The sequence below is a fragment of the Plantactinospora veratri genome, from assembly GCF_036421995.1.
GTDB classification, from domain to species: Bacteria; Actinomycetota; Actinomycetes; order Mycobacteriales; family Micromonosporaceae; genus Plantactinospora; species Plantactinospora veratri.
Genome location: NZ_JAZGQL010000013.1, coordinates 1 through 56,298 on the forward strand (window position 1 = coordinate 1; position 56,298 = coordinate 56,298).

General features: G+C 72.1%; 52 protein-coding genes, 1 pseudogene and 1 riboswitch (1 of these 54 only partly in view). Of the genes and pseudogenes, 29 read left to right on the forward strand and 24 right to left on the reverse strand.

Annotated elements, in window-relative coordinates:
- Positions 1-834, reverse strand: an 834-nt coding sequence (locus tag V1634_RS18540; protein ID WP_456238620.1) for a class III lanthionine synthetase LanKC N-terminal domain-containing protein, incomplete at its 3' end; no start/stop codon positions are given.
- A 373-nt stretch (positions 835-1,207) separates the two neighbouring features.
- On the opposite strand from V1634_RS18540, the gene V1634_RS18545 reads away from it, so the two are divergent.
- From V1634_RS18545 to V1634_RS18555, 3 genes are all read left to right on the forward strand, one after another.
- Positions 1,208-1,705, forward strand: coding sequence for a hypothetical protein (locus V1634_RS18545; RefSeq protein WP_331209123.1), 498 nt, complete (start codon positions 1,208-1,210; stop codon positions 1,703-1,705).
- A 27-nt stretch (positions 1,706-1,732) separates the two neighbouring features.
- The gene (locus V1634_RS18550) at positions 1,733-3,985 is read left to right on the forward strand and encodes a sensor histidine kinase (protein ID WP_331209124.1); all 2,253 of its coding nucleotides are present in this window, start codon (positions 1,733-1,735) and stop codon (positions 3,983-3,985) included.
- 80 nt (positions 3,986-4,065) lie between these two features.
- Positions 4,066-4,737, forward strand: a complete 672-nt coding sequence (locus V1634_RS18555; RefSeq protein ID WP_331209125.1) for a response regulator transcription factor — start codon at positions 4,066-4,068, stop codon at positions 4,735-4,737.
- A gap of 16 nt (positions 4,738-4,753) precedes the next feature.
- Here the strand turns inward: V1634_RS18555 and V1634_RS18560 are convergent, their stop codons facing one another.
- From V1634_RS18560 to V1634_RS18590, 7 genes are all read right to left on the reverse strand, one after another.
- Positions 4,754-5,587 (reverse strand): endonuclease/exonuclease/phosphatase family protein, encoded by an 834-nt coding sequence (locus V1634_RS18560; protein ID WP_331209126.1) that lies wholly within the window; start codon positions 5,585-5,587, stop codon positions 4,754-4,756.
- 60 nt (positions 5,588-5,647) lie between these two features.
- A complete protein-coding gene (locus V1634_RS18565) occupies positions 5,648-7,216 on the reverse strand; it encodes a phosphatase PAP2 family protein (RefSeq protein ID WP_331209127.1) in 1,569 nt (522 codons plus the stop codon).
- Positions 7,217-7,278: 62 nt separating this feature from the next.
- Complete coding sequence (locus tag V1634_RS18570; protein ID WP_331209128.1) at positions 7,279-8,370, reverse strand: YihY/virulence factor BrkB family protein; 1,092 nt, start codon at positions 8,368-8,370, stop codon at positions 7,279-7,281.
- Complete coding sequence (locus tag V1634_RS18575) at positions 8,367-9,308, reverse strand: diacylglycerol/lipid kinase family protein (protein WP_407951810.1); 942 nt, start codon at positions 9,306-9,308, stop codon at positions 8,367-8,369. The genes V1634_RS18570 and V1634_RS18575 overlap by 4 nt, the downstream gene beginning before the upstream one ends.
- Before the next feature lie 251 nt (positions 9,309-9,559).
- Positions 9,560-10,144, reverse strand: a complete 585-nt coding sequence (locus tag V1634_RS18580) for a Clp protease N-terminal domain-containing protein (protein ID WP_331209129.1) — start codon at positions 10,142-10,144, stop codon at positions 9,560-9,562.
- Positions 10,141-10,377 (reverse strand): helix-turn-helix domain-containing protein, encoded by a 237-nt coding sequence (locus V1634_RS18585; protein ID WP_331209130.1) that lies wholly within the window; start codon positions 10,375-10,377, stop codon positions 10,141-10,143. Before V1634_RS18585 ends, V1634_RS18580 begins: the two co-directional genes overlap by 4 nt.
- Before the next feature lie 95 nt (positions 10,378-10,472).
- Complete coding sequence (locus V1634_RS18590; RefSeq protein ID WP_331209131.1) at positions 10,473-11,090, reverse strand: bifunctional 4-hydroxy-2-oxoglutarate aldolase/2-dehydro-3-deoxy-phosphogluconate aldolase; 618 nt, start codon at positions 11,088-11,090, stop codon at positions 10,473-10,475.
- A 142-nt stretch (positions 11,091-11,232) separates the two neighbouring features.
- Between V1634_RS18590 and V1634_RS18595 the strand changes: the two genes are divergently transcribed.
- The 3 genes from V1634_RS18595 to V1634_RS18605 all read left to right on the forward strand — a co-directional run bounded on the left by V1634_RS18595 (position 11,233) and on the right by V1634_RS18605 (position 15,615).
- Positions 11,233-12,201: a PP2C family protein-serine/threonine phosphatase gene (locus V1634_RS18595; protein WP_331209132.1), complete on the forward strand. Its 969-nt coding sequence runs from the start codon at positions 11,233-11,235 to the stop codon at positions 12,199-12,201.
- Positions 12,202-12,334: 133 nt separating this feature from the next.
- Positions 12,335-13,180: a universal stress protein gene (locus tag V1634_RS18600; RefSeq protein ID WP_331209133.1), complete on the forward strand. Its 846-nt coding sequence runs from the start codon at positions 12,335-12,337 to the stop codon at positions 13,178-13,180.
- A gap of 62 nt (positions 13,181-13,242) precedes the next feature.
- Positions 13,243-15,615 (forward strand): phosphoketolase family protein, encoded by a 2,373-nt coding sequence (locus tag V1634_RS18605; RefSeq protein WP_331209134.1) that lies wholly within the window; start codon positions 13,243-13,245, stop codon positions 15,613-15,615.
- A gap of 21 nt (positions 15,616-15,636) precedes the next feature.
- Here V1634_RS18605 and V1634_RS18610 read toward each other — a convergent pair whose 3' ends face one another.
- Positions 15,637-16,035, reverse strand: a complete 399-nt coding sequence (locus V1634_RS18610; protein WP_331209135.1) for a TIGR03618 family F420-dependent PPOX class oxidoreductase — start codon at positions 16,033-16,035, stop codon at positions 15,637-15,639.
- 123 nt (positions 16,036-16,158) lie between these two features.
- Here V1634_RS18610 and V1634_RS18615 point away from each other — a divergent pair, with 123 nt between their 5' ends.
- Positions 16,159-16,602, forward strand: coding sequence for a phage tail protein (locus V1634_RS18615; RefSeq protein WP_331209136.1), 444 nt, complete (start codon positions 16,159-16,161; stop codon positions 16,600-16,602).
- A 4-nt stretch (positions 16,603-16,606) separates the two neighbouring features.
- A complete protein-coding gene (locus tag V1634_RS18620) occupies positions 16,607-17,149 on the forward strand; it encodes an NUDIX hydrolase (protein WP_331209137.1) in 543 nt (180 codons plus the stop codon).
- Here the strand turns inward: V1634_RS18620 and V1634_RS18625 are convergent.
- Positions 17,137-17,760 carry a mycothiol-dependent nitroreductase Rv2466c family protein gene (locus V1634_RS18625; RefSeq protein ID WP_331209177.1) on the reverse strand — a complete coding sequence of 208 codons (624 nt, stop codon included), beginning with the start codon at positions 17,758-17,760 and terminating at the stop codon, positions 17,137-17,139. The two genes, V1634_RS18620 and V1634_RS18625, sit on opposite strands and share 13 nt — an antisense overlap.
- Before the next feature lie 550 nt (positions 17,761-18,310).
- Between V1634_RS18625 and V1634_RS18630 the strand changes: the two genes are divergently transcribed.
- The 3 genes from V1634_RS18630 to V1634_RS18640 all read left to right on the forward strand — a co-directional run bounded on the left by V1634_RS18630 (position 18,311) and on the right by V1634_RS18640 (position 20,922).
- The gene (locus V1634_RS18630; RefSeq protein WP_331209138.1) at positions 18,311-19,123 is read left to right on the forward strand and encodes a helix-turn-helix domain-containing protein; all 813 of its coding nucleotides are present in this window, start codon (positions 18,311-18,313) and stop codon (positions 19,121-19,123) included.
- The gene (locus V1634_RS18635; RefSeq protein ID WP_331209139.1) at positions 19,111-19,302 is read left to right on the forward strand and encodes a DUF397 domain-containing protein; all 192 of its coding nucleotides are present in this window, start codon (positions 19,111-19,113) and stop codon (positions 19,300-19,302) included. Before V1634_RS18630 ends, V1634_RS18635 begins: the two co-directional genes overlap by 13 nt.
- A 204-nt stretch (positions 19,303-19,506) precedes the next feature.
- Entirely contained in the window at positions 19,507-20,922 is a 1,416-nt protein-coding gene (locus V1634_RS18640; protein WP_331209140.1) for a xylulokinase, read from the forward strand.
- 71 nt (positions 20,923-20,993) lie between these two features.
- Here the strand turns inward: V1634_RS18640 and V1634_RS18645 are convergent, their stop codons facing one another.
- Together V1634_RS18645 and V1634_RS18650 are read right to left on the reverse strand one after the other, a co-directional pair.
- The gene (locus V1634_RS18645) at positions 20,994-21,359 is read right to left on the reverse strand and encodes a hypothetical protein (protein WP_331209141.1); all 366 of its coding nucleotides are present in this window, start codon (positions 21,357-21,359) and stop codon (positions 20,994-20,996) included.
- A gap of 49 nt (positions 21,360-21,408) precedes the next feature.
- Entirely contained in the window at positions 21,409-22,314 is a 906-nt protein-coding gene (locus V1634_RS18650; RefSeq protein WP_331209142.1) for a TIGR04222 domain-containing membrane protein, read from the reverse strand.
- Between the two features lie 110 nt (positions 22,315-22,424).
- On the opposite strand from V1634_RS18650, the gene V1634_RS18655 reads away from it, so the two are divergent.
- Together V1634_RS18655 and V1634_RS18660 are read left to right on the forward strand one after the other, a co-directional pair.
- Positions 22,425-23,009, forward strand: a complete 585-nt coding sequence (locus tag V1634_RS18655; protein ID WP_331209143.1) for a hypothetical protein — start codon at positions 22,425-22,427, stop codon at positions 23,007-23,009.
- Between the two features lie 406 nt (positions 23,010-23,415).
- On the forward strand, positions 23,416-27,033 hold the full coding sequence (locus V1634_RS18660) for a discoidin domain-containing protein (protein WP_331209144.1): 3,618 nt from the start codon (positions 23,416-23,418) through the stop codon (positions 27,031-27,033).
- Between the two features lie 107 nt (positions 27,034-27,140).
- Here V1634_RS18660 and V1634_RS18665 read toward each other — a convergent pair whose 3' ends face one another.
- A complete protein-coding gene (locus V1634_RS18665) occupies positions 27,141-28,145 on the reverse strand; it encodes a DUF4034 domain-containing protein (protein WP_331209145.1) in 1,005 nt (334 codons plus the stop codon).
- Positions 28,146-28,576: 431 nt separating this feature from the next.
- Between V1634_RS18665 and V1634_RS18670 the strand changes: the two genes are divergently transcribed.
- On the forward strand, positions 28,577-29,233 hold the full coding sequence (locus tag V1634_RS18670) for an RNA polymerase sigma factor (RefSeq protein WP_331209146.1): 657 nt from the start codon (positions 28,577-28,579) through the stop codon (positions 29,231-29,233).
- A gap of 11 nt (positions 29,234-29,244) precedes the next feature.
- Complete coding sequence (locus V1634_RS18675; protein WP_331209147.1) at positions 29,245-30,192, forward strand: hypothetical protein; 948 nt, start codon at positions 29,245-29,247, stop codon at positions 30,190-30,192.
- A gap of 10 nt (positions 30,193-30,202) precedes the next feature.
- Here the strand turns inward: V1634_RS18675 and V1634_RS18680 are convergent, their stop codons facing one another.
- The 3 genes and pseudogenes from V1634_RS18680 to V1634_RS18690 form a co-directional block, all read right to left on the reverse strand.
- On the reverse strand, positions 30,203-31,186 hold the full coding sequence (locus tag V1634_RS18680) for an ADP-ribosylglycohydrolase family protein (protein ID WP_331209148.1): 984 nt from the start codon (positions 31,184-31,186) through the stop codon (positions 30,203-30,205).
- Positions 31,187-31,258: 72 nt separating this feature from the next.
- Positions 31,259-31,942, reverse strand: a complete 684-nt coding sequence (locus tag V1634_RS18685; protein ID WP_331209149.1) for a hypothetical protein — start codon at positions 31,940-31,942, stop codon at positions 31,259-31,261.
- Positions 31,943-32,015: 73 nt separating this feature from the next.
- Positions 32,016-34,111: pseudogene (locus V1634_RS18690) on the reverse strand (HelD family protein).
- Positions 34,112-34,258: 147 nt separating this feature from the next.
- Here V1634_RS18690 and V1634_RS18695 point away from each other — a divergent pair.
- Positions 34,259-34,918, forward strand: a complete 660-nt coding sequence (locus V1634_RS18695) for a TetR/AcrR family transcriptional regulator (protein WP_331209150.1) — start codon at positions 34,259-34,261, stop codon at positions 34,916-34,918.
- 79 nt (positions 34,919-34,997) lie between these two features.
- Here V1634_RS18695 and V1634_RS18700 read toward each other — a convergent pair whose 3' ends face one another.
- Complete coding sequence (locus V1634_RS18700) at positions 34,998-36,257, reverse strand: FAD-dependent oxidoreductase (protein WP_331209151.1); 1,260 nt, start codon at positions 36,255-36,257, stop codon at positions 34,998-35,000.
- Positions 36,258-36,472: 215 nt separating this feature from the next.
- Here V1634_RS18700 and V1634_RS18705 point away from each other — a divergent pair, with 215 nt between their 5' ends.
- The 3 genes from V1634_RS18705 to V1634_RS18715 all read left to right on the forward strand — a co-directional run bounded on the left by V1634_RS18705 (position 36,473) and on the right by V1634_RS18715 (position 38,710).
- Positions 36,473-37,291 carry a CoA transferase subunit A gene (locus V1634_RS18705; protein ID WP_331209152.1) on the forward strand — a complete coding sequence of 273 codons (819 nt, stop codon included), beginning with the start codon at positions 36,473-36,475 and terminating at the stop codon, positions 37,289-37,291.
- Positions 37,292-37,418: 127 nt separating this feature from the next.
- A complete protein-coding gene (locus V1634_RS18710) occupies positions 37,419-38,249 on the forward strand; it encodes a CoA-transferase subunit beta (RefSeq protein WP_331209153.1) in 831 nt (276 codons plus the stop codon).
- On the forward strand, positions 38,246-38,710 hold the full coding sequence (locus tag V1634_RS18715) for a PPOX class F420-dependent oxidoreductase (RefSeq protein ID WP_331209154.1): 465 nt from the start codon (positions 38,246-38,248) through the stop codon (positions 38,708-38,710). Before V1634_RS18710 ends, V1634_RS18715 begins: the two co-directional genes overlap by 4 nt.
- A 55-nt stretch (positions 38,711-38,765) precedes the next feature.
- Here V1634_RS18715 and V1634_RS18720 read toward each other — a convergent pair whose 3' ends face one another.
- The 3 genes from V1634_RS18720 to V1634_RS18730 form a co-directional block, all read right to left on the reverse strand.
- On the reverse strand, positions 38,766-39,140 hold the full coding sequence (locus tag V1634_RS18720; RefSeq protein WP_331209155.1) for a VOC family protein: 375 nt from the start codon (positions 39,138-39,140) through the stop codon (positions 38,766-38,768).
- A gap of 59 nt (positions 39,141-39,199) precedes the next feature.
- Positions 39,200-40,852, reverse strand: a complete 1,653-nt coding sequence (locus V1634_RS18725; RefSeq protein ID WP_331209156.1) for an alkaline phosphatase family protein — start codon at positions 40,850-40,852, stop codon at positions 39,200-39,202.
- A 471-nt stretch (positions 40,853-41,323) separates the two neighbouring features.
- Positions 41,324-42,916 carry a glycosyltransferase 87 family protein gene (locus tag V1634_RS18730; protein ID WP_331209157.1) on the reverse strand — a complete coding sequence of 531 codons (1,593 nt, stop codon included), beginning with the start codon at positions 42,914-42,916 and terminating at the stop codon, positions 41,324-41,326.
- A gap of 134 nt (positions 42,917-43,050) precedes the next feature.
- On the opposite strand from V1634_RS18730, the gene V1634_RS18735 reads away from it, so the two are divergent.
- The 4 genes from V1634_RS18735 (at position 43,051) to corA (ending at position 46,817) form a co-directional block, all read left to right on the forward strand.
- Positions 43,051-43,878, forward strand: a complete 828-nt coding sequence (locus V1634_RS18735; protein ID WP_331209158.1) for an isocitrate lyase/PEP mutase family protein — start codon at positions 43,051-43,053, stop codon at positions 43,876-43,878.
- A gap of 106 nt (positions 43,879-43,984) precedes the next feature.
- Positions 43,985-45,070, forward strand: coding sequence for a WD40/YVTN/BNR-like repeat-containing protein (locus V1634_RS18740; protein WP_331209159.1), 1,086 nt, complete (start codon positions 43,985-43,987; stop codon positions 45,068-45,070).
- A gap of 5 nt (positions 45,071-45,075) precedes the next feature.
- Positions 45,076-45,351, forward strand: coding sequence for a MoaD/ThiS family protein (locus V1634_RS18745; protein ID WP_331209160.1), 276 nt, complete (start codon positions 45,076-45,078; stop codon positions 45,349-45,351).
- A 305-nt stretch (positions 45,352-45,656) separates the two neighbouring features.
- Complete coding sequence (gene corA, locus V1634_RS18750; protein WP_331209161.1) at positions 45,657-46,817, forward strand: magnesium/cobalt transporter CorA; 1,161 nt, start codon at positions 45,657-45,659, stop codon at positions 46,815-46,817.
- Positions 46,818-46,875: 58 nt separating this feature from the next.
- On the opposite strand, the gene V1634_RS18755 is transcribed toward corA, so the two are convergent.
- Positions 46,876-48,006, reverse strand: a complete 1,131-nt coding sequence (locus V1634_RS18755; protein WP_331209162.1) for a magnesium and cobalt transport protein CorA — start codon at positions 48,004-48,006, stop codon at positions 46,876-46,878.
- A gap of 135 nt (positions 48,007-48,141) precedes the next feature.
- Positions 48,142-48,456: a DMT family transporter gene (locus V1634_RS18760; RefSeq protein ID WP_331209163.1), complete on the reverse strand. Its 315-nt coding sequence runs from the start codon at positions 48,454-48,456 to the stop codon at positions 48,142-48,144.
- A gap of 15 nt (positions 48,457-48,471) precedes the next feature.
- Positions 48,472-48,543: riboswitch (guanidine-III (ykkC-III) riboswitch) on the reverse strand.
- Between the two features lie 157 nt (positions 48,544-48,700).
- On the opposite strand from V1634_RS18760, the gene V1634_RS18765 reads away from it, so the two are divergent.
- Positions 48,701-49,213 carry a VOC family protein gene (locus V1634_RS18765; RefSeq protein ID WP_331209164.1) on the forward strand — a complete coding sequence of 171 codons (513 nt, stop codon included), beginning with the start codon at positions 48,701-48,703 and terminating at the stop codon, positions 49,211-49,213.
- 34 nt (positions 49,214-49,247) lie between these two features.
- Here V1634_RS18765 and V1634_RS18770 read toward each other — a convergent pair whose 3' ends face one another.
- Positions 49,248-50,372 (reverse strand): 5-methyltetrahydropteroyltriglutamate--homocysteine S-methyltransferase, encoded by a 1,125-nt coding sequence (locus tag V1634_RS18770; protein ID WP_331209165.1) that lies wholly within the window; start codon positions 50,370-50,372, stop codon positions 49,248-49,250.
- 159 nt (positions 50,373-50,531) lie between these two features.
- On the reverse strand, positions 50,532-51,287 hold the full coding sequence (locus V1634_RS18775) for a FadR/GntR family transcriptional regulator (protein ID WP_331209166.1): 756 nt from the start codon (positions 51,285-51,287) through the stop codon (positions 50,532-50,534).
- Positions 51,288-51,422: 135 nt separating this feature from the next.
- Between V1634_RS18775 and V1634_RS18780 the strand changes: the two genes are divergently transcribed.
- From V1634_RS18780 to manD, 5 genes are all read left to right on the forward strand, one after another.
- Positions 51,423-52,715, forward strand: a complete 1,293-nt coding sequence (locus V1634_RS18780) for an ABC transporter substrate-binding protein (RefSeq protein ID WP_331209167.1) — start codon at positions 51,423-51,425, stop codon at positions 52,713-52,715.
- A gap of 71 nt (positions 52,716-52,786) precedes the next feature.
- Positions 52,787-53,713, forward strand: a complete 927-nt coding sequence (locus V1634_RS18785; protein ID WP_199853052.1) for a carbohydrate ABC transporter permease — start codon at positions 52,787-52,789, stop codon at positions 53,711-53,713.
- Positions 53,713-54,537: a carbohydrate ABC transporter permease gene (locus tag V1634_RS18790; protein ID WP_331209168.1), complete on the forward strand. Its 825-nt coding sequence runs from the start codon at positions 53,713-53,715 to the stop codon at positions 54,535-54,537. The genes V1634_RS18785 and V1634_RS18790 overlap by 1 nt, the downstream gene beginning before the upstream one ends.
- An 11-nt stretch (positions 54,538-54,548) precedes the next feature.
- Positions 54,549-55,697, forward strand: coding sequence for a galactonate dehydratase (gene dgoD, locus V1634_RS18795; RefSeq protein WP_331209169.1), 1,149 nt, complete (start codon positions 54,549-54,551; stop codon positions 55,695-55,697).
- 60 nt (positions 55,698-55,757) lie between these two features.
- Positions 55,758-56,298: the start of a D-mannonate dehydratase ManD gene (manD, locus tag V1634_RS18800; RefSeq protein ID WP_331209170.1), read on the forward strand. 689 nt of this gene lie beyond the right edge of the window; only the first 541 of its 1,230 coding nucleotides appear in the window; it begins with the start codon at positions 55,758-55,760; the stop codon falls past the right edge of the window.

A 56,298-nucleotide genomic window follows, 5' to 3' on the forward strand; every position in this document is an offset into this window, starting at 1 on the left:
CGGTCCGCCCCCCACGGACCCGGCCGTCCCCGCCGAACCGGTGACCGGTTCGGCGCTGGACGTCCCCAAGACCTGCATCGACGCGACCGACCAACTGGACCCGGCCGGGCCGGTTGGCCACGCCGGTCCCCCGGGCACCGCCGGGGCCGGTCGCCCCGGCGCGGAGTCGAACGGCGGTTCGGCCCAGGCCGGTGGCCGGAAGACCGGCTCGCACCGGTCCTCGACCAGGTTGCCCTCCGGATCGACCAGGCAGCGCCGGTACCGGCCGTCGTCGTCCAGTACGCCGACCCCGCCGAAGGCGCCGTAGCGGTAGTGCACCACCCCGCCCCACTGGTACGGCCGGTCGGAGAGGACGGCCGGCCCCACGTAGCCGGCGGTCGCCTCGTCGAGACGTCGCGCCAGTTCCCGGAAGAGTTCGTCGGTCGCGGGGTGCACGGTGAGGAACTTTCCGGCCCCGGCCCTCGGTGCCCGGGGAGCGTTGAGTTCGGCGAGTCCCGCCGTGGTGGCGACGAAGCTGAATTCGGTACCGGTCTCGACCAGCACCGGCGCGCACGCCGCGAGCACCAGCGGCGCGTTCCCGGGCGTTGCCGAGACGTGCAGCTTCCAGCCCTGCAGGCGGTTGACCGGCAGCGCCGGGGTGACCACGGTCCGCCCGGCCCGTTGCCGCACGGTCCAGCCGGCGAGGCTGATCCGGTCCAGCAGCTCGACGATCAGGTCGGCCGGCTCGGGTTGCCCGGACCAGGCCGCATGGCGGGTGGGAGCCGAGGTCCGCCCGCGCAGCGGCATGGCGAGGCCGGAACTCCGGCTCGCGGTTGCCGACGACTCGGGCGTCATAGGTCTCCCCGGTTGGCGATCGGTGAAGTGCCGGCCGTGGTGAGTGGCGGCTGGCACCGCCGACGAGAGTGCCGGTACGGCGCATCGAGTCGGCATCGACCCGACATCGAGTACCGCCGGCCGGGCCCCGGACCGGCGGCTCCGGGCGGAGAGTCGTCGACCAGATCCGGTCGGGTACCGGACCGTACGAAGACACGCCGGATTTTCCCGAGTGGACTGGGACACCGGTCCCGGGCCTGCGGGACCGCCGACGGGACATGATGCGTCAGTCGACGGACCGTTCCGCGCCCCGTTGAACAGCGGGCCTAGGCTGCGGAGGACCGTCACCCACCAGCGCCGAGAACCGTCGAGATTGGATTACGAGGGGAGTGTCATGACCGCTAAGCCGATTGGCCCGGTTCGCCGTACGGAGATCGAACCGATCGTCATCGCCAGCGACAACAGCTTCGCGCACGCCTACGGCAGCGTCGCGGAGATGCTGAGCGAGAAGGACATCGGCGCCAAGGCCCAGGGCGGCCTTGAGTTCTTCGACAAGGCGGGCCGTCGGCTCGCGCCGGTATTCAGCCACGCCTGGGAGTTGGAGGGGCTGGTGCCGACGCTGGAGGATCCCGACCCGGAGCTGATCCAGGGCCGGCTACAGGCCGTCGTCCAGCACGTCGGCGACTACATCCGCCGGCACCCGGAGATCGTCGCCGACTCCGGGCTGACCGTGGACGAGGCGATCGCCGCGCTGCCGCAGCTCGGCGGCGGCACGCTGGCCCAGGACGCCGCGCACTTCCCGGGTGGCGACTCGCCCTCCGGCGGCATCCGGCTGATGAACCAGGGCGGGTGGTTCCACAACACCCTGCACGCCGCCGGCTGGACACACTGAAAGCTTGATCGGACAGGGGTAGACGGGGTGACGTCCACCGAGGGCACCAGGCAGTGGCCCGTAGGCCGGGTCAGTGGACTGGTCGGGGCAGCCGTAGTCGTCGCACTCGCGGTGACCGGACAGTTGGTCAACGCCGGCGAGACGACGGTCCAGCTCACCGGAGAAGTCGCGGTGATCGCCGTCGCGTTCACCACGATGGGCGCGTTGATCCTGCTCGGGATACCCGGGCATCTCGTGGGCCGGCTCATGCTCGCCGCCGGGGGGGCGGCGAGCGTGGCCGTGCTCGCGGAGAGCTGGGGGAACGTGCTGCCGCTGGCCTGGCTCAGCCAGTGGGCATGGTGGCCACCGTACGGACTGATCTTCCTCGCGCTACTGGTCTTCCCGGACGGGCGGCTGCCGTCACCGCGGTGGCGACCGCTGGCAGTGGTGATCGTGCTCGGCACGGTCGTCGCCGCGCTCGCCGGTGCGGTGGCCGCTCTGGACGACCCGTACAGCCTGATCAGCGTCGCGGGGGCGGCGCCGACGCAGCGGGCCCGGACACTCGTCCTGGTCATGGCGATCGCGATCGCGGTGACGGTGGCCGCGATGGTCGGGGTGCTCGTCTCGGTACTGTTGCGTTGGCGCCGGGCCGACGGTGAGACACGAGCCCAGTTGGCCTGTCTGCTGGCCTCCGCCATCCTGCTGCTGCTCGGCCTCGTCCTGGAGACCATCAACCTGCCCGGGTCGTGGGTGATCATGGTCGTGGCGCTACCGATCGGAATGGCCGTCGCCGTGCTGCGCTACCGGCTGTACGGGCTGGACCAGGTCATCAACCGGACCATCGTCTGGCTGGTGATGAGCCTGCTGGTGATCGCCGCGTTCGTCGGGCTGATCACCCTGCTGCGCGACCTGCTGATGGCGGGCAGCACCTCGAACGCCTCGCTGGTCGCGACCGGGCTGATCGCGGTCGCCTTCGAGCCGGCCCGGGGCCGGGTGCAGCGAGGGGTCAACCGGCTGCTCTACGGCGACCGGGACGACCCGTACCAGGTGATGGCCCGGCTCGGCGAACTGCTCGGCCGTACCGTCGAGCCCGGCGCGGTGCTGCCGCTGCTGACCGACACCATCGCGCGGTCGCTGCGGGTGCCGCACGTCGCGGTGGAGGTCGAGGGGCGGGAGGGGCCGCGGGTCCTCGCCGCGCACGGCACCGCGAACACCCCGGTCGAGGCGTTCGACATGGTGACCCGGGGGGAACGGGTCGGCCGGCTGCTGGTCGCCAACCGGAGCGCGGCGAGCCGGTTCACCCCGGTGGAACGGCGGCTCCTGGGCGATCTGGCGTTGCACGCGGCCGTGGCGGCCGACGCCGTCCGGCTCATCCACGACCTCCAGGAGTCGCGGGAGCGGCTGATCACCGCCCGCGAGGAGGAGCGTCGGCGGCTCCGCCGCGACCTGCACGACGGGCTCGGCCCGACGCTGGCCGGGATGGCCATGCAGGTCCGGGCGGCGCACAAGCTCGTCGCCGGGCAGCCCCGCACCGGTCGGATCCTCGACGCGCTCACCGCGGACCTGCAGACCTGCACCGCCGAGGTACGCCAGCTCGTCGACCAGCTCCGGCCGCCGGCGCTGGACCGGGGGCTCGCCGCCGCGCTGCGCAACGAGTGCGCCCGGTTCGACACCCCGACCCTCTCGGTGCGGTTGCAGGTCGACGGGAACCTCCAGGGGCTGCCGGCGGCGATCGAGGTGGCCGCGTACCGGATCGTCGCCGAGGCGCTGAACAACGTGACCCGACACTCCCGGGCCAGCACCTGCCGGGTGAACGTGCATCGGGACCGGGCGCTGACGGTGGAGATCGTGGACGACGGGGTGGGGCTAGGCCCGCGCCGGCCCGGTGGGGTCGGCCTCGACTCGATGCGGGAACGGGCCACCGAACTCGGCGGCGAATTCGACATCACCCCGAGCAGTCCACATGGTACGTCCATCCGGGTGCGTCTGCCGTTCCAGGCGACCGTACCCGACCAGGCGACGGGTACGACGGCACAGGACAGCCCCGGCACTCTCGGACGAGCGGCCACCGAGGTACCGGCCGTAGATGCCGCCGCTGCCGGCCGTAAGGGTGGCGACGACGGGCCCGATCCCGGTTCCGGTGGCCCGGACGGCTGCTGGGGAGTCGCCCACCGGTCCGTCGACACCGGCTCGGAGTCGGATGTGCCGCAGCCGAGGAGTGCCCCGGCACAGCCCGCCGGCACAGCCCCGCAGGCCGCCAGCAACCAGAGTCCGGACAGTGACGCGGGCCGGACCGGCTAGCCCGCTACGCTGAACCCGCGATGCGCAGCCCGGCTCCGCGGTGCCATTCTGCCGGCCGCTGGCAGCGCACAGGACGCGGTGTGCGGGCAGAGGCGGCGACGAGCATGGTGCACGGTGGACGGATCCTCATCGTCGACGACCACCCGGTGGTGCGCCGAGGGCTGCGCACCATGCTCGAGGGCGAGGCTTGGGTGAGTGAGGTCTTCGAGGCGGCGACCACCGCCGAGGCGATCAGCACCGCGGTCAGCGAGCGGGTCGAGGTGATCGCGATGGACGTGACGCTGCCGGACGGCGACGGTGTCGACGCCACCGCCCGGATCGTCCAGTCCTGCCCGGAGACCAAGGTGCTGATGCTGACGATGGCCAACGACGAGGAGATCGTGGCTCGGGCGCTGCGGGCGGGTGCCCGGGGCTACGTGCTCAAGGACACGGATCCGGACGCCGTCATCGACGCGCTGCGTACGGTCGCGCAGGGCGGTGTCGTGCTGGGGCCGGGCATCGGGCCGTCGGTGCTGACCACCCTCAACCGGGGGCCGGTCGAGCTGCCCGCCCCGTTCAACCAGCTCACCGCCAGGGAGCGGGACATCCTCGGTCGGCTCGCCTTCGGCGACACCAACGCCAAGATCGCCCGTCACTTCGGGCTCAGCGAGAAGACGGTACGCAACCAGCTCTCTGCGATCTTCGCGAAGCTGGGTGTCGCGGACCGGGTCCAGGCGGCCCTGCTCGCCCGCGACGTCGGACTCGGCACCTGAGCCGTCCCCGTGGTGCTCAGCGCGGGTGCAGGTCGAACTCGACGGTGACCGGGTAGTGGTCCGACGCGGATTCCGCGGCTCCACCGGTGACCACCCGAGGGTGGTGGGCCAACCGGGCCAGCGGCGGCGTGCCGAGCAGGTAGTCCAGTCGCATCGCGGTGAACTCCACCCCGCCGCCCGCGCCGGTCGGTACGGTCTGCGGCGGCTCCGCCCGGTCCGTCGGCGTGCCGGGACCCTGCGGCCGGAACAGGTCCACGAAACCCGCCCGGTACAGCGCGGCGACCGCCCGGCTGTCCACGGTCACCCCGTCCGGCATCAGGTGCCGTCCCCGATATTCCGGCAACAGCCGGCCGATCCGCTCGTCGTGCCGGTCGAGCGGGTCGAGCGTGTTCAGGTCACCCATCAGCAGGACCAGCCGCTCCGGTAAGGGCCTCCGGTCCGGTCCGCCCCGACCGGCCGCGCCGACCAGCCAGCCGGCCTCACGCAGCCGGCGCCGTCCGGAGTACGGATGCAGGTGCGTGCCGAGCACGGTCAGCGGCCCCCGGTCGGTCGCCAGTACGACCCGCTGCGCCCCGTGGTGGAACGGCCGGCGGACCGACGCCGCCGCAACCGCCTCGACCGGCGGCCGCACCAGGATCGCCACCGGCTGCCCGAACCATCCACCGGCCAGGTACGCCCGCATGCCGAGCCGCCGCGCCACCGTGTCGAGCCGGTCGCGGTCCCGGCGCAGGCCCCGGAGTTCCTGCAACGCCAGGACGTCCGGCCGCTGTTCGGCGACGACCTGGACTATCCGGTCGAGCCGGCCCGGGTCGGCGCCGTCGCGCCCGCCGTTCCTGATGTTGTAGGTCATCGCCCGCACCCGGCCGCACCCCCGTCCTCGTTCCCGTCCGGCTCCGGGTGGCCGCCGGCCTCAGTCCGGCCGGGCCGCCCGGGCCAGTTCGTCGTCGAGGCTCGACAGGTCGGCCGGGCTGCCCGGCGCGGTCTCCGCCGTCCGCGTCCCGCCGGTCGGGCGGCTCGACCCGGCCGGCCCCGTACCGGCACCGTCGCCGCCCTGCCGCCGGCTGTCCTCGGAGAGTTCCGCGTTGGGGCGCACCACCAGCCAGAGCAGGCCGATCCAGAGCGCGGTGAGCAGCGTGGCCCCGGCGAAGTCACTCGGATGGTGCATCCCCCGGTACATCCGGGAGGTGGCCACCGCCAGCGGCATGACGACGGCGGCCAGTACGGTCAGCCAGCGCCACCACCGATCGGTGCGCGGCATCACCAGCAGGGCGATCGCCACCCACAGGCACATGGTCGCCGCGATGTGCCCGGACGGGAAGGACGCGGTCGGCAGGTGGCCGTCCAGGTGCTCGACCGGGGGGCGGGGCCGGTTCACCGCCCGGGCCGACGCCAGGAAGAGGGTCAGCTCGCCGAACATGGTCAACGCGAGGAAGAGCACCGGCCGCCAGCGCCGCCAGAAGGCCAACGCCAGCGGGCAGAAGACCAGCGAGACCAGCAGGATGGCGTGGGTGTCGCCCGCCTTGCTCGCCAGGTAGCTGAGGTCGTTGAGGGATTCGGTCCGGTGCGCGGCGAACCACTCCGGCACCTCCCGGTCGAGGGTCTCGACGAAGCTGCCCTTCGAGTAATAGCTGACCAGCATGCCGAAGGCGTACAGGGCGCCGAAGACCAGCACCCAGCCGGTGAGTACCTCGGCGACGGCCGCCCGGGGGTGCGGCAGCAGGTGGTCCTCGGCCGGTGCCGGGCTGATCTCCCGACCCGCCTCCGGCTCCAGCCCCTCGGCCAGCGGCCGGACCGGGCGACCCCGCTCGCGGCGCCACAGCCGGAAGGCGTACGCGGTGACGCCCAGCCAGGCGAGGCCGAGCAGCCAGCCGGCGAGGACGTCGGAGAGGTAGTGCACGCCGAGCGCGATCCGGGTCACCCCGACCGCGAGTACCACCGCGACGACGAACCCGACCGCCGCCCGGCGCCACCCGCGTCGCATCGCGGGCAGGAAGACCAGCAGCAGGGCGCCGTAGGCGACCATCGACCCGAGGGCGTGCCCGCTGGGGAAGCTGTTGCCCGGCGCCGAGGCGACCGGGATGTCGACCACCGGACGGAGCCGGCCGACCAGTTCCTTCAGCGACGGGTCGAGCACCAGCGCGCCGAGACCGGTGACGATCAGGTAGACCGCGAGCCGGCCCTGCCGGCGGATCAGCAGGCCCACCACCGCGATGGTGACCAGCCAGAGCATGATCGGTCGGCCGCCCAGCGAGGTGATCGCCCGGAGTACGGTGACCAGGCCGTCGTTGGCCGAGACCACCTCGTTGAACCAGGCCGCCGTGCCGTGGTCGGCCCGGTGCAGCGGCTCCCAGTGGAACCGGACCAGCAGCAGCAGCACGCCGAAACCGGCACCGGTGCCGGCGACCAGGGCGAGCCCGGCCAGGCTGCGTTCGGCGAAGTGTCCGAGAGGTCGCCGTAACTGTTCGCTGACCGTCGCCACGCCAGAACTCCCTTCTCGGTTCTGGCCTGCCCGGTACCCGCGGCGCGGGCGGCGTACACCCGTCAGCCGTCGCGCGGCTCCGTGCCGGAGCCGACCGGGTCGGCCACCCGCCCTGCGGTGGCCCGTGGCCCGGGCAGGGTCCGGCCGAGCCGCTCCGCCGGATCGACGCCTGTACCGGCCTCCCCCGGGTCGGTCCGGTCGGGCTCCCAGCGGTCCGGCTCGGCCGGCTCCTGTTCGCCGATCCGCAGCGCCTCCAACTGGGCGGCGAAGGCGAGGCCGCCGAAGAGCGCTATGCCGGTCAGGTTGGCCCAGAGCAGCAGTGCCATCATCCCGGTCAGCGCGCCGTAGGTGGCGCCGAACGCGTCGCTGTACGACACGTAGCCGGCGAGCAGGATGCTGGCCAGCCACCACAGCGCGATGCTGAACCCGGCGCCGAAGAGCAGCCAGGACAGGCCCGGCTGCCGGCGGCGCGGCGCGTGCCGGAACAGCACCGCGACGGCGAAGACGGTCAGCCCGAGACTCAACGGCCAGCGCAGCACGTCCCAGGCGAGGCTGGCCGACGGCCCCCACCAGTCGTAGTACCGCGCCATCGAGCGGCCCAGTTCGCCGCCGCCGACCAGGATGAGGAAGCCGGCCAGCGCGGGTGCCCCGGCGGTGAGTGCCAGGACGGCGGCCCGGACGTACTTCCACAGTGCCGGCCGGTCCCGCTCCACCCCGTAGATCCGGTTCGCCCCGCGTTCCACCTGGGCCATCGTGGTGGTCAGCGCGACCAGCCCGGTGATCAGGCCGAGCGCCAGGGCCAGCTCGCCGGCGTCCTCGGTCTGCTCCGAGTCGACCAGCAGCTCCCTGACCACCGCGTCGCTGGCGCCCGGGGTCAGCGCGATCACCGTGTCGGCGACCACCAGGCCGCCCTCGTCCGCCCCGAGGTCACTGATCAGGCCGGCGAGCGCGATCAGGAACGGCACCACGGCGAGGCAGAGTTGCAGGGCGAACGCCCGGGAGTGGCTGAACGCGTCGCCGTAGCGGAACCGGATGAAGGCGTCCCGGACCAGGTGCCAGCCACCGTGCCGGCGCAGGGTGTGCCAGGCGTCGTCGGCCGAGAGTTCGTCGTCCGCCATGCAGCGGGTCTCGGGAACCAGCCGGGTACTGCTCACTGCGCCTCCTCCACCCGACGCTCCCCCCGTTCGGCGACCGCGTCGGCGTCCACCGCCAGGTCCGGCTCGGTCTCCGGCTTCGGTACGCAGAGCAGGAGCGCCTGCGGGCGCACCGACACCTCCAGCGTGCGGCCGGCGGGGATGACGTCCCCGTCCAGCTCGCGCGGCTGCGCCCGGTTGCTGGTGATGGTGACCTGCCGGCCGCGCAGCACCTCCATCCCGGGCACCCGGCGGCGGCGCCGCAGCACCGCCCAGCCGAGCGAGAGCCAGTGGTTGAGCGTCCGGGGGGTGAGCACGGCGACGTCCAGGTAGCCGTCGTCCGGTTCGGCGTCGACGAGCAGTCGTACCCCGCCCTGCAACCGCCCGACGTTGGCCACCAGGACCGTCTTGGCCCGGCGCCGCCGGGGTGGCTGGTCGTCGATCTGGATCGACACCCGCATCGGCCGGTCCCGCAGGTGCCGCAGCGCCCCCATCACGTACGCCGGCCAGCCGACCCGGGCCTTGGTGGTCTCGGAGGTGGCCTCGAGCATCTTCGCGTCGAAGCCCATCCCGGCCATCACGGTGAAGTACTGGTCCCCGCAGGCGCCGACGTCGATGCGCCGCCGACCCTGTTCGATCGCCACCTCCAGCCCGGCGGCCAGGTCGCCGGAGAGCCCGAGGTTGGCGGCGAGCAGGTTGCCGGTGCCCGCCGGCAGGATGGCCATCGCCACGTCGGTGCCGACCAGGGCGCCGACGCAGGACATCACGGTGCCGTCGCCGCCGCAGACGAAGAGCACCTCGGCGCCGGCCTCGACCGCCTGCCGGGCCTGCCCCTCGCCCGGGTCGTCCACTGTGGTGCTGAACCAGGCCGGTTCGGGCCAGCCGGCGGCCGACAGCGTGTCGATGACGGTACGACGCAGCCCGTCCAGGTCGGTCTGCTTCACCGGGTTGACCACCACCGCCGACCGGGGACCGCCGGCACCGCCGGTCTGGGCAGCCCCGGCACCGCCGGTCCGGAGACCCGCCGGGACGCCGTCCGTGCTTTCCTCGTGCGCCTTCACGGCCGCCAGTGTGCAGCAGCTTGCCTCCGTCAGCGACCCGGACGGACGTGAACAATCGCGCATGTCGGACGGGTTTGCCCCGGCGCACGCCGCCAGCGGGTCCGGCTGGTCAGGCGGCTTGGGGGCACCCGGCGAACGGCCGGCGCCGGTCAGGCGGCCCTGCGGAGGGAGTCGAGGGTACGGCGGCGCAGCTCGGCGAGGTCCAGTCCGGCCTCGGTCAGCACCAGTGCGGCCAGCCCGTTACCCTCGCGGAGCAGCCCGAGCAGGATGTGCTCGGCGCCGATCTCCCGGTGCCTGAGCTGGACCGCCTCGCGCAGGGCCAGCTCCAGCACCTTCTTCGCCCGGCCGGAGAAGCGGTTGGAGAGGTCCCAGCCGCCGAAGAGGCCCCGCCGTGCCGACCGGGCCGGCGGCGACTCCAGGGCGCCCTCGCCGAACGACTCCTCAAGCTTGGACCGGACCGCCGCCAGGTCGATGCCGATCGAGCGGAGCGCCTCCGCGTCGCGGTCGCCGAGTTCGTCGGTGCCCCGGCCGACCTTCCGGTCGATCGCCTCGGTCACCCGCGCGGCATCCACGCCGGCCTGGTTGAGCAGCCCGGCGACGGAACTCTTCTCCGCGTCCAGCAGGGCGAGCAGCAGGTGCTCGGTGCCGACGTTCCGGTGGCCCAGCCGCTCGCGGGCCGCCACCGCTCCCCGGACCACGTCCCGGGCCTGCACCGTGAACCGCTCGAACATCATGCCCCTCCCTGGGTACGCGCCGACGCCCGGCCGGCGTGCTTCTTGTGAACTCCCTGCCTGCTGACCTCGAGTGCGTCGGCGATCTCCTGCCAGGACCAGCCCTGACGCCGGGCGTTGTCGACCTGGACGACCTCCAGGCGTTCCAACAACCGGCGCAGGGCCACCACCGCACGCAGCCCGATCCGTGGATCGGTGCTGCCGGCTGCCGCCGCCAGATCCGTTGCCTGACTCATGCTGTCAACTTAGGTTGACAGTGCCATCCTTGTCAACCCCAGTTGACGCGACCCCGGACGGAGGTCCATGCCCCGGACACCTCAGAGCGGGCCGTTCAGGAGAGCGCGGCGCGGAACGCCGTGGCGCGGAGCCGGAGGGCGGTCAGGTCACCACCCTGGGGCGCCGTACCGAGCAGCGACTCGGAGGCGCCCACCGCGACGGCACCCGCCGACAGGTATTCCGGGGCCGACTCGACGTCCACCCCACCGAACGGCACGAACGGGACGTCCGGAAACGGCTCCCGGAGCGCCCGGAGATAGGCCGGGCCGCCGAGCGACGCCGGAAAGAGCTTCACCGCGGCCGCCCCGGCCAGGCTGGCCGCGACCACCTCGGTCGGGGTCAGCGCACCGACCAGGGCGGGCAGCCCGAGCCGGACCGCCTCGGCCACCGCCGGCACCAGCCCCGGCGTCACCACGAACGACGCACCGGCCTGCTCCGCCTGCACCACGTCGGACTCGGTGAGCACCGTACCGGCGCCCAGCGGCGCGTCCGGCCCCAACGCCGCCCGGGCCCGGACCAGCACCCCGGCCTCGTCCCGGGAGGTCAGCGACACCTCGACCAGTGCGATGCCCGCCTCCGCCAGCGCCAGTACGCTGGCCAGCGCCGCATCCGGATCGTCCCCCCGCACGACGGCGAGCAGCCGGTGCCGGCGCAGCACGTCGGGCAGGTTCACCGCCCCATCCTCGCAGTCCAGCCCGCCCCCGCGCGGCACAACGGGACCGGGCCGGACCAGCACAGAACCGGCAGTGGCGGAGATCTGCGGGGATTCGCATATACCGCCTGGTCAGTTGGCAAATCCTGCTAACCTCCCGGCCATGCACCGAAGCCCTGTGACGGGTCCGGACCGGATGCCCGCCGAGGGCGACGTCAGCCGCAGCTACCCGCTCGCCGGCCACCGGCTCACCGTCGCCGGGGGCAGCCGGGTGGGTCAGCGCTACTCGGCGAACTTCGACGTACTGCACGTCGATCCGGTGCTGCCGTTCCTGGCGGTCGCCGACGGGATGGGCGACGGCCGGGGCAGCACCGTAGCCGGTGGCACCACCATGGAGACGATGGTCGCCGGGGTACGCGCGGCAGCGCCCGACGTCGGTCCCGGTCAGCTCCGCGCCGCGATGGCCCGGGCACAGTCCCGGGTCCGGGCGGCCGGTGCCGAGCTGAACGAGCTGACCGGATGCACCTTCACCGGCCTGGTCGTCGTCCCGCCGGCCACCGGACCGGTCGACGCCGGCCCGACTCCGGCGGCCGGCGGCGCGGTCGGCGAGGCACCGTCCCCGACCGGCTCGGGCGTCAGCGGCGACGGGGGCGGGGCCCGGCGTACCGCGCCGATCGCCCGTGCCGCCCCGGCGGGTACGGCAGCGGACCCGGTCGGCGTGACCGAGCTGGCCGGCTGGCTCGTGCAGATCGGCGACTCCCGTGCGTACCGGCTGCGGGACGGGCTGCTCGAACTGCTCACCGTCGACCACACGGCCGCCTGGCTCGGTGCCGTCTACGGCTGGTACCCGGCGGACTCGCCGGCGGCGGCGGCCGCCCGCTACCAGCTCACCCGTTACGTGGGCCACCCGGCCATGCCCGAGCCGGACCTGCTCAACGTCACGCTGCGGCCCGGCGACGTCTACTGCCTCTGCACCGACGGGGTCGCCGAACAGCTCGACTACCAGCGCCTGGCCAGCCGGCTCGGCGCGACCGGCAGCCTTGCCGAGACGGTCCGGGGAATACTCGCCGACACCCTGGTCGCGGGCGGTCGGGACAACGCCACCGCCGCCGTACTGCGGGTCGAGCACTGACGGACCGGCACCCGCCGGCCGTACTGGCCGAATCCGCCGACGACCGCCGTACCGTCCGGATACTCTCTGCTGGTGCGAGGGATACCCCAGGTAACCGATGGCGGGCCGGTGGCCGGATGACCCCGGGACGACGGTGAACGCTCCACAGGACGCGCTGGTCGTGGTCGGGGTCGACGACTCCCGGCTGAGCATGACGGCGGTCCGGCTGGCGGCCCGCGAGGCGGTCCTGCACTCCCGCCCGCTGCGCATCGTGCACGCGTTCAACTGGGTCGCGGACCCGTCGGAGCCGATGCCGGAGGAGCCCCGCCGCCCCGCCGAGGAGCTGCTGCAACGGGCGGGCGCCGTCGCGATCGAGGCCCAGCGGGGCGTCGAGGTCTCCTGCGCGCTCATCGAGGGACCGGTGATCACCACCCTGCTCCGGGAGTCGGGTTCCGCCGCGTTGCTGGTGATCGGCGACGGCGGGCTGTCGGCGGGTTCCGACGTGCCGACCCCCTCCGACGCCACCGCCGTGCAGCTCGCCGCGCGGGCGGGATGCAGCGTGCTGGTCGCCCGGGAACAGCTTCCGCTGACCGGGCCGGTGCTGGTCGGGGTGGACGGCTCGGCCAGCTCGCTGAGCGCCCTCGACTTCGCCTTCGACACCGCCGAGCGGCACCGCACCGACCTGGTCGTGATGCAGGTCTGCGACCCGGACGGTACGGACGGCGCCCCGCCGCCCGAGGTCGTCGAGCAGCTCGCCGAGGCGGTCGCGCCGTGGCAGCGGAAGTATCCCTCGGTCCGGGTCAACCAGCAGGTCCGGACCGGCGACCCGGAGTCGACGCTGGCCCAGGAGACCCGCCGGGCCGAACTCGTGGTGGTCAGCGCCCGAGGTGACGAGCCCTGGCGCGGCATGCTCGGCTCGGTCAGTCAGGCGATGCTCTACCACTCGACCTCGCCGGTGGTGGTGGTACGCGGCGCGCACGGGGTGTACATCCAGGAGTGAGTGAGCCTGCCGAGATCGCCGTTCCGGTCCCGGGGCGGGCCGGCTCGGGGCAGGCTCGGATGATGGGAATTGCGCTGGACCCGCAGCCTCGGCTGACCGACGAGGAACTGGGCCGGATCGACGCGTACTGGCGGGCCGCCAACTATCTGAGCGCCGGGCAGATCTATCTGCTGGCGAACCCGCTGCTGCGGGAGCCGCTGCGGCCGGAGCACGTCAAGCCGCGCCTGCTGGGCCACTGGGGGACGGACCCGGGGCTGAACCTGGTCTACGTACACCTGAACCGGCTGATCGTGGCCCGCGACCTGAACGCGATGCTGGTGACCGGCCCGGGACACGGCGCTCCGGCGATCATCGCGAACACCTGGCTGGAGGGGACCTTCTCCGAGCTGTACCCGTCGGTGAGTCGGGACGAGGCCGGAATGGCCCGGCTGTTCCGGCAGTTCTCCTTCCCGGGCGGGATCCCGAGCCATGTCGCCGCCGAGGTGCCGGGGTCGATCCACGAGGGCGGCGAGCTGGGCTACTCGCTCGCGCACGCCTACGGGGCCGCGTTCGACAATCCGGACCTGCTGGTGGCCTGTGTCGTCGGTGACGGCGAGGCGGAGACCGGTCCGCTGGCCGGGAGCTGGCTCTCCACGATGTTCCTCGATCCGGTCCGGGACGGTGCGGTGCTGCCGATCCTGCACCTCAACGGCTACAAGATCGCCAACCCGACGGTGCTGGCCCGGATGCCCGAGCAGGACCTGCTGGACGTGTTGGGCGGCTACGGCTACCGGCCGTACGTGGTGGCCGGGGACGAGCCGGCCCGGGTGCACCGGGAGTTGGCGGCCTGCCTGGACCGGGCGCTGGACGAGATCACCGAGATCCAGCGGCGGGCCCGGCGCGGCGGGCCGGTGCAGCGGCCACGCTGGCCGATGCTGGTGCTGCGGACCCCGAAGGGCTGGACCGGGCCGGGTGAGGTCGACGGCGAGCAGGTCGCCGGGACGTTCCGGTCCCACCAGGTGCCGCTGGAGGGGGTACGCGACAATCCCGACCACCTGGCCCAGTTGGAGCGCTGGCTGCGGTCGTACCGGCCGGAGGAGCTCTTCGACGCGACCGGCGCGCCGCTGCCGGCGCTGGCCGAGTTGGCTCCGCGCGGCGACCGGCGGATGAGCGCGAACCCGCACACCAACGGCGGCGTCCTGCTCCGCGACCTGGTGCTGCCCGATTTCCGGGAGCATGCCGTCGGGGTGGACCGACCGGGCAGCCCGGCCACCGGTGCCACCGGGGTCCTCGGCGGCTGGCTCCGGGACGTCATCGCGGCGAACCCGGACCGGTTCCGGCTCTTCGGCCCGGACGAGGTGGAGTCGAACGGGCTGGCCTCGGTCTTCGAGGTCACCGACCGGACGTTCCTGGGCACGATCGAGCCCGGGGACGACCACCTCTCCCCCGGCGGCCGGGTGATGGAGGTGCTCTCCGAACACCTCTGCCAGGGCTGGCTGGAGGCGTACCTGCTGACCGGCCGGCACGGCATCTTCACCAGCTACGAGGCGTTCATCCACATCGTCGACTCGATGCTCAACCAGCACGCCAAGTGGCTCAAGGTCACCCGGGACATCCCGTGGCGCCGCCCGGTCGCCTCGCTCAACTACCTGCTCTCCAGTCACGTGTGGCGGCAGGACCACAACGGCTTCTCGCACCAGGATCCGGGCTTCATCGACCACGTCACGAACAAGAAGGCCGAGATCGTCCGGGTCTACCTGCCGCCGGACGCCAACACGCTGCTCTGCACCATGGACCACTGCCTGCGCAGCCGGCACTACGTCAACGTGGTGATCTCGGGGAAGCAGGCCGCCCCGAACTGGCTGCCGATGGAGCAGGCGGAGCTGCACTGCCGGCGCGGGGTCGGGATCTGGGAGTGGGCCAGCAGCGACGCCGGGGCCGAGCCGGACGTGGTGCTCGGGTGTGCCGGCGACGTCCCGACGCTGGAGACGCTCGCCGCCGCCGACCTGCTCCGGCAGCACCTGCCCGAGCTGAAGGTACGGGTGGTCAATGTCGTGGACCTGATGCGTCTGCAACCCGCGGGCGTGCACCCGCACGGGCTGGCCGACGCGCAGTTCGACACGCTCTTCACCCGGGACCGGCCGGTCATCTTCGCCTACCACGGCTATCCCTGGTTGATCCACCGGCTTGCCTACCGCCGGACCAACCATGCCAACCTGCACGTCCGGGGCTACCAGGAGGAGGGCACCACCACCACGCCGTTCGACATGGTGATGCTGAACGACCTCGACCGGTTCCACCTGGTCATGGACGTGATCGACCGGGTACCCGGGCTGGCTGTCCGGGCCGCCGACCTGCGGCAGGCGATGATCGACGCCCGGCAGGAGTGCCGGGATCACACCCGACGGTGCGGCGAGGACCACCCGATGGTCGCGCAGTGGCAGTGGCCGGGCTGAGCCGGCCCGGGAGTGGGGAGATCATCGGGCACGGCCGGCCAGCAGCCAGCGGGTGACCGGAATCCGCAGCAGGGTGCGCCGACCCTCCCCCGGCACCGGCACGGTGACGTCCCAACCGGCGTACTTGCCGTGGAACGCGTAGACGATCTCGGCCGGGAAGTCCGCGCGGAGTACCGTAGCCCGCCCCTCGGCCACCACCGGGGCGTCGCCGTTCTCCAGCGCGAGCGAGACCCGGGGGTCGGCGTCGATGTTGCGTACCTTCCTGTTCCGCGCGGCGCTGCCGACCCAGAAGGTGTCTTCGCGGTAGAGGAACCACACCGGCGTGACGTGGGGGCTGCCGTCCGGCCGGAGCGTACAGAGCCAGACGTTGCGGTCCCGGTCGAGACGATCACGCACCCGTCGGTCAGGATCCATCGGCATGGTTCCATCCTCCACCGGTGGTGCGAAGCGTCGGCAAGGAGGCTGACCAGGAGCGGGTGATTTGGTTATCTGGTGGCAGCCGGTGCTTCCCCGCGCCGGCACCGGCACGCAGAGGAGGCAGACATGCCACTTCCGGACCAGGACTCCGCCGTCGGCCACTCGTTCGCCCTGGAGGTGGACGGGACAGTGATACCGCAGATCACCGAGGTCTCCGGGCTGCGCCTGGGCCAGGACGTCGTCGAGTTCAAGTCGAGCGCCTCCGACGGCGAATATGTGGTCCGCACGCTGCCCGGCCGGCCCCGGGAGGGCGAACTGACCGTCGTCCGGCCGCGGGACGGCGCCGACAGCTTCGAGAGCTGGATCGCCGACGTCCGCGCGGGTCGGGGCGACGGGGGCGGGTCGGCCGCCGCCGTGCTCGTCCTCGACGCCTCGGGTACGCCGGTCAAGCGCTACAAGCTCGTCGGTGCCACGCCGAAACACCTGGAGGTCAGTACGATCACCAGCGGCGGTACCGGTGTGCTCACCGAGAAGCTGGTGCTGACCTACGAGGCGGTGGAGGTGGAGTAGTCCCGTGACGCGGTCGGCGGACGAGATCCTGGACATCGTCGACGAGCGGGACCGGGTGGTCGGGCAGGCCCCGCGCGGCGAGGCGTACGCCCGGCGACTGCGGCACCGGGCCGTCTTCGTGCTGGCCCGCGACCCGGCGGGGCGTATCTTCGTGCACCGGCGTACCGCACAGAAGCTCGTCTTCCCGTCCCACTACGACATGTTCGTCGGCGGGGTCGTCGGTGCCGGCGAGTCCTACGACGAGGCGGCCCGGCGGGAGGCCGAGGAGGAGTTGGGGGTGACCGGCCTGCCGGCGCCGACCCCGCTGTTCAGGTTCCGCTACGAGACTCCCGAGCACGCCTGGTGGTCCGCCGTCTACGAGGTGTGCTGCGCTACCCCGGTCGACCCGCAGGTCGAGGAGGTGGCCTGGCACGCTTTCCTCACCGAAGAGGAGCTGGCCCGGCGGCTGACCGAGTGGGAGTGGGTGCCGGACGGGCTGGCCGCCTACCACCGGCTGCTCGACCGCCGGCGGGACCGCGCGGGAGACGGCCCCGCTCAGCCCGGATAGTCGAGCTGCGGCTCGGCGTGCGGGGCGCCTTTCAGCTCGTGGAAGCCGGGCACACCGGCGACCAGCAGGGTGCCGTCCCAGAGCCGGCCGGCCTGCTCGCCGGTCGGGATCCGCGAGATGACCGGGCCGAAGAAGGCGATCCGCCGACCGTCGGTGCCGGTGACAGCGATGATCGGGGTGCCGACGTGCTCGCCGACCAGCGCGATCGCCTCGGCGTGCGAGGCGCGCACCGCGTCGTCGTACCCGGTCGACATGCCGGCCTCGACCAGCTCGCGCGGCAGGCCGGCGGCGTCCAGCGCGGTGTGCAGGTCGCCGAGCCAGTCCCCGTCGCCCCGGGCGGTGGTCCACATCGCGGTGTAGAGCCGGGCCAGCGCCTCCGGGCCGTGCTGCTGCCGGACGGCCGCACAGATCCGCACCGGAACCCAGAGGTAGCCCTCGGGGTCGCCCTCCGGGTCGTCGTCCCGGCCCTCGTTGAGCACCGAGAGGCTCATCAGGTGCCAGCGCGGCTCGACCGGCCGGACCTTCGCCACCTCCAGCAGCCAGCGCGAGGTCGTCCAGGTGTACGGGCAGGAGGGGTCGAACCAGAAGTCCGCGACGATCGTCTCCGGCATTCCGTGCCCCTTCCAGGTCTGCTCGTGCCGTCCCTCCTCGGAGCTTAGGCGGAGGCGGTCCCGGGCGATGCGCAGCCGGGGCGCCGCCCAGCCGAGGAAGCGCGCGTGCATGAGCTTCGGATCCGGACGGCGGCTCGGGTGCAGCCGGTGCAGGTCGGCCATCGCCTCCTGCATCAGGCCGGCGAGGAAGACGGCCAGCCCGACCGGGTCGGCGACGTAGTCCAGCGGCAGCAGGGTACGGGCGGTCAGGCAGGGCCAGTCGGTGGCGCAGACCCGGCAGAGCCAGAGCGGGCGCCGGGGCAGGTGCGACCAGCCGAGCCGGTCGGTCGCCGTGCTGCGGTCGCGTCGGCGGGAGGAGTACTCGACTCCGTCGGTACCGGCATCTGGTTCGTCCGCCATCACGAGGGCCCCTCTCTCGCTCCACTGGTGACACTCTGCTGTGGTTGCCCTACTGTCGGAAGGCGTCGGCCGTGGCCTCGGCTTTTCAGTGGCCGCATCGGTCGTCACACACCGTGTCCAGTGGAGGCGAGAAAGGGATTGTGGAGGGACTGTGGAGAGCGAACAGCAGCCCACGGCGGACCTGATCCGCACCCAGCTACGCCTGATGCGCAGCAACGCCGGGCTCAGCCAGGACGAGTACGGCCGCCGGTCGAACTACTCGGCGTCGATGGTGTCGGCGGTCGAGTTGGGCCAGCGCCCCCTCGATCGGGTCTATCTGGCCCGCGCCGACGCCGTGTTCGGCACCGGCAACCTCTTCGTCTCGCTACTCAAACTCGCCGAACGGGACGGCGAGCCGATCTGGTTCCGGCCGTGGCTCGACGCCGAACGCACGGCCACACAGCTCAGATGCTTCGAGCCGATGCTGATCCCCGGACTGTTCCAGACCGAGGACTACGCACGGGCGGTCATCCGAAACGACGTCACCCTCACCGAGGAGGAGGTGGAAAGGCTGGTCGCCGCCCGGATGGCCCGGCAGTCCATCCTGGATCGGAATCATCCACCGCAACTCACCGCCGTGCTCGACGAGTCAGCTCTGCACCGGTTCGCTGACGGCTACGCCCAGGTAATGACCGGGCAACTCAATCATCTGATCGCTAGCGCCGAGCGTCCGAACGTCAGTGTGCATGTCATCCCGGCCCGCGTCGGCCTCCATGTCGGGCTCGAAGGCTCGTTCATCCTGGCCCGCTCGGACGACGGCGGCTGGGTCGGTTTCTTGGACAACCAGCTCGGTGGGACCGTGGCGGACCGCATCGAGGAGGTCGAGACGCTTCTGGCAAGGTGGGAGAGTGTGCGCAACGTGGCGTTGCCCACCTGGCAGTCGGTCGAGCTGATCAAGGATGTGATGAGGCCATGGACGCCCTGAGCGGTGCGCGCTGGCGTACCTCCAGCCGGAGCGGCTCCAGCGGCAACAACTGCGTCGAGGTGGCGGACAACGTGGCTGGGGTCGTACTCGTGCGGGACAGCAAGGACCGGGCGGCCGGCACCCTCCGCTTCACGCCGGGCGCGTGGCGGGCCTTCGTCCAGGTCACCGCCACCCGCTGATGACGGCAGTACGGCCGGCGACCTCGCGGATGGTTGCGTCGAGGTCTTGACAGTGGCGTAGCACAGCCAAATAATTCAGCCATTGAACAAATTGACCAGGTGGGTTCGATCCGGCTCAGCCAGCTCGCCGTCGAGCACCTGGTTCGCTCCCCGCTGACCAACCGCGCCAGCTGACCCGTACCCGACGAGCCTTGGGAGGGACCGGTGCCACTCGTCGCCGGGGTTGACTCGTCGACCCAGTCGTGCAAAGTCGTCATCCGGGACGCCGAGACCGGGAAGCTGGTCCGGGAGGGTCGCGCACCACACCCCGTCGGCACCGCCGTGCCGCCGGCCGCGTGGGAGGCCGCGCTCTCCGACGCGGTCGCACAGGCTGGCGGACTGGACGACGTGTCGGCTGCCTCGGTTGCTGGGCAGCAACAGGGCATGGTGTGCCTGGACGCCGACGGCGCGGTGGTCCGGGACGCCGTGCTGTGGAACGACACCCGCTCGGCCGGTGCCGCCGCCGACCTGATCCAGGATCTCGGCGGCGGCGAGGCCGGGCAGCGAGCCTGGGCGGAGGCGGTCGGCCTGGTACCGGTCGCCAGTTTCACCGTCACCAAACTGCGCTGGCTGGCCTCGGCGGAGCCGGACAACGCCGCCCGTACGGCTGCGGTGTGTCTACCGCACGACTGGCTGACCTGGCGACTGGCCGGCGCACCGGGGCTGGCTGCGCTGCGCACCGACCGCAGCGAGGCCAGCGGGACCGGGTACTGGTCGGCCGCGACCGGTGAGTACCGTCCGGACCTGCTCCGGTTGGCGTTCGGTCGGGATGACGTGCTGCTGCCGCAGGTACTCGGGCCGACCGGTCGGGCCGGGCACCTGCGCACCGGCGCACCGCTGGGCCCCGGTGCCGGTGACAGCGCTGCGGCGGCGCTGGGCGTCGGCGCCGAACCGGGCGACGTGATCGTGTCGATCGGCACCTCCGGCACGGTGTTCACCGTGGCCGACGTGCCGGTCGCCGACCCGAGCGGGATCGTGGCCGGGTTCGCCGACACGACCGGCCGTTTCCTGCCGCTGGTGTGCACGCTCAACGCCGCCCGGGTGCTGGACGCCGCCGCGACGATGCTGCGGGTGGACCACGCGGGGCTGTCGGCGCTGGCGCTGTCCGCCCCGCCGGGCGCCGACGGGCTGGCCCTGGTGCCCTACCTGGAGGGCGAGCGCACACCGAATCGCCCGCAAGCCACCGGAGCCGTGCACGGCCTGACCCTGCGGACCTCGACCCCCGCGCTGCTGGCCCGCGCGGCGGTGGAGGGCATGCTGTGCGCACTCGCTGACGGGCTGGACGCGATGATCGCGCAGGGCACGACGGTCAACCGGGTCGTCCTGGTCGGCGGCGGCGCCCGCTCGGAGGCGGTACGCCGGATCGCGCCCACGGTCTTCGGTCTCCCCGTGCTCGTGCCACCACTGGAGGAGTACGTCGCCGCCGGCGCCGCCCGCCAGGCCGCCTGGGTGTTGTCAGGCGGGCAGCGACCGCCGTCCTGGACGGTCGGGCAGGTGAAGGCGTACGAGGCGGACGCCGTGCCGCTGGTCCGCGAACGGTACGCCGTGGCCCGCGCGAACGTCCTCGACCGCGCTGCCTGACGGACTGTCGCCACGAGGGTCCCGGTCAATCGGAACCGCGACGAGCCGGGCCGACCTGTCGGACCGCTGATTCACCCCTGCGGTTGCCCGGGGCCGGAGACCGGGCGCCCGGCCGGGGCGTACCCGGGTCGTCCGGGTCCCGGCTGCGGTGCCGGCGGCGGCGCGAAGACGCCGGGTTGCGGCGCCGCCGCGACCACGTTGCGGCCCACCTGGAAGCCGACCGCCGCGAGCATCGTCGTCAGGCTGCCGATCGCCGTCACGATCGCCAGGGTCTCCAGGCCCTCGGCCTCGAACTGGCAGTTGGGGTCGATGGGATCGCGAGGGTTGGGCATGCACACCTCGATCGCCCACATGCCTAAGGCTGGTGCCACCAGCAGGCCGACGAAGGAGAAGAGCATCAGCACGATGAAGACGGGGTGGACACCGGCACGTCGCATGATCGCGAAGTGTAGATGATCCCTTCTCCGGCCGGGGCCTGACAGCCCGCTAACCGCCGCCGCCCCCACCGCCGCAGCCGCTCCCGGAACCGCAGCCGCCTCCTCCGGCGTCGCCGCTGCCGCTGTCGGCACCGCCGTAGCCGGCGTAGCCGGAGCCCGGTGCGCCGGTCGGTCCGGTGTCCAGGGCACGGTGCTCGACGTACGCCTCGGCACCCATCTCCGGGTCGAGTTGACCGAGCACGTCGGTACCGAACAACGCCACCGCCATCGCCGTCGCCGTCGGGCCATAGGTGGTCAGGGCGGGCCGGTGCTGCGGGCCCAGGTGGTCGTACGTCCGGCGAAGCTGTCCGAGCAGCACCTCGGCGGCGACGCTCACCCGGGGCAGCTTGGCGATCAGCAGGAGGTAGCCACCGAACACGGCGAGCGTGGCCAGGCCAAGCCAACCGGGCGACCTCCCGCCCACCAGGTCGCCGCTGATCCCGGCGACCCCGATGACGACCAGCAGCAGCATCAGTCTGGCGCCGCGCCGGACCCGGCGGGAGGCGGCCGGACCGAGCAGCAGCCCGGCCTCCTCCAACTCGTCCCGGATCCGCCCGACCGCCGCCACCACCCGGGGATCGGCCCGGAGTGCCTGCTGTGCCACCCCGGCACCGGCGGCCGCGTGCACCGCCTTGTCCAGCGCGGTGGCGCCGGGTGCCAGCGGGCCGTTCGCCGACAGCGTGCGGGCCGGCGTCAGCCGTACCGCCTCGGCGGCGCGCAGGCCGGCCAGCGCGGCGTAGACGGCCAGCCGCTCCCCCGCGTGCAGGTAGCCGACCTGCTGCGGCACGAGGTCGCCGCGTTCGAGCCGGGACGGCTGCCGGAGCAGCCGGCGGCGGTACGTCCAGACGGTGCCGAAGACCGCCACCGCCGTACCCAGGTAGACCCAGACGGAGGTGGGGATGCCGAGGGACCACATTGGGGCACTCCGGAGGGGACGGGGTGGTCAGGTCGCTACAGTGTCCAACCCGCCCGCCAGCGGATCGGCCGGGGGCGTCGCCGACCGCTGACCAACTACGCTGCATCGTCATGGCCTCGGAGCACGTGACGACCGGCGAGATGACGCTGCGCTACACGCTGACCGCCGAGGACCTGCTCGACGGGTTCGCCGCGCAGTCCCGCAGCTTCCACCACCCCTGGTACCTCCGCTGGCCGACCACGATCCTGACCCCGGTGGTCGTGGCGGCCGTCCTCGTCCGGGCCGCGCTGGCCGGGGACTTCTCGACGGTCGTGGCACTGGCGGTGCTCGCCCTGCTGGTCGTGCTGATGCCGATCATGGTCGGCGTCGACCTGCTGCTGCTCCGGTTCCTCCGCAATCCCCGACTGATCTACCGGCTGAACGTCGGGCTGCTCGTCCGGGCGAACCCGGCGCTGACCAAGCCGATGACCGCCGTCGTCGACGAGGTCGGGGTACGGGTGCACAACGTCGGCGGGGAGATGCGCAGCGGCTGGACGATGCATCCGCTGCACGTCGAGACGGAGCGGTCCTTCGTACTGCTCGCCTCTCGGCGCCGGGGCGCGGCCGTACTGGTGCTGCCGAAGCGCGGCCTGGGCGAGGCGGACCCGGCGCCGCTGCGGGCGCTGCTCGCCGCGCACAGCAGCCGGCTGGACTGACCCGGCCCGTCGTCGATCGGTGGCCGGTTCCCGGAACCGGAGCCCCGCAAATTTGATCGATCCGGGTAAATCGGCTCACTCCCGCCACATCGATCTGGACTGATCGGGTCGAGGTGTTGACGCAGCCGTAGCGCGTCTGCAACATTACGACGACACCACGCAAGTTTCGGGTCACTAGTTGCTAGATAGTTTTCTACATCCCGGAATTTCTGGACAGGCGTTCTCTGTGCTCCTTCCCCGGCTGCCCACGGGGATCGACCCTCGGCGGGGTCGCGGCGGCGGTGGACAGGCGGACGGACGGCGCCACCGCTCGCCTTCGGCGGCGGGCGGCAGCCGGGCCAGCCGCCGACCAGGCCCGGCCGCTCGCAGCACCCCAGTCGGTTCCGACGAGCGCCAAGGGAACACCATGAGACAGCTACCACCAAGACCCCGCCTGATCTCGGCGACGCTCGCCACCGGACTGCTCGTGGCCGCCGGATCGCTGCTCCCGACTCCGGCCTCGGCCCGCCCCGACACCGGACCCGCCCGGGCCGAGGCCGCGGTCGCCGCCAACCTCAGCGCCAGCAGCTCCCATCCGGAGTACCCGGCGGGCAACGCCGGCGACGGCAACCAGGCAACCTACTGGGAGAGCGCCAACAACGCGTTCCCGCAGTGGATCCAGGCCGACCTGGGCTCTGCCGCCGAGGTGAACCGGCTGGTGCTCAAGCTGCCGTCCGGCTGGGGCACCCGGACCCAGACCCTCTCCGTGCAGAACAGCAACAACGGCTCGACGTTCAGCACCCTCGTCGCCGCCACCGGCTACACCTTCAACCCGGCCAGCGGCAACACCGTCACCATCAACCTGCCGGCCACCAGCACCCGCTACCTGCGGCTGCACATCACCGCCAACAACGGCTGGGCAGCCGGCCAGCTCTCCGAACTGGAGGTGCACGGCCCGACCGGCGGCCCGGACAGCCAGGCCCCGACCGCACCGGGCAACCTCGCCTACACCCAGCCGGCCAGCGGGCAGATCCGGTTGACCTGGAACGCCGCCAGCGACAACGTCGGGGTGACCGGCTACGACGTCTACGCCAACGGCGCGCTACGGGCCAACCTCGGCAACGTACTCGGCTACACCGACAACCAGCCGGCCAGCGCGACGGTCACGTACCACGTACGGGCCCGGGACGCCGCCGGGAACGTGTCGCCGAACAGCAACACGGTGACCCGCAACGGCACCGGAAACCCGCCCGCCGGGACGAACCTGGCGGTCGGCAAGCCGATCACCGCCTCGTCGACCGTGCACACCTTCGTCGCGGCCAACGCCAACGACGACAACGTGGCGACGTACTGGGAGGGAGCCGGCGGGGCGTACCCGAGCGTGCTCACCGTGCAGCTCGGTGCGAACGCCACGGTCAGCTCCGTGGTGGTCCGGCTGAACCCGGACTCGGCCTGGGGGCCGCGCAGCCAGACCATCGCGGTGCTCGGCCGCGAGCAGAGCGGCTCGTCGTTCAGCAGCCTCGCGGCGGCGACGCTCTACAGCTTCAACCCCGGCAGCGGCAACAGCGTCACCATCCCGGTCAGCGGCAACGTCGCCGACGTACGGCTCTCGATCACCTCCAACAGCGGGGCGCCGGCCGGCCAGGTCGCCGAGTTCCAGGTCTTCGGCGTGCCGGCGCCGAACCCGGACCTGACCGTCACCGCCGCCACCTGGAGCCCGGCCGCGCCGGTCGAGACCACCGCGATCACCGTCTCGGCCACCGTCCGCAACGCCGGCACCGCCGCCTCCGGTGCCACGAACGTCAACTTCTACCTGGGTACGACCCTGGTCGGCACCGCCGCCGTCGGTGGGCTCGCCGCCGGGGCCAGCAGCACCGTCACCGCGAACGCGGGGCCGCGCAACGCCGGCACCTACCAGTTGACCGCCAAGGTCGACGAGTCCAACGCGGTCGTCGAACAGAGCGAGACCAACAACAGCTTCAGCAACCCGTCCGCGCTGACCGTCGCCCCGGTGGCCAGCTCGGACCTGGTCGCCATACCGAGCTGGTCGCCGAGCACCCCGGCGAACGGCCAGACGGTCACCTTCGCGGTGGCGATCCGCAACCAGGGCACCAGCGCCTCGGCCGGCGGCGCGCACGGCATCACGGTGACCGTGCTCAACGCCAGCGGGGGAACTGTCCGCACCCTTACCGGCTCCTACACCGGCACCGTCGCCGCCGGGGCCAGCACCGCGCCGGTCAACCTCGGCACCTGGACCGCGGCCAACGGCCGGTACACCGTCCGGACCGTACTCGCCGCCGACGCCAACGAGCTGCCGGTGAAGCAGGGGAACAACACCAGCGACACTCCGTTCTTCGTCGGGCGCGGCGCGAACATGCCGTACGAGATGTACGAGGCCGAGGACGGCACGCTCGGCGGCGGCGCGGCGGTCGTCGGTCCGAACCGGACCGTCGGCGACCTCGCCGGTGAGGCGTCCGGCCGGCGCGCGGTGACCCTGAACAGCACCGGCGCCTACGTCGAGTGGACCACCCGGGCCCCGACCAACACCCTGGTGACCCGCTTCTCCATCCCGGACGCCCCGGGCGGCGGCGGCACCAGCTCGACGCTGAACATCTACGTCAACGGCGCCTTCCACAAGGCGATCGACCTGACCAGCCGGTACGCCTGGCTCTACGGCGCCGAGGCGAGCCCGAACAACTCACCCGGCTCCGGCGGCCCCCGGCACATCTACGACGAGGCGAACGTGATGCTCAACTCGTCGATCCCGGCCGGCAGCCGGATCAGGTTGCAGAAGGACCCGGCGAACAGCACCACGTACGCGATCGACTTCGTCAACACCGAGCAGGTCTCGCCGCGACCGAACCCGGACCCGGCCCGCTACACCACGCCGACCGGCACCGGACACCAGGACGTGCAGGACGCGCTGGACCGGGTCCGGATGGACACCACCGGCAACCTGATCGGCGTCTACCTGCCGGCCGGCACCTACAGCACCTCGAACAAGTTCCAGGTGTACGGCAAGGCGGTAAAGGTGGTCGGCGCCGGCATGTGGTACACCCGGTTCGCCACCCCACCCGGCCAGGAGAACACCGACGCCGGCTTCCGGGTCGAGGGTACGGCGAACGGCTCGTCCTTCGAGCACCTCGCCTTCTTCGGCAACTACACGTCCCGGATCGACGGCCCCGGAAAGGTCTGGGGCGAGCTGTCCAACGTCTCCAACCTGACCTTCGACAACGTCTGGGTCGAACACACCGTCTGCATGTTCTGGGGCGTGCACGTCAGCAACGTCACCATAAAGAACTCGCGGATCCGCAACACCTTCGCCGACGCGGTCAACATGACCAACGGCAGCACGAACAACCTGGTCAGCAACGTCGAGGGACGCGGCAACGGGGACGACGCTTTCGCGCTCTTCTCCGCGACCGACGCCGGTGGCGGGGCGAACACCGGCAACGTCTTCGAGAACCTGACGGCGACGTTGACCTGGCGGGCCGCCGGGGTCGCGGTGTACGGCGGGCAGAACAACACCTTCCGCAACATGTACATCGCCGACCAGCTCGTCTACTCCGGAATCACCATCAGCTCGCTCGACTTCGGCTATCCGTTCGTCGGGTTCGGGCCGGGGATCACCCGGGTGGAGAACGCCTCGATAGTCCGGTCCGGCGGCCACTTCTGGGGCGCGCAGACCTTCCCCGCGATCTGGGTCTTCTCCGCCTCCAAGGAGATGCGCGCGATCCGGGTCAGTGACGTCGACATCGTGGACCCGACCTATCACGGCATCATGTTCCAGACGAAGTACAACGGCAGCAGTCCGGAGAACCCGGTGACCGACACCGTGTTCACCAACATCTCCATCAGCGGGGCGCAACGCAGCGGCGACGCGTACGACGCGAAGTCCGGATTCGGCATCTGGGCGAACGAGATGCCGGAGGCGGGTCAGGGTCCGGCGGTCGGCTCGGCGGTCTTCAACAACCTGCGGATGAGCAACAACTACCAGAACATCCGGAACACCACGTCCACCTTCACCATCACCGTCAACCCCTAGGAACCGGACTGGCGGGGTGTCGCCGGAAGCGGGTGCTTCCGGTGACACCCCGCACGCCGTCGCGGCGGTCGGAGCCGACGCGGCCCCGACCGGACACCCCCGGGATGCTACCGCGGCTGCTCGTGCCGCTGGGCGAACGCGATGTCCCGCCAGATGGCGAACCGCCCGGCCGGGTCACTGCCGCTGGAGTAGTACCACGGCCACTCGGTCACGCTGTCGCCGATCGCGTCGAAGACGGCCGCCGCTGCCGGATAGTCCTCGGCGAAGGAGAAGGCGAGCGCGAACGAGTTGTACGGGCTGGCCCAGCCCGGCCGGCGCCGGTGCTCCGGGTGCCAGATCGACTGCTCCGCCGCCGCCCGCAGTTCGGCCCGTACCGCCGGGCTCATGATGTACGGGTCCTTCTCCTCGCTGGGCAGGCCGAGCCAGTGCTCGATGTGCGCCACCACCACAAGTTCGTGCAGCAGGCTCCCGGCCGGTGCCTTGGCCGCCGCCGTACGCGCGAAGTCGAACATCTCCTCCGTACTGCCGAACCACTTCTTGCAGAGGAACTGGAGCATCTGCTGGTGTGCCGTCAGGTGCGTGGGATGCCGGGCGACCACCTGCGCGAAGCGGCGCATCGCCTCCTCCCGGCCGACCTGGCGACCCCGGGCGGCGGTGACCAGGAAGGTCCACGCGGTCGTGTCGTCGGGGTCCCGCTCCACCACCTCGTCGAGGCAGTTCTCGGCCATCCGCAACCGGTCGAAGAAGCCCTTGAACTGGCTCTGGCTGGTGTGCTCGGCGGTGGCGCCGCCGCGCGCCTCCCAGGCCCAGTAGACGCCGTGGCAGCCGCGTACCAGCACCGGCAGCGTGGAGTGCGGCTCGGCGGCGATCCACTCCCCGATCCAGTCCTGCACCCCGTCGACGTCCGCGCAGACGCCGAGATAGAACGCCCGGTCGTCGGGGTGCCGGACCGAGTCGAGGAAGTCGCGGACGGTTACCCAGTCCCGCTGGCCGAGCGCGGCGCGCAGCCGGGCCGCCCCCGGATCGCCCTTGGCCTTGTCGATTGTCGGCCCGGTGCTGGCCGGACCCGCCGGCGCCACCGCGGCCTGCTTCTTACGGAACGGCCAGACCACCGTCTCCCCTCCCCGTCGTCGATCCGCGTCCCGGATTCGACGCGCATCCCCCGTTGTCGAAGCGCAGAGGTTACCGGGCGGCGGGACCGGGCGGAAGGCGAGACCTCGACCGGCGGCGACGCCCCGGCGGAAGCGGTCGGGGAAACGACCCCGACAGCGTCGGACGGCGGAATCGTGTTACCGGGACGCACCGTACCGGTCGGCGGAGATATCTCACTCGTTCCGGCGGAGCGACGACTTGCCTGCGGACTCCACCCGCACCTAGCGTGGGACGGCGATCACGTGGACGGGGGACGACCGGTGCGGATCGGGATCCGACGACGACGCACGGTACGACGAGACGCTGCGGAAAGCGCTCCGGTATCCCGTCACCAGTTCCGGACGGCACCCCGGACGGGCGGGACCGGGGCGTCCCGTAACGGAGTCGAACCGTGCCGGCCGAACTGAGTGCCCTGGTCCGGTCGGCGCAGCAGGGCGACGAGTACGCGTTCCGGATGCTCTACCGGGAACTCCAGCCCGGACTGCTGCGCTACCTGACCGTGCTGGTCGGCTCGGACGCCGAGGACGTGGCGTCGGAGACCTGGTTGCAGATCGCCCGTGACCTGGCGACCTTTGCCGGCGGGCCGGGTTTCCGCGCCTGGGCCACCCGGATCGCCCGCAACCGGGCACTGGACCACCTCCGCCACCAGCGCCGCCGGCCCACCGTGTCGGTACCGGTCGAGGCACTCTCCGAGCTGCCGGGGGCCGAGGACACCGCCGCGAGCGCCGACGAGGGGCTGGGCACCGACACCGCCGTGGCGCTGATCGCCTCCCTGCCGCGTACCGAGGCCGAGGCGGTGCTGCTGCGTACCGTGATCGGGTTGGACGCCGAGAGCACCGCGCGGGTACTCGGCAAGCGCCCCGGGGCCGTCCGCACCGCCGCGCATCGCGGGCTGCGGCGACTGGCCCGCCTCCTGGCGCAGAACGGGCGGGACGGGGTGACGGAGCCGGCGGCCGAGGGTGGACCGGTTGACGGTGAACCGGCCGTCGCGCCGGTCGCCGACGTACGGTCCAGCGAGGACGTCGAGGCTGGACAGGGATGGCGCTGAGAGAGATGAGCATGGCTTTCCGTCGACGCGGCGGGGCTGGTCCGGAAGCGGGCGAGCGGCTGCTCGACGCGGTCGCGGCCGGCGCCGCCGAGGCCCGGCACGCGCACGGCGACGTCCGCGACCCGTTCGGTGGTCGGGCCGGTGATCCGGTGACCGGTCCCGTGACCGACCCGGTGCCCGGCCCGTTCACCGATCCGGTCGCCGAACTGCTCGCCGTCGCGGCAGCCCCGGCCCGGCCCGGAGAACTCGACGGCGAGGACGCCGCGGTGGCGGCGTTCCGGGCGGCCCGTGCCGCCCGGGCCACGGCAGGCTCGGCAGCGACTCCGCCGACATCCGAGAGCCCCGAAACCCTGGCCGGTACGTCCGCCCGGCCACCCGGCCGCCGCCGACGGCTGACGGCCGGTGCCTTCGGCTGGCTCGCCGCGGTCGTCGCCACCCTCACCGCCGGGGTGGCACTGGCGGCGGAGATCCCCGCACTGCGTCCCGCCGGCCCACCCCGGAGCACGCCGAGCGTGGACGCGGTCCCGAGCGCCGGACGGACGACCGCACCGCCGACCACCGCACCGGCACCGACGCCCGCACCGCACCGCACCGCACCCCCGGCCACCGAGCCCGGCCCGTCCGGCCGCGGCCTGCCACCGCAGGCGCTCGTGGCGCAGTGCCGCGCCTTTCTGAAGGGTGGCCAGGGTTCCGGTCCCGCCACCCGCCGCCCGGCGTCCGCCGCCCTGGTCCGGGCGGCCGGCGGCCGCGCCGAGGTCGACGACTACTGCCGACGGCTGCTGGCCGCCGATCCCAAGCCTGGCGGCGGCCCGGGCAAACCCCGGGACAAGGGCGAGCCGGGCGGTCCGCCCGCGGGTCGTCCGGCCGGCAACCCGATGCCGGCGGATTCCGCTGAGCCGCTGGCGGCGGTCGGCTCCGGCTCGGCCACCGGACCGGGGCGCCCGTCCCCGAGGCCGTAGCGGGCGCCGGCTATCGCGCAGCGGCGCCCGGATCGGCGTCCGGCTCCTCGGCCGGACGCCGGTCGACCCAGTCGGGCAGCGCCTCCCGGGCGGCCAGCCAGGTCGCCGGCACGCCGACCGCGTCGGGCCGGTCACCGATCCCGGTGTACGCGGCCAGCACGCCGCCGACGATCGCCCCGGTCGTGTCGATGTCCCCACCGGCGGTCACACACGCGCTGATCGCGGCCGGATAGTCGCCGAGATGCGTCGCGGCGACCCATAGCGCGAACGGGACGGTGTCCTGGGCGGTCACCCGTGACCCGTTGCCCAACTCGTACGCCGCCTCCTCGACGGTCACCGCCGCAGCGGTGAGCAGCCGACGGGCCCGCTCGACTCCCCGGCGCACCTGCCCGTCGACCAGGTACGGCTCCAGCCGGTCGAGGAACTCGGGCGCGGAGGGGCGTACCCCGGTGAGCCGGGCCGCCCCGGCGTGCGCGGCGGCGACCGCCACCAGTACGGCTCCGGCGATCCCCTCCGGGTGGGCGTGGGTCACCTCGGCGGACCGGATCGCCTGCTCGGCCGCCCGGCGGGGCCGGTCGGCGTGGTACGCGCCGAGCGGAGCGACCCGCATCGCGGCGCCGTTGCCGCAGGAGCCCTCTCCGCCGAACGCTTCGCGGGCCGCGTCCCGCCACGGCACACCGTCGCGGATCTGGTGCAGGATCACCACCGCACCCGCCCCGTAGCCCCGGTACGGTTCGCAGCGCTCCGCGAACACGGCGGCGAGCCGGTCGGACCGGATCTCGCCGTGCGCGGCGAGTTCGGCAACCACCGAGCAGGCCATCTCGGTGTCGTCGGTCCACTCCCAGGGGCCGGCCGGAGGTCGACCCGCCGCCAGCTCGGCCGGTGACCGGCCGACCATGAAGAACTGTGCGCCGAGCGCGTCACCGACGGAGAGCCCGTGCAGGCTGTCGTAGCAGAGGTCGAGCCGGGCCGGCTCGTGCAGGACGAAGGACATCACCCTCGATCATGCCCAAGCCGGTCCGGGCCCGGCCACCCCGGCGCGCCGCCGGGTCGACCGGGCGACCGGTCAGCGTTGGCATGCCTTCAGTGGGGTGCTGGTCCGGGCGCTGCGGGTGGAGCCGTCCTTGAACTTCGCCGTCGCGGTGACGGCGATCGTGCCGCCCGCCGAGTTGCGCGACTCGGCCCGGAACGGTCCCAGGCTGGCCAGCCAGGTCCCCCGGTCGCTGCCGATGGTCCGGGCGGAGCCGCTGCCGTTGAACGGCACGGCGGTGCTGACCCGGTAGCGGAACGACACCGAGGAGACGTTGCCGGCCGCACCCACCCGGATCTGCATCAGCCCGAAGCTGGGGTTGCCGCATCCCTCCTGGTGCAGGCCGGTGAAGTTCTGCGCCTGGCCGAACCCGCCGGTCACCCGGACCGTCACCGTCGTCTGCTCGCCCATGGTGCGGACGCGACGGGTCGGTGCGGCGGTGGCCGGCGGCCGGGTGGTGCGGGCCGCCGTGGGCCTGGGCGTCGGAGTCGGGGACGGAGTCGGGTCCGCCTCGGTCGGACTCGGCGCGGCCGGCGAGGAGTCGGTGGCCGGCACCCCGTCCGACCACTGTGGACGCTCTGCGCCGCTGCCCGCGCAGGCTGCCGAGAGGGACAGGACCACCGCGCACGCCACGGCGAGCGCGGCGTCTGATCGGGTACGCCGAAAGTTGAGGACAGTCACCATGATCCCGTCGGTCGTGTTGGCCCCATTTCGCGGCATCAGCCGGCCTTGACCGTAGTCCTATCCCTCGATGTCGCCAAATCCACACCGGAAAGTGGGACAAGTCAGCACTTCACCGACCCGTCTCCGGGTCGGCCAGCTCGGCCGGGAGGGGCCGGTGGTGCAGCACGTCGAGTCGCGACACGGCCCGGGTCAACACCACGTAGAGGCGGTGCGGGCCGCGCGGCTCCGCCTCGACGATCTCGGCGGGCTCGACGACGATGACGTGGTCGTACTCCAGGCCCTTGGCCAGGGTCGCGGGCAGCAGGGTGACCCGGGCGTCCTGGTCGGGCGCGTCCGCCCGGCCGACGGCGATCCCGGCGGACCGCAGCGCCCCGGCGAGTCCGGGCAGCGCGGCGTCGGCGGCAACCACCGCGACGGAGCCCGGGCGCGCCAGTGCGGCCCGGACCGCGGCGGCGGTCGCGGCCGGCAGGTCGCCCGTCGCGCGGACCCGGACCTCTCCGTCGGTACGCACCGAGCGCGTCCGCGCGACCGCGACGTTCAGCCCGGGAAGCAGCCGGTTCGCCAGGCCGAGTACGGCCGCCGGCACCCGGAACCCGGCGGTCAACGGCACGACGGCGGCGTCGGGCTGACCGAGGTACGCCAACTGGTCCCGCCAGTCCGACGCCGCCCACGGAGTGGTGCCCTGGGCGAGGTCGCCGAGGACGGTCAGCGAGCCGTGCCGGCTGCGCCGGGCGATGACCCGGCACTCCAGCGGCGAGAGGTCCTGCGCCTCGTCCACCACGACGTGCCGGTAGCCGGCCGGATGGTCGAGCAGCCCGGCCAGCTCGTCGAGGAGAACCAGGTCGGCCGCGGACCAGGTCGCGGCCCGGACCGTCCGGGGCGGCCGGGGCCAGGCCAGTGCGGACTGCTCGGCGGGCGCGAGCAGCCCGGCCGCCGCCCGGGCCAGCACGGCCGGGTCGCCGAGCAGCGACGCCAGCAGTTCCGCCGGCCGGGTGGTCGGCCAGACCGCGTCGAGGAACGCGGTGACCGGGCGGCACCGGGCCATCCGACGCAACCAGGCGCCGCTGGGCGTCTCCGCCCGGGTCTCGGCCCGGCTTGCAGCAGGCCGACGATCCGGGCGCGGAGCCGTTCCCGGCCGATCGCGTACGGCGGCTCCTCGGCGCGTACGTCCTGGACGGTCCGGCGCAGCCACGCCACCGGCAGTCGCCACCGGTACGAGCCGTCCGGGACCACCAGCGGCTCGGTCGGCTCGACGATCCGGTCGTAGAGCGCCCGGCGCAGCACCGTGACCATCCGAGGGTCGTGCTTCAGGGCAGCCGTCTCGGCACTGTCCACGGCGGTGACCGGGTGTTCCGGCAGCAGCTCGGCGAGGGTGCACTGCTCGACGTCCACCTCGCCGAGTGCGGGCAGCACGGCGGAGATGTACCGCAGGAACGCGACGTTCGGCCCCACCACCAGTACGCCGCCGCGGCGCAGCCGCTGCCGGTGGGTGTAGAGCAGGTACGCGGCCCGGTGCAGGCCGACGGCGGTCTTTCCGGTGCCCGGTCCGCCCTGTACGCAGACCGACCGGTCGAGATCCGCCCGGACCAGGTCGTCCTGGTCGGGTTGGATGGTGGCGACGATGTCCCGCATCGGCCCCACCCGGGGACGCTCGATCTCGGCGGTGAGCAGCCGACTCGGTCCGGCTCCGGGTTCGGCACCGGGCCACCCGCCCGCTCCGGCCCGTTCGAGGCGCTCGTCCTCGTAGCCGGTCAGCTCGGCGGGCTGCCGGTTGGTCCAGCCGTACCGGCGACGTTCGCGTACGCCGAGCGGTTCCCGGGCGCTGGCCCGGTAGAAGGCGCGGGAGACCGGTGCCCGCCAGTCGATCACCAGGGGTTGGCCCGACTCGTCGGGAACGTGCCGCCGGCCGAGGTAGTAGCACTCGCCCCGGTGTTCGCCGGCCGCCGCCGAGTCGCCGAACCACAACCGGCCGAAGTACACCGGCCCGTCCGGTTCCTCGGTCAGCTCCTTGAGGTGGCTCTTGAGCATCCGGCCGAGCGTCTCGGCGGTGTACCGGTCGCCGGCGACGGTCGCGCCGGTGGCCACCCGTACCCGGGCGGTGGTCAGCATCCGGGCCAGCGCCGCCCGGACGGCCGCCAGCCGGGCCTGCTCCTCGGCGAGGGTACCGGCGGGCCGCCCGACGCCGGCGGTCGCGGGTTCGGGCACGGTCTGCGGGCGGGGGTCGGCGGGGTGGGCGGGACCGGACAGGACCATGGTCAACTCTCCACGTCACATGGCAGATTCCTTAACTCGGTAAAGACTATAACTCGAGTAATAAAGTTGACCTGGTCTGGAAATGTTAGGATCGATCACATGACCGACGGACCGGGGCTGCGGGAGCGGAAGCGGCAGCGCACCCACGACGCCCTCTCGGCGGCGGCGATCTCCCTCTTCCTCCGGCACGGCTACGACAACGTCTCGGTGGCCGACGTGGCCGCCGCCGCCGAGGTCTCCAAGCCGACGCTCTTCAAATACTTCCGGAGCAAGGAGGATCTGGTCCTGCACCGGATCCTCGACCACCGGGCCGAGGCCGCCCGGGTGGTCCGGCAGCGCCGCGCCGACGAGGCCCCGCTCACCGCGCTGCACCGGCACTTCCTGGCCGGGTTGGACCGGCGGGACCCGGTGACCGGGCTCAACGACCACCCGGAGGTTCTCGCGTACCACGCGATGGTCTTCGGCACGCCGAGCCTGGCGGCCCGGGTCGCCCGGTACGCGGCGGACGACGAGGAGGCGCTGGCCGAAGCGCTCAGCGAGGCGGCACCGGCGACCGGCGTACTCGACGCCCGGCTCGCCGCCGGTCAGGTCGTGGCGGTACAGCGGATACTCGCCCGGGAGAACTGGCAGCAGCTCAGCGCCGGACGTACGGCCGCCGAGGTGTACCCGGAGGCGGTGGCCGCCGTCGACAGCGCCTTCCGGCTGCTCGCCACCGGTCTCACCGCCTACGCCGACCCCGGCGGGGCCGACACCGACTGACCATCGGTCGACGACCGCTGGGCACTGGCCCGGGCACGGCTTGGTGTCCCGTCCAGCACGGGTGCCGCGGTGGACCGGCTCAGCCGGATTGGCCGTCGGTGCCGACCGGGGCCGGTGGTCGGCGGGCGAACGGCGGCGCGTGCTCGGGGCGCACGCCGATGCCGATCAGGTAGGCCGGGCCGAGGGAGGCGAACGGGAACCGCCGCAACAGCGCCAGCACCGGCCGGGGCGGCCCGGCCCGACGCCCGGCCAGGATCGGCGCGACCAGACCCCTGTGCATGAGCCGCTGTAGTCGCTGCACCAGGATCGTCGGCAGCAGTCGCCGGGCGCGGACCGCCGCCAGATCCGCCTCGCTGACCGTGCCCCGGCGGAGTGGCTCGGCGAGCAGGGTGGCGGCGGCGACCGCGTCCTGCACGGCGAGGTTGATCCCCACGCCGCCGACCGGTGACATCGCGTGCGCGGCGTCGCCGAGGCAGAGCAGTCCGGGCACGTGCCAGCGGTCGAGCCGGTTCAGCCGTACGTCGAGATGCTTGACGTCGTCCATCGAGGCGATCGCGTCGACCCGGCCGGCGAAGCCGGGAGCCAGTTCCGCGATGTCCCGGCGGAACTGTTCGACCCCCTGGGCGCGCAGCCGCGCGTCGCTGCCCTTCCGGGCGATGTAGGCGATCTGGAGGTAGCCCTCCCGGGGGATCACCACGGCGAACCGGCCCGGACCCACCCGGGGGGTGAGCCCGGCCGGGTCGTCGTGCGGGTCGCGGGGCAGCCGGAACCACCAGGCGTCGATCGGCACCGGGAACTCCCGGACCGGCAGGTTGGCCTGAGCGCGGGCGATCGACCACCGGCCGTCGCAGGCCACGGTCAGCTCCGCACGCAGCTCGCCGGTCTCACCCTCGGGTCCCCGGTAGCGCACGCCCCGGACCCGCCCCTCCTCCCGGATCAGCTCGGTCACCTCGGTGCGCATCCGCAGCGTGAAGGAGGGCTCGGCGGCGCCCGCGTCGGCGAGCAGGTTGAGCAGGTCCCACTGCGGCACCATCGCGACGTACGGGTAACGGGTCTTCAGTCGGCGGAAGTCGGCGACGACGATCTGCCGCCCCGGCGCCACCGGAAAGGCGACTTCGTCCAGCCGGCTCTGCGGCAGGGCGGCGAACCGCTCGCCGAGGCCCAGCTCGTCGAGGAGTTGCAGGGTGGACGGGTGCACCGTGTCGCCCCGGAAGTCCCGCAGGAAGTCGCCGTGTTTCTCCAGCACCGTCACGTCGATGCCGGCCCGGGCCAGTAACAGTCCGAGCACCATTCCGGCCGGTCCACCGCCGACGACGACGCAGGTCGTACGTTCGCCCACCGCGATCACCTTATTCAACGGGTGATGAATTATCTCCTCACCGTACTCCCGGCGCAGCGAAGATCGCAACTGTCCGGGCCCCGGCGGCGTTGACGGGTCGAAGGCGTCACGCTACGTTCGTTATCAGAACAGGCGTACGCAACACGAACGACTGCGCCCGTCTGCCGTCGCCGCGCTCGGCAGGGCGACGACGCGCATCAGGAGACTGGGGACGGATGGCTGAGATCGTCTCGTTGACCGAAGGTGTGGCCGAGTTGGTCAACGACGGTGACACGGTGGCGCTGGAGGGCTTCACCCACCTGATTCCGTTCGCCGCCGGCCACGAGATCGTCCGGCAGCGGCGACGCGACCTGGAACTGGTCCGGATGACCCCGGACGTCATCTACGACCAGCTCATCGGCATGGGCTGCGCCCGCCGGCTGGTCTTCTCCTGGGGCGGCAATCCGGGCGTCGGCTCGCTGCACCGGTTCCGGGACGCGGTGGAGCGCGGCTGGCCCACTCCACTGGAGATCGAGGAGCACAGCCACGCCGGGATGGCGAACCGCTACGTGGCCGGAGCGTCCGGGCTGCCGTTCGCGGTGCTGCGCGGCTACACCGGCACCGACCTGCCCCGACACACTGCCACCATCAAGCCCATCACCTGCCCGTTCACCGGCGAGGTGCTGACCGCCGTACCGGCGTTGAACCCCGACGTCGCGATCGTGCACGCCCAGCGGGCCGACCGGGCCGGCAACGTGCAGATGTGGGGCATCACCGGCGTGCAGAAGGAGGCCGTGCTGGCCGCCAGGCGGTCCCTGGTCACCGTCGAGGAGATCGTCGAGTCGCTGGAGCCGATGCCCACCCAGGTGGTTCTGCCGACCTGGGCGGTCAGCGCGGTCGCACTCGCGCCCGGTGGTGCGCACCCCTCCTACGCCCAGGGCTACTCGGTCCGGGACAACGATTTCTACCAGGCCTGGGACGCGATCAGTCGCGATCGGGACACCTTCACCGCCTGGATGCGGCAGCACGTTCTCGACGCCGGGAGGCAGGCATGAGCGACCGTGGCCGGGGTGGCGGCACTCTCCACGGCCGGCCGCGCCGGCGCGCTGCGGCTGCGCCGAGCGGGCACGGCGACGGCGCCGAGGTGGGCGGACGGACCGAGCGACCCGGGAGGTGGCGGCGATGAGCGCGGAGTGGACCGCCGACGAGATGATGACCGTCGCCGCCGCCCGGCAACTGCGGGACGGCACCGCGTGCTTCGTCGGAATCGGCCTGCCGAGCACCGCCGCCAACCTCGCCCGGGCGACCCACGCACCCCGGCTCGTGCTCATCTACGAGTCCGGGTGCCTCGGCGCCAAGCCCGACCGACTGCCGCTCTCGATCGGCGACGGCATCCTCGCGGACACCGCCGACGCCGTGGTCAGCGTGCCGGAGGTCTTCAACTACTGGCTCCAGCCCGGCAACATCGACGTCGGATTCCTCGGCGGTGCCCAGCTCGACCGGTACGGCAACATCAACACCACGGTCATCGGCGACGACTACAGCGCCCCGTCGGTACGGCTGCCGGGGGCCGGTGGGGCACCCGAGATCGCCGCCTCCTGCCGCGAGGTCATCGTCATCATGCGGCAGAGTCCGCGTACCTTCGTCGAGCGGGTCGACTTCGTCACCTCCTTCGGGTACGGCACCGGACCCGGTGACCGGGAGCGGCTCGGGCTGCGCGGAGCCGGACCACAGGTGGTGATCACTGACCTCGGCGTACTCCGGCCCGACCCGTCCACCCGGGAGCTGCTGCTGACCGAGCTTCATCCGGGCGCCACGGTGCAGCAGGCCCGGGAGACGACCGGCTGGCAGTTGCGGGTCGCCGACGACCTGCGTACCGGCGAGCCACCGACCGGGCCGGAGCTCTCGGTGCTGCGGGCACTCAAGGCCGCCACCGGCGAGGGCCGCTCCGGGACCGGGCTGAACCGGCCGTCGGAGCCCGTCCCGCCCGCGCCTGGTAGAAACGGGCGATGACCCGCAGCATCGCCACCAACACCCGCGTCGAGCGTGCCGAACTCCTCGACTTCCTCCGACCCCGGCACCGCGCCATCCTGATGACGACCCGCCCGGACGGCCGGCCGCAGTCCTCGCCGGTGACCTGTGGCGTGGACCCGGAGGGCCGGATCGTCGTCTCGACCTATCCGGAACGGGCGAAGGCGACCAACGCCCGCCGGGATCCCCGGGTCTCGCTCTGCGTTCTCTCGGAGGACTGGAACGGGCCGTGGGTGCACGTCGACGGTACCGCCGAGGTGCTCGACCTGCCGGAGGCGCTGGAGCCGCTGGTCGAGTATTTCCGGTGCATCTCCGGCGAACACCCGGACTGGGACGAGTACCGCGAGGCCATGCGCCGGCAGGGCAAGTCGCTGATCCGGGTCACCATCGACAGTTGGGGCCCGGTCGCCACCGGCGGCTTCCCGGCCCGACTCGCCGGCTGACCCGGCACCGGCCCCGAACCTCCCGGCCGGAGTGGCCGGGGGGCCGGGCTGCCGGTCAGAGGTAGAGACAGAAGGGATGGCCGGCCGGGTCGAGGTGCACGAGGACGTCCTCCTGGGGCTGGAAGTCGGCCCGGGTGGCGCCACAGGCCACGGCGTGTGCGGCGGCGCTCTCCAGGTCGTCGACCCGGATCTCCAGGTGCATCATCATCTGCTGGTCGCCGGGGCCGGCCGGCCAGCTCGGCCGCCGGTACGGCGACTCGGTCTGGAAGGCCAGCCCCACTCCCCCGGCCGGGTCACGCATCAGTACCCAGTCCGGCTCCTCCTCGGTTATCTCCCAGCCGAGGAGGCGCTGGTAGAAGCGGGCCAGAGCCCTCGGATCCGGCGCGCTCAGGTTGACGGTGGTCAGGGTCAGACCGGTGCCGTCGAGCATGGTGTACAACCTCCGAACGCTGATCAGTGCCTTGGGGTCAAGAGCCGTGCGCGGCGGGACTACGACCCGAAGGCGGCGAGGAACCGGTCCCGGAAGTCACTCATCCGCCAGACCGGCGTCTCCGGGCCGGGCTTCAGCCCCTCCTGCCAGTTCCAGCCGGAGATCCTCTCCAGCAGCGCCGCGTCCTTGGCGACGATGGTGATCGGTACGTCGCGACTGGCGTTCTCCCCGGTGACCAGCGGGGTCGGCTGGTGGTCGCCGAGGAAGACGAAGACCAGGTCCTCGTCGCCGTACCGCTCCAGATAGGAGACGACGGTGTTCAGCGAGTACTCCACGGCCCGGCGGTACTGGGTGCGTACCTTGCCGGTGTCCCGCCAGACGTCGTCCGGCGACTCGCCCGCCTCCGCCATCGGCCCGAAGATCGAGCCGTCGCCGAGCTGGTCCCAGCCGATCAGTTCCGGGATCGGCGCCCAGGGCGCGTGGCTGGAGACCAGCGGGATCGTCGCCATCACCGGCGGATGGTCCGGCCTGGAGTGTTCGCGCTGCTCGAAGACGGAGAGCGTGTACTGGTCCGGCATCTGTGCCCAGCTGAACTGCGGGCCGCGGTAGCCGAGTTCCTTCGAGGCGTGCACCTCGTCGTAGCCGAAGAACGTCCCCTCCGGCCAGGTCTGGGTGATCCCCGGCATCACTCCGACGGTCCGCCAGTCGGCCCGCTGGAAGGCCCGGTTCAGGGTCATCCGGTCGGTGGCGACGAGGTGGGTGTAGCGCTGCTGGTTGTCGATCCAGAGCCCGGAGAGCAGCGTGGCGTGGGCCAGCCAGCTTCCGCCGCCGGCGGTCGGCGAGGTGAGCCAACCGCTGCGCGCCGCGTACCCGGCGGTACGCAGCCTCGTGTAGCCGGTGTCGAGGGTGGCGCCGATCTCCGGGGCGAAGGCCGGATCCTCGACCGCCGAGCGACCGTAGCTCTCGACGAAGGCGAGGACCACGTCCTTGCCCCGCAGGCCGGTCAGCAACTGCTCGCCGGGGGTGTCCGCGAACGCGTCGACCCGGGCCTCGGCCGCGAAGACCTCCTGGTCGCGCAGGGCCGCCCGTACCTGGAGCGCCCGGTCGTAGCTGAGCGTGCTGACCGGTACCTCCGGGACGATCTGCACGCCGAGCACGGCACCGACGACACAGGTGGCCCCCAGGGCCGCGACGATGTGCGTGGTCGCCCGGCGGTGCCGGACCGCCAGCCGGGTCAGCCGGAGAACCGACAGCGTCATCAGCACGAGCAGGCCGACCGCGAGCAGCCCGGCGGCGACCACCGCGACCACGGCGCCGGTCCGGCCGTACGACTCCTCGACGTAGTCCGTGCCGGCCTCGAACGAGATCCAGTCGAAGACCGGGTTGAACGGCCGGGCCAGCACCGCGTAGAAGCCGATGTCGATGACTTTCACGATGGCGAGCAGCCCGAGGGCGATCCCGACCGGCACCGCCACGATCCGGCGTCCCCAGCCCGGCAGGAGCAGCACCAGCGCGACCACCAGCAGGGCTTCCAACGGCAGCCGCAGGAACGCCCCCGGTGTGTAGAGGGTGAGCTGGTTCGGCGCCAGCATCGCGAAGACGACCAGCAGCAGGGCCAGCATGCTGGCCAGCCGGGTCGCCACGATCCGCGACCAGCCACGCTTCCGCGCGGGTGTGCCGGCGTCGGTCACGCCGTCGGGGGTGTCCGGCACGGTGGTGCCGTCGGGCGTGCCGGCGGCGTTGCCGTCCGGGGTCGCACCCTCGGCCGTGACACCGTCCGAAGCGGGACCGTCCGAACCGGGACCGTCCGAACCGGGACCGTCCGAACCGGGACCGTCCGAACCGGGACCGTCCGAACCGGGACCGTCCGAACCGGGACCGTCCGGTGGTTCCGGCGGCGCATTGGTCGGGGTTCGACGACGGCGCGTGAAGACCGACAATCCAGAGGCCCTTTCCCGTGAAGCCTGGTGGCGCCCGCCCGCCACTGGGGTAACCGAGCCGCACGCACGCGCGTGGTCGGCGGCGCCGGCAGCGTACGGCCCGGCCGGCGACGGTCGGGGCGGTGACCGGCCAGGTCTCCGTGCCGCCGTCGTGATCCGGGCGCCACGTTAACATCCTGGACCGACCCGGCCCGGCCGCCGGTTGTCAGGTCGGTGCCACACTCACCGGCCGGGACCGGACCGTCACCCGACGGCGAGTTCCTCGCTGTACGCGGCGATCGGGCTGCCGTCCGCGCGATAGGCGGTCAGCCGGCCGTGCGAGAGGTTGGCCGAACGGAACGAGAAGAGCCGCTGCCCCGGATAGACCTCCAGCAACGGAATCGTCCGGGGGGCACCGCCGGGCGCGGACTGGTATTCCAGCCGGGCCACGGTGGCGTCGACGACCCCGTTGACGCGTACCTTGGTCTTCTCGGCGGTGACCCCGAAGCTGATCGGCGCACCCGCACCGAACGCGGCGCACTCGGCGGCGCTGCGGCAGACGAAGAAGTAGCGCGGGTTGTGCACGTCCGACATCGAGTACGCCTTGAAGGTCGGATCGGCCCCCGCCGGCAGCGGCTGTACGGCGAAGAAGGCGACCGTGGCCACGGCGGCGGTGCCCACCCGCAACCAGCCCCGGGCCGTGCCGGTACGCCGACCGGCGGCGACGGCGGCGACCGTGACCCCGCCGAACCCGGCCAGGCAGAGCGTGACGGTGGCCAGGGTTCGGGAGTTCTCCAGGAGGAACTGAAGTCCCGGGGTCATCGAGACCGGACTGAGCAGCGCGCCCAGCGACAGCACCATCACGCCCAGCACCGCGACCCCGGCCACCCGGCGGGCCACCCCGTACGTTCCGACCAGGAACATCGCGGCCAGCACCGGCCAGATCTGGTGGTGGGTCCAGGAGACCGGCGAGGCCGCCACGGTGGCGCAGCCGACCAGTACGGCCGCGTGCGCCGACTGGCCGGACAGTTCGAGCCGGCGCGCCCGCAGCAGCGCCGTGCCGCAGACCACCAGCACCAGGCCGGCCCAGAGCAGCGGGAAGGTCCCGCCCTCCACGCCGACCCGTAGCAGCATGCCGTGCAGGGACTGGTTGCCGAGCGAGGCGAGGTTGCCGACCCGGGAGGTGTTGAGGAAGGTGCCGGTCCAGAAGGTCCAGCTGTCAGCCGGCAACACGACCGCGCCGACCACACCGCAGGCCAGGAAGGCGACGACCGACCGGCCGGCGTCGCGCCAGCGGCGGGAGACCAGGAAGAAGACCACGAACAGCAGCGGGGTCAGTTTGACGGCGGCGGCGATCCCGACCAGTACGCCCCGGTACCGGGCCGGGGTGAGCCCCATCCCGTCGACCAGGGCCAGCAGCACGATGAAGACACTGACCTGGCCGAACCGCAGGTTGCTCTGGGCCGGGGCGGAGAGCATCAGCGCACAGGCGACGGCCGCGACCACCAGCGGTCGCCGGTGCCGTGCCGAGGTGACGGCGCCACCCGTCGCTATCGCGATGGCGGCGATCGCGGCGCAGGTCAGGGCCAGCCAGCACAGTTGCAGGACGCCCTCGGGCAGCAGGCCGATCGGCGAGAGGACCAGGGCGGCGAAGGGCGGGTACGTGAACGGTCCGCCGTTGGCGGCGACGAAGTCGTAGAGCGGCTGGCCGGCGTGCAGGTGCCGGATGGCGCCGTAGTAGATGTGCAGGTCCGACAGGCGTTCCCAGTCGGGCCGGCGGAGCACGAGGAGCGACGAGACCGCCGCGATGACGGCGAAGACTCCCCATAGCGCGATCGTCCCCCGGCGACTGCCCATTGCAGGAGTCTAGACAGCCCACGTCGGCGGGAGATCGACCGATGCCGTACGGAGACCGGGTGGTGACCGAGCTGATACGGCAGTCGGGCCGCGGACGGTGGCGTGCGTAGACTGCCGCCGGAGAGGATGATCCGATGACTCTGGACGCGGCCGACCAGCACCGCCGGGCGGTCACCTTCCGCCGGCTGCACGAGGGGCCGACCTTCGTACTCCCCAATCCGTGGGACGTCGGCAGTGCCCGGGTACTCGCCCAGCTCGGTTTCCCCGCGCTCGCCACCACCAGCGCCGGGCTGGCCTTCGCGCTCGGCCGGCCCGACGGCGCCAACCTGGTGAGCCGGGCGGAGACGTTGCAGAACGTGAGGATGATCGCGGCGGCCACCCCGCTGCCGGTGGCGGCGGACCTGGAGAGCGGGTTCGGCGACAGCCCGGCCGAGGTGGCCGAGACGATCCGGCTCGCCGCCGAGGCGGGTGCCGTCGGCGGGTCGATCGAGGACGCCACCGGCGACCCCGCCGAGCCGATCCGCCCGCTGGACGAGGCGGTCCGGCGGGTCGAGGTGGCGGTGGCGGCGGCCCGGAGCCTGCCGTTCCCGTTCACCCTGACCGCCCGGGCGGAGAACTTCCTCTACGGCCGGGCCGACCTGTCCGACACCGTACGCCGGCTCCGGGCCTACGCCGCTGCCGGCGCGGACGTGCTCTACGCACCGGGACTGCCGGACCTGGACGCCGTCCGGTCGGTCTGCGCGGCGGTGGAGAAACCGGTCAACGCGCTGGCCGGGTCGCCCGGGGTGACGGTCGCGATGCTCGCCGACTGTGGCGTACGCCGGGTCAGCGTCGGCTCGACCCTGGCCCGGGTGGCGATGACCGCCCTCGTGGCGGCGGCCCGCGAGATCCGGGCGAGCGGCAGCTTCGGCTTCGGCGCGGACGTGCTCAGCTACGCCCAGGTCAACAGGCTCATGCCGTAGCCGCTCGCCGACCCCCGCCACGCCGGCTGGACTGCTGTTTCGTCGGTGCCGCTCGGCATACTGCCGGGCGGACACCAACGGCGTACGTCCGATCGGAGAGTTGACCATGACAGCCTTGTTGGCAATCGGCACCGCCAAGGGCCTCTTCCTCGCCACCAGCGACGACGGTCGCAGGAGGTGGCAGGTAAGCGGGCCGCACTTCCCGATGACCGGGGTCTACTCGGTCGCCGTGGACAAGCGGCGGCGCACCCCCCGGCTGCTCGCCGGGGTGAGCAGTTCACACTTCGGCCCCAGCGTCGCGACCAGCGACGACCTCGGCGCGTCCTGGCAGGAGCCGGCGGAGTCACCGGTCGCGTTCCCGGACGGCACCGGGTCCAGCCTGGAGCGGGTCTGGCAGCTCAGCCCCGGCCCGGCCGACGAGCCGGACCTGGTCTACGCCGGCACCCAGCCCTCGGCGCTGTTCCGCTCGGTCGACGGCGGCATCTCCTACGAGATGGTGCGTCCGCTCTGGGACCACCCGCACCGCACCCACTGGGGTGCCGGATTCGGCGGTCAGGCGATCCACACGGTGCTGCCGCACCCGACCGACCCGGCGCAGGTCCTGGTCGCGATGTCGACCGGGGGCGTCTACCGCACCGACGACGCGGGTGCGAGCTGGCGTCCGCAGAACACCGGCATCCGCGCCTACTTCATGCCGGACGAGTGGCCCGAGTTCGGCCAGTGCGTGCACAAGGTCGCCCGGGACGCGGCCGACCCCGAGCGGCTCTACGCGCAGAACCACCACGGCGTCTACCGCTCCACCGACGGTGGGCTGAGCTGGCAGTCGATCGCCGACGGGCTGCCCAGCGACTTCGGGTTCCCGATCGTCGCCCATCCGGACCGCAGCGGCACCATCTACAGCTTCCCGCTGGTCGCGGACCGGGAACGGTTCCCGGTCGACCGGCGCTGCCGGGTCTTCCGCTCCACCGACGCCGGTGACACCTGGCAACCGCTGACCGACGGGCTGCCGAGCGGGCCCTACTATCCGGCCGTGCTGCGCGACGCGATGTGTGTCGACGACGCCGACCCGGCCGGCGTCTATTTCGGCACCCGCTCCGGCGAGGTCTACGCCAGCCGCGACGAGGGGGACTCGTGGTCGCTGGTCGCCGCGCACCTGCCCGACGTGCTCTGCGTCCGGGCCGCGGAGGTGTGAGCCGCATGGTCACCGTCATCGTGCCGGCCGCCCTGCGCGGCGAGACGGCCGGCGCCGGCCGGCTCGACGTCGCCACGGCGGGCACCCTCCGAGCGGTCTTCGACGAGGTGGCCGCGCAGTGGCCCCGGCTGATCCGGCGGATCCGGGACGAGCAGGGCCAGTTGCGCCGATACGTCAACGTCTACGTCGACGGCGAGGACTGCCGGCAGACCGGCGGCCTCGACACGGCGGTACCCGACGACGCGGAGGTCCGGATCATTCCCTCCGTCGCCGGGGGCTGACCCGACAGCGCCGGAGACGGCCCGCGGCCGAGCAGCAGTTCAGCGCCGGAGACCCCTCGCGGCCGGCGGCCGTCCTGGGCCCGGCCGGCGTTGTCCGCCACTCGGGGTGCGAAGGGTCGCGACGCCGCCTACCGTGGGGGTTGGTCAACGTTTCCGTGCTGTTGGCCGGCGATTTGTCGTCCTCGGCCCGGGGGCAGGCGTGGGATGGGACGGCGGCCCGGGGCGGGCCGTCGACCGGTTATGCGATCCACTGTCCGTGGGGTCCCCGCACGTGTCGCTCGACGTCTTCGTTGTGGAGGCTGCCCATGTCCGACTGGCGTTCGCGCGCCCTCCGTCCCGCGAAGCGGGCCCTGCGCCGCTCGCAGGACCGGTATCCGCAGGCGCCCCCGGAGCTGTCGATGGATCCGCGGGCCGGCGAGGAGGGCAACGAGGCGCCTCCGGCGGAGGAGAGTGTGGTCACCTCCGCGATCTACCGGGACGGTCACCGGATCGAGGGCACGCCGAACCTCGCCGAGACCTGCCAGCGGCTGCGGCAACACCCCGGGACGATGGCGTGGATCGGCCTGTACCGGCCGACCGAGGGGCAACTGCTCACCGTGGCCGAAGAGTTCGGGCTGCACGAGCTGGCCGTCGAGGACGCCATCGTCGCGCACCAGCGGCCAAAGCTCGAACGGTACGGCGACACCCTCTTCGTGGTGCTCCGGGCCGCCCGCTACCTCGACGAGCGCGAGGAGGTCGACTTCGGCGAGGTGCACGTCTTCGTCGGGAGCAACTTCGTGCTGACCGTACGGCACGGCCAGGCACCCGACCTGACCGCCGTACGTCGCCGGATGGAGAACGACCCCGACCTGCTGCGGCGCGGCCCGGAGGCGGTGTTGTACGCGATCCTGGACAGCGTCGTCGACGGGTACGCCCCGGTGGTCGGCGGGTTGCAGAACGACATCGACGAGATCGAGACCGAGGTCTTCCGTGGCGATCCCCGGGTGAGCCGGCGGATCTACGAACTCTCCCGTGAGGTGATCGAGTTCCAGCGGGCCACCCGGCCGCTGCTGGACATCCTCCAGGGGCTCACCGCCGGTTTCGAGAAGTACGGCACCGACGAGGAGCTGCGGCGCCTGCTGGGCGACGTGGCCGACCACGCCACCACCGCCTCGGAGCGGGTCAACGAGTTCCGGCAGATCCTGGCGGACATCCTCACCCTGAACGCCACCCTGGTGTCGCAGGCGCAGAACGAGGAGGTCAAGAACCTGACCGTGGCCAGCTACACACAGAACGAGGAGATCAAGAAGATCTCCGCCTGGGCCGCGATCCTCTTCGCGCCGACCCTGATCGGCACGGTGTACGGGATGAACTTCGACTACATGCCCGAGCTGCACTGGGTCTTCGGTTATCCGTTCGCGATCTTCCTGATGCTGGTCGTCTGTAGCACGCTCTACGTGATCTTCAAGCGCCGCGACTGGCTCTGACCCGCCGCGACCGCCGTACGCCGCGACCGGCCGCCCCACCGCCGTCCCGGCCGCGTGCTCACAGCCAGTTGTTGCGCCGGAAGCCGCGGTGCATGAACACCGCCAGGACCAGCATCACCAGCAGCACCACCCAGAAGCCCTGCTCCGCCTTCACCCCGGGGATGAACTCGAAGTTCATCCCGTAGATGCCGGCGATGAAGGTCTGCACCGCGAAGATCGCCGCCCAAGCGGCGATCTTGCGCATGTCGTTGTTCTGGTCCACCGAGACCTGGGCCAGCCGGGCCTGGAGGATCGAGTTCAGTAGGTCGTCGTACGCGGTCACCCGCTCCACGGTCCGGGACAGCACGCCGTGCACGTCCCGGAAGTAGCGGACCACGGGCCGGGGCAGCTCCCGGTCGTCGAGCAGCGCGGCGAACGGTCGCTGCAACGGCGCCACCGCCCGCTTGAACTCCATCAGCTCCCTCTTGAGCTGGTAGATGTGCGCGATCCGGTCCCGGGCCGTGCGCGGGGCGAAGACCTGCTCCTCCACCGCGTCGATGTCGGCCTCCACGGCGGTGGCCACCTGGACGTACGAGCCGACGATCTGGTCGCAGACCGCGTAGGCGACCGCCCAGGGGCCGAGGGTCAGCAGGGTGGGCCGGACCTCCAGGTCGGCCCGGACCGGCCGGAGCGCACCGGGTGCGCCGTGCCGGACGGTGATCACGAAGCGGGGACCGACGAACACGGTCACCGCACCGGTCTCCACCACCTCGGAGGTCTCGGTCAGCTCGGTGTGCTCGACGTACCGGCTGGTGCGCAGCACGATCACCGTCACCTGGTCGTAGCGCTCCACCGCCGGCCGGTGCTCCCGGTTGAGCGCGTGCCCGGCGACCAGGTCGTCGAGGCCGAACGTCCGGGCGATCGGCGCGAAGTCCGCCTCGTCCGGATCGTGCAGCCCCAGCCAGACGAACCCGCGCCCCTTGCGCGCCGCCGTCAGGGCAGCGCGGTAGTCGGGCGGGCCAGGCAGCCGGCGACCGTCGACGTACGCGGCGCAGTCCACGATCCGGTCGGTCTCCGGGCCGCGCTGCGCGGGGACGTACCCGGAGGAGAGGCCCTCGGGGTTGAGTATCCGGGCGATCGCCCTGCGGACCGGCGCCACCCACCTGGTCCGGGTACCGGCCGTCGCGGCATCCCGTTCGTACCCCGTCATCCCCGGATGCCCCTTCCCGCGCGGTCGCTGGGGTGCATCGAACCACCCGCCGACCACCCGGCCGGTCCCGGGTCTCCCCCCGGCCGGTGCCGTCGTGCGCCAACCGGCCCGCTGGCCAGCGGAAGCGGCCCCTGGCTAGTGGAAGACCTTCAGGCCCACGATGCCGGCCACGACGAGCAGCAGGCAGAGCAGCCGGGGCAGGCTTGCCGACTCGCCGAGCGCGATCATGCCGACCAGCGCGGTCCCGACAGCGCCGATCCCCACCCACACCGCGTAGCCGGTACCGACCGGAATGCTGCGCAGTGCGTAGCCGAGGCCGGCCATGCTCAGCAGGAGGGCGCCGGCGAAGATGCCGGTGGGGAGCGGACGGCTGAAGCCGGCGCTGCGCTCCAGGGCGACCGCCCAGACTGTTTCCAGCATCCCAGAGATGATCAACACGATCCAGGCCATGACGAACTCACCTCGATGGCGGTCGTCTTCGCAGGCCGGGTACGACGCGCAACTCGTCCGGGATCGCCGCGGCGTGACGGCGTCACCGCAAGGATAACGATCTAGAACACCGGCAAATGCCGTTTGTGCGCGATGTCACCGGGCGTCGGGATCGCTCCGTCCCGGCCCTGATCGCGGCCCGGTTTGTGTCTCCGAGCGTCGGGAAGAGCCAGCCCGGAACACCGGTTCGCCGGGAGGAGGCACGATGGCCGACGCCGTACCCGACCCGTCGGCCGTGTCGATCGGGCTCGACACGGCCGCGCACGTCGGGATATCCGTCTCCGAGCTGGACCGCTCGGTCGCTTTCTACCGGGCGCTCACCGGGCTCGATCCGGTGGTCCGGGACGAGGGCATGCACGGCGCCGGGTTCGCCCGCTCGCAGGGACTGCTCCGGACGAGACTGCGGTACGCCACCTTCCGGCTGCGCAACCTCGGCATCGACCTGATCCAGTTCGCGGAGCCGGCGGGCGAACCGGCCGAGGTGGCCGCGAACCGCCCCGGCTCGATGCACCTCTGTTTCGAGGTGGACGACCTGCCGGCGGTCTACGACCGGATGCGGGCGGCCGGGCTCGACTTCCTCGGCCCGGCCTACACGTTCACCACCGAGGAGGTGTCGCCGCCGGACGCGGCCGGCACCGAGGTCGCGTACTTCAACGACCCGGACGGCACCAACCTGGAAATCATCGCCCCGAGGGGCGGTTTCGCCCGGCCGGACTGACCAGCGGCCCGGCCGGGCGGTGCCACGGCGAGGCTCAGTTGTCGCCCCAGACCTCCTGGGCGGTCTCCACGATCAGCCGCAGCTTTGCCACCTGCTCCTCCTGGGTCAGCGCGTTCCCCTCCACCGTCGAGGAGAAGCCGCACTGCGGCGAGAGGCAGAGCTGCTCCAGCGGCACGTACCGGGCCGCCTCGTCGATCCGGCGCTTGAGCGCGTCCTTGCTCTCCAGCTCACCCCGCTTGGTGGTGACCAGGCCGAGCACCACCTTCTTGCCCGGCGGGACGAACCGCAGCGGCGCGAAGTCGCCGGAGCGCTCGTCGTCGTACTCCAGGAAGAAGCCGTCGACGTCGAGCTGGCTGAAGAGCGCCTCGGCGACGAAGTCGTAGCCGCCCTCGGCGGCCCAGGACGACCGGAAGTTGCCCCGGCACATGTGGGTGGTCACCGACAGGCCCGCCGGACGGCCGGCCAGCGAGGCGTTGATCTGCCGGATGTAGCGCTCGTGCTGGTGCTCCGGGTCGCCGCCCTGTGCGGCCACCATCTCCCGCTGCCGGGGGTCGTTCAGATAGGCCAGGCTGGTGTCGTCGAACTGGAGGTAGCGGCAACCGAGGTCGGCGAGCCGGCGCACCTGCTCGGCGTACGCGGCGCTGAGGTCGACCCAGAACTGGTCCAGGTCCGGGTAGACGGCGGTGTCGATGGCGGCCCGGCCGCCCCGGTAGTGCACCATGCTCGGCGACGGGATGGTCAACTTCGGCGTACCGGTCGTGACCTGCTCCTTCAGGAAGGTGAAGGCGTCACCGAAGATGGTGTCGGTCAGCTTCACCCGGTCGTGCACCCGCAGTGCCGCCGACTGGAACTCCAGCTTCCCGGCGGAGTTGAAGAACTCGACGGTCAGCTTCTCGTCCGCCGGGTCGATCCCGCCGAGCTGGTAGATGAAGTCCATGTGCCAGGAGGTACGCCGGAATTCGCCGTCGGTGGCGGTACGCAGCCCGATGCTCTCCTGTAGACGTACCACCTCGCGGATCGCGTCGTCCTCGACGGCGCGCAGCTCCTCGGCGGAGATCTTCCCGGCGGCCCGGTCGGCCCGGGCGGTCAGCAGCCGCGCGGGCCGCAGCAGGCTGCCGACGTGGTCGGCGCGGAACGGCGGGCGGGATGGTGTGTCCATGGTGGTCCCCTCTGTTCCTGGTACGCGGGCGCTCGGTCGGCACGCGCCGGCGCCACGTACCGCGACGGCGCGGTCCGGCCAACCATAGTCCGCCGCGCGGGCATTGATGATCTAGAGACCGTACCGCCGGCCGGACCCCCGCGCCGGCCGGAACCGCTGTCAGGAGGCGGATTCCGGACCGGTCTGCGCCCAGATGGCGCTCATCTCCTTCATGGCCTGCTCCATGATCTGCACCATCGCGGTCTTGGCCCGCTCGCCGTCGCGCCGCTGGATCGCCTGGGCGACGTCGGCGTGCAGTTGCAACGCCTCCTCGTGCGGATAGTGCGGCATCAGGTCGTAGTGGTGGCGGCCGGCCAGCACCTCGGCGACCAGTTCGTGCAGCTTGACGAACATCTCGTTGCCGGAGTCGACCAGCACCTGCCGGTGGAACTCGATGTCGAGCCGGAGGAACTCCGCCTCGTCGCCGGCCTTGCCCGCCGCCCACATCTTCGCGGCTAGCCCGACCAGCTCGCTGGCCTCCTGCGGGGTGGCCCGCAGCGCGGCGAGCGAGGCGGCCTGCGGCTCGACGGCGGTACGCAGCTCGGTGATCGAGCGGAGCTGGGCGATCCGGCCGGTCGAGGCGAGCCGCCAGCGGATCACCTGGGGGTCGAAGACGTTCCAGTCGCCCGCGGCCCGGATCAGGGTGCCGACCCTGCGGCGGGACTCGACCAGGCCCATCGAGGAGAGCACCCGCAGCACCTCCCGGACGACCGAGCGGGAGACGGCGTACTGCTCGACGAGGTCGTCGATGTAGAGCACGGAGCCCGGCGCGAGCTGGCCGGCGCAGACAGCCGTGCCCAACTGGTCGAGCAGCCGGGCGTGCAGCCCGGATTCGCCGGGGTCGAGCCGGACAGACGCGACCTCAGGTGACGGCATGGCCATAAATAAAGCCTATCAGTGAGTGACCTGGTATTGCTTAAGTCAGGTTTATCGGCCTAGCATCCGGCATTAGGCGGACGTAGGAGTCCGCGGGCGGCGTCCCAACGGCGGGGCGTCGCGAGGGAAGGGGAGATGGACGTGTTACGTCGCTCGGTAATCGGAACATCTCTGGCCGTGGTGGCTGCCCTCGGCCTGTCCGCCTGCGGAGGCGGCGGCGATGACAGCGGCGGGTCGAACACCCTGCGCGTCACCCTGGTGAACCACGTCTGGACAGAAAACATAAAGAAGGCCCTGCCGGAGTTCGAGCAGCAGAGCGGCCTGAAGGTCGAGGTCACCCAGCTCGGCGAGGACCAGCTCTCCGACCAGTACAACGTCAAGTTGAACGCCGGCTCCAGCGACATCGACGTGATGATGTACCGGCCCCTCCAGGAGGGGAAGCTCTTCGCCAAGAACGGCTACCTGACCGACCTGACCGACAAGGCCAAGGAGGACTCGGCGTTCGACTTCGCCGACTTCCAGGGCCCGCCGGTGCAGGCCACCACCTACCAGGAGAAGCTGGTCGGCATCCCGATCATCACCGAGCAGGAGGTCCTCTACTACCGCAAGGACCTGCTGCAGAAGTCCGGCTTCAGCGCACCGCCGAAGACCCTCGACGAGCTGAAGACCATGGCCGCCAAGGTCGAGGCCGACAACCCGGGCACCGCCGGCTTCGTGGCCCGGACCGGCAAGGCCGCCGCGGTCACCCAGTTCTCCAGCTTCCTGTTCAGCTTCGGCGGCGACTTCGTCGACGGCAGCGGCAAGGCCAGCGTCAACACCGAGCAGGCCAAGCAGGCGTACGCGTACTACGGCGGGCTGCTCCGCGAGCACGGCCCGGAGAACATCAGCACCGACATGAGCTGGTCCGAGGCGATGGCGATCTTCACCCAGGGCAAGGCGGCCTTCTACACCGAGGCGAACTCGCTCTACAAGAACGCCACCGACCCGGCCAAGTCCAAGGTCTCCGACAGCGTCGGGTTCGCGCCGTTCCCGGCCGGTCCGGCCGGCTCGAAGCCGTACAACATCCCGTCCTGGGCGCTCGGCGTCAACGAGGGCTCGGAGAACCAGACCAACGCCTGGAAGTTCATCCAGTGGGCGGCCGGCAAGGACCAGACGCTGGCGCAGCAGAAGGGCGGCGTGCCCGGTGCCCGTACCTCGGTCTGGGCCAACCCGGAGGGCATCGCCACCTACCCGCAGGACCTCGCCGAGGCCATCAAGGTCAGCACCGAGAACGGCGTCGGCCACGACCGCCCGCTGGTCGTGAAGGTCGCCGAGTCCCGGGAGATCGTCGGCCAGCCGATCGTCGACGCGATCACCGGCAAGGACGTGGCCGGCTCGGCCGCGACGGCGAACGAGGCGTTCCAGAAGCTCCTCGACGACGAGAAGTAGGCCATCGCGCGGGGTGACGGAGCGATCCGTCACCCCGCGCGGCGGATCCGCCGAACCGGAAAGACCACCCCATGGCATCTCTGGCATCCCCCCAGCCGTCCGGCGAACTGACCGGCTGGACCCGCTGGGCGAACAACAACCGCAAGTGGCTCTTCGCGGCACCGGCCATGACGTTCGTCGGTGCACTGATCATCTTTCCGCTGGCCTGGACGATCTACCTCAGCCTGACCGACGCCGAGGGCTCGGTCCGGGCCGAGTCCGAGTTCATCGGCTTCGCGAACTACCTCGAGGTGCTCTCCGACACCGACCGGTTCTGGCCCGCCGTGCTGCGTACGGTCGGCTTCACCGGGGTCGCGCTGCTCTTCGAGATCGTCCTCGGCATGGCGGTCGCGCTGCTGTTGTGGCGGCCGTTCCGCGGCGAGCGGTGGGTCCGGGTGGCGATCCTGCTGCCACTGGTCGCCACCCCGGTCGCGGTCGGCATGATGTGGCGGCTCATCTTCGACCCCAACATCGGGATGGCCAACCAGATTCTCGGCTGGGTCGGGATCGGCCCGCAGCCCTGGCTGGCCGGCCAGCACAGCGCGCTGCCGACGACCATCTTCATCGACATCTGGCAGTGGACCCCGATGGTGGTGCTGATCCTGCTGGCCGGGCTCACCTCGCTGTCGAACGAGCCGGACGAGGCCGCCCGGGTGGACGGCGCCAGCGCCTGGCAGCGGTTCCGGCACGTCACGCTGCCGCTGCTGATGCCGACGGTGATCGTGGCGATCCTGCTGCGCGGCATCGACGCGCTGAAGACCTTCGACATCCTGTACGCCACCAAGGGGCGCGGCGGCGGCTCGTTCCACGAGGTCGAGACGCTGAACGTGTACGCGTACGGGCTGAGCTTCGACTACAACGAGTACGGCATCTCGTCGACCGTACTCATCATCTTCTTCCTGATCATCATCGGTTCGATGTGGGCGTTGACGTCCCGCCGCAAGAAGGGCGCACAGTGATGGCCCGCCGCAAGCGTCGTACCCCGTACCAGGTCTTCCGGGCGGTCGCCCTGGCCGTGGTGGTGGTCTCGCTGATCGCCCCGCTGCTCTGGATGGTCGCCGCCTCGTTCAAGACCAACGTCGACATCTACGACTCCGGCAAGGCGTTCACGTTCACGCCGGTGCTGGACAACTACACCAAGGTCCTCGACCAGGCGAACTATCTCCAGTTCATCGGCAACAGCCTCTGGGTGGCCTTCGCCGCCACCGTGCTGTCGCTGATCCTCGGCGTGCCGGCGGCCTATTCCATGAGCCGGTTCAACATGAAGAAGTCGGCGCTGGTGGTGCTGATGGCCCGGGTGATCCCCGGCGTCTCGCTGCTGGTGCCGTGGTACTACGTCTTCTCCAACCTGCGGCTGGTCGGCGGCTTCACCGTGCTGATCCTCAGCCACATGTTCGTGTCGCTGCCGCTGGTCGTCTACATCCTGATGGGCTTCTTCGACGGCCTGCCGCTGGAGCTGGAGGAGTCGGCCCAGGTGGACGGGCTCACCCCGATCGGGGCGTTCCGGCGGATCACGCTGCCGCTCTCCGCGCCGGGGATCGCGACCGCCGGCATCCTGTCCTTCATCTTCTCCTGGAACAACTTCATGTTCGCCCTGGTGCTCTCCGGCGCCGACACGAAGACCCTGCCGGTGGCGATCTTCGACTTCGTCGGCTACGCGAGCATCGACTGGGGTGGCCTGATGGCCGCGTCCACGGTGGTCACGCTGCCGATCATGCTGATCGCGCTCTTCGTGCAGAAGTACGTCGTCTCCGGCCTCACCGCCGGGGCCACCAAGGGCTGAGGGCGGAGACCGTGACAAAGATCGAGCGGGTGGAGACCTTCCTCGTCCCACCCCGGTGGCTCTTCGTGCGCATCGAGACCGCGGACGGGACCGTCGGCTGGGGCGAGGCGACCTGCGAGGGCCGGTCCGAGACAGTACGCACCGCCGTGCACCAGCTCAGCGAGCTGCTGGTGGGCCAGGACGCGCTGCGGATCGAGGACCACTGGCAGGTGATGACGAAGGGGTCGTTCTACCGGGGCGGGCCGATCCTGGCCAGCGCCGTCTCCGGGCTCGACCAGGCGCTCTGGGACATCGCCGGCAAGCACTTCGACGCCCCGGTGCACCAGTTGCTCGGCGGCCCGGTCCGGGACCGGATCCGGGTGTACGGGTGGGTCGGCGGCGACGATCCCGGCGAGGTCGCCGAGCACATCGCCGCGCAGGTGGCGGCGGGGTTGACCGCGGTCAAGATGAACGCCTCCGGCCGGATGAGCCCGGTCGCCTCGGTGGCCGAACTCGACGGGGTGGTCCGGCGGGTCGCCGCCGCCCGGGAGGTGCTCGGCGAGCACCGGGACGTCGCCGTCGACTTCCACGGCCGGTTCACCCTGGCCAACGCCCGTCGGGTCGCCCCGCTGCTGGAGCCGTTCCGGCCGTTCTTCCTGGAGGAGCCGGTCGTACCGGAGAACTCGCACCTGCTCGGCGAGTTCGTCCGGTCGACCAGTACGCCGGTCTCCACCGGGGAGCGGCTCTACAGCCGGCAGGAGTTCCTGCCGGCGCTCCAGGCCGGCATCGCGGTCGCCCAGCCGGACCTGTCGCACGCGGGCGGGATCACCGAGGTCCGTAAGATCGCGGCACTGGCCGAGGTGTACGACGCACAGCTCGCGCCGCACTGCCCGCTCGGACCGATCGCGCTGGCCGCCTGCCTCCAGGTCGGCTTCGCGACGCCGAACTACCTGATCCAGGAGCAGAGCATCGGGATCCACTACAACGCCGACGCCGAGGTGCTCGACTATCTGGTGGACCGGGCGCCGTTCGGGTTCGCCGACGGATACATCGCCCGGCTCACCGGTCCCGGCCTCGGCATCCAGATCGACGAGAATGCGGTACGCCGGGCGGACCAGCGCGGGCACAGCTGGCGCGGGCCCGTCTGGCGGCATCCCGACGGCTCCTTCGCGGAGTGGTGAGCCGACCCGTCGGTGCGCCGCCCCGCTCCACCACCCCAGCGCAGAGCAGAAAGGCATGTCGTGAAGATCGTCGCGGCAGACGTGATCGTCTCCAGCCCGGACCGCAACTTCGTCACGCTCAAGATCACCACTGACGAGGGGATCACCGGGCTCGGCGACGGCACCCTCAACGGCCGGGAACTCTCCGTCGCCTCCTACCTGGCCGACCACGTCGTACCGCTGCTGATCGGGCGGGACCCGCACCGGATCGAGGACACCTGGCAGTTCCTCTACCGGTCGGCGTACTGGCGGCGCGGGCCGGTCACCATGGCCGCGATCGCCGCCGTCGACGTGGCGCTCTGGGACATCAAGGCGAAGGCCGCCGGGATGCCGCTCTACCAGCTCCTCGGCGGGGCGTCCCGGACCGGCATCATGGCCTACGGGCACGCCTCCGGGCGGGACATCCCGGAGCTGTTCGACTCGATCCGGCACCACCTGGAACTCGGCTTCCGGTCGATCCGGGTGCAGACCTCGGTCCCCGGCATCGAGGCGGTCTACGGGGTCGCCGCCCAGACCAGCGTGGACGGCAAGCGCTACGACTACGAGCCGGCGCAGCGCACCG

Excerpts from the sequence above, each read along its gene's own strand:
- V1634_RS18595 (WP_331209132.1), top strand. The coding sequence starts at position 11,233 with ATGCACCGAAGCCCTGTGACGGGTCCGGACCGGATGCCCGCCGAGGGC.
- V1634_RS18775 (WP_331209166.1), bottom strand. The coding sequence starts at position 51,287 with ATGCCGTCACCTGAGGTCGCGTCTGTCCGGCTCGACCCCGGCGAATCC.
- V1634_RS18585 (WP_331209130.1), bottom strand. The coding sequence starts at position 10,377 with ATGAGTCAGGCAACGGATCTGGCGGCGGCAGCCGGCAGCACCGATCCA.
- V1634_RS18715 (WP_331209154.1), top strand. The coding sequence starts at position 38,246 with ATGACCCGCAGCATCGCCACCAACACCCGCGTCGAGCGTGCCGAACTC.
- V1634_RS18560 (WP_331209126.1), bottom strand. The coding sequence starts at position 5,587 with ATGACCTACAACATCAGGAACGGCGGGCGCGACGGCGCCGACCCGGGC.
- V1634_RS18705 (WP_331209152.1), top strand. The coding sequence starts at position 36,473 with ATGGCTGAGATCGTCTCGTTGACCGAAGGTGTGGCCGAGTTGGTCAAC.
- V1634_RS18735 (WP_331209158.1), top strand. The coding sequence starts at position 43,051 with ATGACTCTGGACGCGGCCGACCAGCACCGCCGGGCGGTCACCTTCCGC.
- V1634_RS18730 (WP_331209157.1), bottom strand. The coding sequence starts at position 42,916 with ATGGGCAGTCGCCGGGGGACGATCGCGCTATGGGGAGTCTTCGCCGTC.
- V1634_RS18745 (WP_331209160.1), top strand. The coding sequence starts at position 45,076 with ATGGTCACCGTCATCGTGCCGGCCGCCCTGCGCGGCGAGACGGCCGGC.
- V1634_RS18615 (WP_331209136.1), top strand. The coding sequence starts at position 16,159 with ATGCCACTTCCGGACCAGGACTCCGCCGTCGGCCACTCGTTCGCCCTG.
- V1634_RS18625 (WP_331209177.1), bottom strand. The coding sequence starts at position 17,760 with ATGCCGGAGACGATCGTCGCGGACTTCTGGTTCGACCCCTCCTGCCCG.
- V1634_RS18765 (WP_331209164.1), top strand. The coding sequence starts at position 48,701 with ATGGCCGACGCCGTACCCGACCCGTCGGCCGTGTCGATCGGGCTCGAC.
- V1634_RS18645 (WP_331209141.1), bottom strand. The coding sequence starts at position 21,359 with ATGCGACGTGCCGGTGTCCACCCCGTCTTCATCGTGCTGATGCTCTTC.
- V1634_RS18710 (WP_331209153.1), top strand. The coding sequence starts at position 37,419 with ATGAGCGCGGAGTGGACCGCCGACGAGATGATGACCGTCGCCGCCGCC.
- V1634_RS18635 (WP_331209139.1), top strand. The coding sequence starts at position 19,111 with ATGGACGCCCTGAGCGGTGCGCGCTGGCGTACCTCCAGCCGGAGCGGC.
- V1634_RS18545 (WP_331209123.1), top strand. The coding sequence starts at position 1,208 with ATGACCGCTAAGCCGATTGGCCCGGTTCGCCGTACGGAGATCGAACCG.
- V1634_RS18790 (WP_331209168.1), top strand. The coding sequence starts at position 53,713 with ATGGCCCGCCGCAAGCGTCGTACCCCGTACCAGGTCTTCCGGGCGGTC.
- V1634_RS18720 (WP_331209155.1), bottom strand. The coding sequence starts at position 39,140 with ATGCTCGACGGCACCGGTCTGACCCTGACCACCGTCAACCTGAGCGCG.
- V1634_RS18695 (WP_331209150.1), top strand. The coding sequence starts at position 34,259 with ATGACCGACGGACCGGGGCTGCGGGAGCGGAAGCGGCAGCGCACCCAC.
- V1634_RS18780 (WP_331209167.1), top strand. The coding sequence starts at position 51,423 with ATGGACGTGTTACGTCGCTCGGTAATCGGAACATCTCTGGCCGTGGTG.
- corA (WP_331209161.1), top strand. The coding sequence starts at position 45,657 with ATGTCCGACTGGCGTTCGCGCGCCCTCCGTCCCGCGAAGCGGGCCCTG.
- V1634_RS18685 (WP_331209149.1), bottom strand. The coding sequence starts at position 31,942 with ATGCCGCGAAATGGGGCCAACACGACCGACGGGATCATGGTGACTGTC.
- V1634_RS18760 (WP_331209163.1), bottom strand. The coding sequence starts at position 48,456 with ATGGCCTGGATCGTGTTGATCATCTCTGGGATGCTGGAAACAGTCTGG.
- V1634_RS18770 (WP_331209165.1), bottom strand. The coding sequence starts at position 50,372 with ATGGACACACCATCCCGCCCGCCGTTCCGCGCCGACCACGTCGGCAGC.
- V1634_RS18675 (WP_331209147.1), top strand. The coding sequence starts at position 29,245 with ATGGCTTTCCGTCGACGCGGCGGGGCTGGTCCGGAAGCGGGCGAGCGG.
- V1634_RS18785 (WP_199853052.1), top strand. The coding sequence starts at position 52,787 with ATGGCATCTCTGGCATCCCCCCAGCCGTCCGGCGAACTGACCGGCTGG.
- V1634_RS18580 (WP_331209129.1), bottom strand. The coding sequence starts at position 10,144 with ATGATGTTCGAGCGGTTCACGGTGCAGGCCCGGGACGTGGTCCGGGGA.
- V1634_RS18610 (WP_331209135.1), bottom strand. The coding sequence starts at position 16,035 with ATGCCGATGGATCCTGACCGACGGGTGCGTGATCGTCTCGACCGGGAC.
- V1634_RS18755 (WP_331209162.1), bottom strand. The coding sequence starts at position 48,006 with ATGACGGGGTACGAACGGGATGCCGCGACGGCCGGTACCCGGACCAGG.
- V1634_RS18605 (WP_331209134.1), top strand. The coding sequence starts at position 13,243 with ATGGGAATTGCGCTGGACCCGCAGCCTCGGCTGACCGACGAGGAACTG.
- V1634_RS18655 (WP_331209143.1), top strand. The coding sequence starts at position 22,425 with ATGGCCTCGGAGCACGTGACGACCGGCGAGATGACGCTGCGCTACACG.
- V1634_RS18740 (WP_331209159.1), top strand. The coding sequence starts at position 43,985 with ATGACAGCCTTGTTGGCAATCGGCACCGCCAAGGGCCTCTTCCTCGCC.
- V1634_RS18680 (WP_331209148.1), bottom strand. The coding sequence starts at position 31,186 with ATGTCCTTCGTCCTGCACGAGCCGGCCCGGCTCGACCTCTGCTACGAC.
- V1634_RS18660 (WP_331209144.1), top strand. The coding sequence starts at position 23,416 with ATGAGACAGCTACCACCAAGACCCCGCCTGATCTCGGCGACGCTCGCC.
- V1634_RS18650 (WP_331209142.1), bottom strand. The coding sequence starts at position 22,314 with ATGTGGTCCCTCGGCATCCCCACCTCCGTCTGGGTCTACCTGGGTACG.